The 40,444-nt window shown below is 55.2% G+C and carries 34 protein-coding genes and 1 tRNA gene; 14 read left to right on the top strand and 21 right to left on the bottom strand.

Annotated elements, in window-relative coordinates:
• Positions 1 to 59: 59 nt before the first annotated feature.
• Positions 60 to 1,697, bottom strand: coding sequence for a hypothetical protein (locus HMPREF3107_RS08880; protein WP_070455001.1), 1,638 nt, complete (start codon positions 1,695 to 1,697; stop codon positions 60 to 62).
• A 183-nt stretch (positions 1,698 to 1,880) separates the two neighbouring features.
• Between HMPREF3107_RS08880 and HMPREF3107_RS08875 the strand changes: the two genes are divergently transcribed.
• Positions 1,881 to 2,423 (top strand): hypothetical protein, encoded by a 543-nt coding sequence (locus tag HMPREF3107_RS08875; protein ID WP_070455000.1) that lies wholly within the window; start codon positions 1,881 to 1,883, stop codon positions 2,421 to 2,423.
• An 80-nt stretch (positions 2,424 to 2,503) separates the two neighbouring features.
• Positions 2,504 to 2,686, top strand: a complete 183-nt coding sequence (locus HMPREF3107_RS11940) for a hypothetical protein (RefSeq protein WP_141742864.1) — start codon at positions 2,504 to 2,506, stop codon at positions 2,684 to 2,686.
• A 49-nt stretch (positions 2,687 to 2,735) separates the two neighbouring features.
• On the opposite strand, the gene yidC is transcribed toward HMPREF3107_RS11940, so the two are convergent.
• From yidC to rpmH, 4 genes are all read right to left on the bottom strand, one after another.
• Complete coding sequence (gene yidC / locus HMPREF3107_RS08870; protein ID WP_070454999.1) at positions 2,736 to 4,379, bottom strand: membrane protein insertase YidC; 1,644 nt, start codon at positions 4,377 to 4,379, stop codon at positions 2,736 to 2,738.
• A gap of 244 nt (positions 4,380 to 4,623) precedes the next feature.
• Entirely contained in the window at positions 4,624 to 4,836 is a 213-nt protein-coding gene (gene yidD / locus HMPREF3107_RS08865) for a membrane protein insertion efficiency factor YidD (protein WP_003769318.1), read from the bottom strand.
• Positions 4,833 to 5,171, bottom strand: a complete 339-nt coding sequence (gene rnpA, locus HMPREF3107_RS08860; protein ID WP_041961199.1) for a ribonuclease P protein component — start codon at positions 5,169 to 5,171, stop codon at positions 4,833 to 4,835. The genes yidD and rnpA overlap by 4 nt, the downstream gene beginning before the upstream one ends.
• A gap of 12 nt (positions 5,172 to 5,183) precedes the next feature.
• Positions 5,184 to 5,318 (bottom strand): 50S ribosomal protein L34, encoded by a 135-nt coding sequence (rpmH, locus tag HMPREF3107_RS08855; protein ID WP_002214728.1) that lies wholly within the window; start codon positions 5,316 to 5,318, stop codon positions 5,184 to 5,186.
• A 235-nt stretch (positions 5,319 to 5,553) separates the two neighbouring features.
• Here rpmH and dnaA point away from each other — a divergent pair, with 235 nt between their 5' ends.
• Both dnaA and dnaN read left to right on the top strand, forming a co-directional pair.
• The gene (dnaA, locus tag HMPREF3107_RS08850) at positions 5,554 to 7,083 is read left to right on the top strand and encodes a chromosomal replication initiator protein DnaA (protein WP_070455082.1); all 1,530 of its coding nucleotides are present in this window, start codon (positions 5,554 to 5,556) and stop codon (positions 7,081 to 7,083) included.
• Between the two features lie 19 nt (positions 7,084 to 7,102).
• Positions 7,103 to 8,206 (top strand): DNA polymerase III subunit beta, encoded by a 1,104-nt coding sequence (gene dnaN, locus HMPREF3107_RS08845; protein ID WP_070454998.1) that lies wholly within the window; start codon positions 7,103 to 7,105, stop codon positions 8,204 to 8,206.
• A 94-nt stretch (positions 8,207 to 8,300) separates the two neighbouring features.
• Here the strand turns inward: dnaN and HMPREF3107_RS08840 are convergent, their stop codons facing one another.
• Both HMPREF3107_RS08840 and HMPREF3107_RS08835 read right to left on the bottom strand, forming a co-directional pair.
• The gene (locus HMPREF3107_RS08840; protein WP_070454997.1) at positions 8,301 to 8,582 is read right to left on the bottom strand and encodes a hypothetical protein; all 282 of its coding nucleotides are present in this window, start codon (positions 8,580 to 8,582) and stop codon (positions 8,301 to 8,303) included.
• A 632-nt stretch (positions 8,583 to 9,214) separates the two neighbouring features.
• On the bottom strand, positions 9,215 to 10,003 hold the full coding sequence (locus tag HMPREF3107_RS08835; protein ID WP_070454996.1) for an inositol monophosphatase family protein: 789 nt from the start codon (positions 10,001 to 10,003) through the stop codon (positions 9,215 to 9,217).
• Positions 10,004 to 10,144: 141 nt separating this feature from the next.
• Here HMPREF3107_RS08835 and HMPREF3107_RS08830 point away from each other — a divergent pair, with 141 nt between their 5' ends.
• Positions 10,145 to 10,864, top strand: a complete 720-nt coding sequence (locus HMPREF3107_RS08830; protein ID WP_070454995.1) for a 16S rRNA (uracil(1498)-N(3))-methyltransferase — start codon at positions 10,145 to 10,147, stop codon at positions 10,862 to 10,864.
• A gap of 76 nt (positions 10,865 to 10,940) precedes the next feature.
• The gene (gene prmA, locus HMPREF3107_RS08825; protein WP_070454994.1) at positions 10,941 to 11,828 is read left to right on the top strand and encodes a 50S ribosomal protein L11 methyltransferase; all 888 of its coding nucleotides are present in this window, start codon (positions 10,941 to 10,943) and stop codon (positions 11,826 to 11,828) included.
• 83 nt (positions 11,829 to 11,911) lie between these two features.
• Here prmA and gap read toward each other — a convergent pair whose 3' ends face one another.
• The 6 genes from gap to yjgA form a co-directional block, all read right to left on the bottom strand.
• Positions 11,912 to 12,943, bottom strand: coding sequence for a type I glyceraldehyde-3-phosphate dehydrogenase (gene gap / locus HMPREF3107_RS08820; RefSeq protein WP_070454993.1), 1,032 nt, complete (start codon positions 12,941 to 12,943; stop codon positions 11,912 to 11,914).
• A gap of 290 nt (positions 12,944 to 13,233) precedes the next feature.
• Positions 13,234 to 14,049 carry a peptide chain release factor N(5)-glutamine methyltransferase gene (prmC, locus tag HMPREF3107_RS08815; protein WP_083284662.1) on the bottom strand — a complete coding sequence of 272 codons (816 nt, stop codon included), beginning with the start codon at positions 14,047 to 14,049 and terminating at the stop codon, positions 13,234 to 13,236.
• Positions 14,050 to 14,074: 25 nt separating this feature from the next.
• Complete coding sequence (dxs, locus tag HMPREF3107_RS08810; RefSeq protein ID WP_070454992.1) at positions 14,075 to 15,967, bottom strand: 1-deoxy-D-xylulose-5-phosphate synthase; 1,893 nt, start codon at positions 15,965 to 15,967, stop codon at positions 14,075 to 14,077.
• A gap of 230 nt (positions 15,968 to 16,197) precedes the next feature.
• Positions 16,198 to 18,333: an ATP-dependent DNA helicase DinG gene (dinG, locus tag HMPREF3107_RS08805; RefSeq protein ID WP_070454991.1), complete on the bottom strand. Its 2,136-nt coding sequence runs from the start codon at positions 18,331 to 18,333 to the stop codon at positions 16,198 to 16,200.
• A gap of 255 nt (positions 18,334 to 18,588) precedes the next feature.
• The gene (locus HMPREF3107_RS08800; protein WP_070454990.1) at positions 18,589 to 19,059 is read right to left on the bottom strand and encodes a DUF2750 domain-containing protein; all 471 of its coding nucleotides are present in this window, start codon (positions 19,057 to 19,059) and stop codon (positions 18,589 to 18,591) included.
• Positions 19,060 to 19,150: 91 nt separating this feature from the next.
• On the bottom strand, positions 19,151 to 19,693 hold the full coding sequence (gene yjgA, locus HMPREF3107_RS08795) for a ribosome biogenesis factor YjgA (RefSeq protein ID WP_070454989.1): 543 nt from the start codon (positions 19,691 to 19,693) through the stop codon (positions 19,151 to 19,153).
• Between the two features lie 115 nt (positions 19,694 to 19,808).
• Between yjgA and pmbA the strand changes: the two genes are divergently transcribed.
• From pmbA to HMPREF3107_RS08775, 3 genes are all read left to right on the top strand, one after another.
• The gene (gene pmbA, locus HMPREF3107_RS08790; protein ID WP_070455080.1) at positions 19,809 to 21,140 is read left to right on the top strand and encodes a metalloprotease PmbA; all 1,332 of its coding nucleotides are present in this window, start codon (positions 19,809 to 19,811) and stop codon (positions 21,138 to 21,140) included.
• Positions 21,141 to 21,287: 147 nt separating this feature from the next.
• The gene (locus HMPREF3107_RS08785) at positions 21,288 to 21,782 is read left to right on the top strand and encodes a disulfide bond formation protein B (RefSeq protein WP_070454988.1); all 495 of its coding nucleotides are present in this window, start codon (positions 21,288 to 21,290) and stop codon (positions 21,780 to 21,782) included.
• Between the two features lie 836 nt (positions 21,783 to 22,618).
• Positions 22,619 to 23,842 carry an MFS transporter gene (locus HMPREF3107_RS08775; protein WP_070454986.1) on the top strand — a complete coding sequence of 408 codons (1,224 nt, stop codon included), beginning with the start codon at positions 22,619 to 22,621 and terminating at the stop codon, positions 23,840 to 23,842.
• A gap of 64 nt (positions 23,843 to 23,906) precedes the next feature.
• Here HMPREF3107_RS08775 and gyrB read toward each other — a convergent pair whose 3' ends face one another.
• The 5 genes from gyrB to polA all read right to left on the bottom strand — a co-directional run bounded on the left by gyrB (position 23,907) and on the right by polA (position 32,001).
• Positions 23,907 to 26,297 (bottom strand): DNA topoisomerase (ATP-hydrolyzing) subunit B, encoded by a 2,391-nt coding sequence (gene gyrB / locus HMPREF3107_RS08770; protein WP_070454985.1) that lies wholly within the window; start codon positions 26,295 to 26,297, stop codon positions 23,907 to 23,909.
• A gap of 198 nt (positions 26,298 to 26,495) precedes the next feature.
• On the bottom strand, positions 26,496 to 26,990 hold the full coding sequence (locus HMPREF3107_RS08765) for a GlcG/HbpS family heme-binding protein (RefSeq protein WP_070454984.1): 495 nt from the start codon (positions 26,988 to 26,990) through the stop codon (positions 26,496 to 26,498).
• 182 nt (positions 26,991 to 27,172) lie between these two features.
• Positions 27,173 to 27,673, bottom strand: coding sequence for a hypothetical protein (locus HMPREF3107_RS08760; RefSeq protein WP_070454983.1), 501 nt, complete (start codon positions 27,671 to 27,673; stop codon positions 27,173 to 27,175).
• A gap of 118 nt (positions 27,674 to 27,791) precedes the next feature.
• Positions 27,792 to 29,207 carry an MFS transporter gene (locus tag HMPREF3107_RS08755; RefSeq protein ID WP_070454982.1) on the bottom strand — a complete coding sequence of 472 codons (1,416 nt, stop codon included), beginning with the start codon at positions 29,205 to 29,207 and terminating at the stop codon, positions 27,792 to 27,794.
• A 1-nt stretch (position 29,208) separates the two neighbouring features.
• Entirely contained in the window at positions 29,209 to 32,001 is a 2,793-nt protein-coding gene (gene polA / locus HMPREF3107_RS08750; protein ID WP_070455079.1) for a DNA polymerase I, read from the bottom strand.
• 181 nt (positions 32,002 to 32,182) lie between these two features.
• Here polA and HMPREF3107_RS08745 point away from each other — a divergent pair, with 181 nt between their 5' ends.
• Together HMPREF3107_RS08745 and HMPREF3107_RS08740 are read left to right on the top strand one after the other, a co-directional pair.
• Positions 32,183 to 34,216: a M3 family metallopeptidase gene (locus HMPREF3107_RS08745; RefSeq protein WP_070454981.1), complete on the top strand. Its 2,034-nt coding sequence runs from the start codon at positions 32,183 to 32,185 to the stop codon at positions 34,214 to 34,216.
• Between the two features lie 122 nt (positions 34,217 to 34,338).
• Positions 34,339 to 34,414 (top strand) — tRNA-Lys (locus tag HMPREF3107_RS08740).
• Positions 34,415 to 34,580: 166 nt separating this feature from the next.
• On the opposite strand, the gene sstT is transcribed toward HMPREF3107_RS08740, so the two are convergent.
• From sstT to HMPREF3107_RS08725, 3 genes are all read right to left on the bottom strand, one after another.
• Positions 34,581 to 35,795: a serine/threonine transporter SstT gene (gene sstT, locus HMPREF3107_RS08735; RefSeq protein ID WP_070454980.1), complete on the bottom strand. Its 1,215-nt coding sequence runs from the start codon at positions 35,793 to 35,795 to the stop codon at positions 34,581 to 34,583.
• A 97-nt stretch (positions 35,796 to 35,892) separates the two neighbouring features.
• Positions 35,893 to 36,252 carry a YbaN family protein gene (locus tag HMPREF3107_RS08730; RefSeq protein WP_200147084.1) on the bottom strand — a complete coding sequence of 120 codons (360 nt, stop codon included), beginning with the start codon at positions 36,250 to 36,252 and terminating at the stop codon, positions 35,893 to 35,895.
• Positions 36,252 to 36,833 (bottom strand): DUF1415 domain-containing protein, encoded by a 582-nt coding sequence (locus HMPREF3107_RS08725; protein WP_070455077.1) that lies wholly within the window; start codon positions 36,831 to 36,833, stop codon positions 36,252 to 36,254. Before HMPREF3107_RS08725 ends, HMPREF3107_RS08730 begins: the two co-directional genes overlap by 1 nt.
• A 264-nt stretch (positions 36,834 to 37,097) precedes the next feature.
• On the opposite strand from HMPREF3107_RS08725, the gene HMPREF3107_RS08720 reads away from it, so the two are divergent.
• From HMPREF3107_RS08720 to HMPREF3107_RS12190, 3 genes are all read left to right on the top strand, one after another.
• Positions 37,098 to 37,979 carry a DMT family transporter gene (locus tag HMPREF3107_RS08720; RefSeq protein WP_070455078.1) on the top strand — a complete coding sequence of 294 codons (882 nt, stop codon included), beginning with the start codon at positions 37,098 to 37,100 and terminating at the stop codon, positions 37,977 to 37,979.
• A gap of 163 nt (positions 37,980 to 38,142) precedes the next feature.
• On the top strand, positions 38,143 to 40,038 hold the full coding sequence (gene mnmG / locus HMPREF3107_RS08715) for a tRNA uridine-5-carboxymethylaminomethyl(34) synthesis enzyme MnmG (protein WP_070454978.1): 1,896 nt from the start codon (positions 38,143 to 38,145) through the stop codon (positions 40,036 to 40,038).
• Between the two features lie 140 nt (positions 40,039 to 40,178).
• Positions 40,179 to 40,444, top strand: a 266-nt coding sequence (locus HMPREF3107_RS12190) for a tetratricopeptide repeat protein (RefSeq protein ID WP_168160541.1), incomplete at its 3' end; no start/stop codon positions are given.

Genomic DNA, 40,444 nt, shown 5'->3' with positions numbered 1-40,444 from the left:
CCGTCTGAAAAACAGTTTTCAGACGGCCTCTTTCTGCCCATTCAATCTATTTGTCCGCTTCACAAACGTTGCAGCAAAAGGAAACGTTCGTTTTTATTGCGCGGCCTGCCGCCCTGCCAAACCTCGCGCCAGCCTGCGGGCACGGCCGCATCGGCATCGGCCTGTATCAGCCGGTAGCCGCAAGCCGATTCACCGACCTCGAAGGGCAGGTTGCCGTATTCGCGCCACGACACGCGGGCAAGGACGGCCGTTTCGTCTATGCTGAAGCAGGCACGGCGTTCGCGCAATTCGGCAGGCGCGGCGGCTTCCATACGCGCCACCACCGGGCGGTAGCTTTTGGCCGCATCCAGCCAAGGCAGAAACAGCGTCATCAGCAAAGCCCACACCAGCGTCATGCCTGCCGCCCAATTGGTTACCGCCTGCCGCCCCTTCACATTTTTGCGCGTAACCGCCCACAGCCACAACGGCGTGAACAACAGGGCGATCAACATCGGCATGACATCAAACTCGGGCGTGTAATACGGGCTGAAATAAGCCGACCGTTCGGCCAGTTTGGCCGGCCAGCCGAAATTCATCGCCGAAAAACCAATCCAAAGGAACACCGCCAACAGGCCGAAAATCATAATGCCGAACCAGTTGAAAAACGCCGCCGCGCCGCGCCGCAGGCTGTCGAGACGGCACGCGCCGAGCACGGCCAGCGGCGGCAGCAGCAGAATCAGATTGTCGGCATGGGTTTGCGGCGCGGCGGCCAACAGCAACCCCACCACCGCCAACCACAACACCGTCGGCCCGCCCCAGCTTTCGCTTAAAAAACGGCGGCGGCTGAAAGTCCACAACGCCAGCGGCCAGGCGGGAAAGGCGAACCACAATAGGTTTTTCAAATAATAAGGCAGGCTGAAGGCGGCGGAAAAAGTTGCCAAACCGCCGAAAACACCGAAAACATGATGGTTCAGCCACCCTGAAAACGCCTCGGGTGAAACCTGATACAAAGCCAGCGGATACACGGCGGCCAAAGGCACGGCCAAAGCAAAGGCGGCAGCCAGCGCAACGGCGAAACGGCGGCTCCGCCAAACGGGAAACAACGGCAACAGGCAGGCGGCCAGCATCAATGCCGCCATAACCGCCCAACCGGCCGATACCGACAGCAACGCCCAGCCGCAACCCAACAACAGCGCGGCAAAAATTGCCCGCCGGCGCGCCACCGCCAAGCCGTACAGACACAAACCCGCAGCGGCAAACTGCACCGACGCGCCGCCGAGCAGGTGGCCGCCGGTTATCAGTCCGGCACAGCCTATCAGTATCAACACCACGCTTCGCCCCTGATGCCGTCCCGCCAGATGGAAACCCGCCATGCCGCAGGCCGTCAGCCCGACGACGGTAAACAGCACACTGGCCAACCGCATCGCCGAATAGGCATCCGTCAGCCAAGGCGACAGCAGCCGGCGGCACCACGCCGCCAGCCAAACGTAAACAAACGGCATTCCGCCGTCCTTCCTGCCCGGCACTTGCGGCTGCAACCAACTGCCGCCCGACAACACGCCGTTTACCGCCTCGTTAAACCAAATTTCGTCTGGCTTCCACAAATCGTGCGAAAACACGCCCGGCCAGAGCCAGGCAAACGCCAGCAGCAGCAATATCCACGGTTTTTCGCGCGTAGGCGGCGCGGCGCGCATCTCCGGCGGGGTATAGGTCAGCATAAGAATCGGTTTCCGGTAAAAGTCGGGCGGTAGTGTAACAAAATTGCGCCCCATTAGGCATGGCATGACGAGGAGGCCGTCTGAAAAACAACCGCACGCCCGTCCTGCCTGCCGTTTTTTCAATCCATACTTAATCAGGCAGGGGCTTTCTGCTACACTGCCCGCCCTTGACGGAGCAAAGACATGATGCGTTTCCCTTTTTTACTGCCGGTATGGATTGTACTGGCCGACATGATTTACACCTTTGTACTGAACGTGATGCAAAGCGTCGCTTCGGGGCAGAAAAAAGCACTGCCCGCAGACGGCCTGCCCGTATCGCCCGACATTGTTTTTTCCGGCCTCCAAGTCGTCGCCAACGGCGGCATGGTATTGTGCATCGGGTTCGGCCTGCTGATGCTGCTGAGGCTCGACCGCTCCGTGGCTCGCGGCAAAGCCATGCCCGTCGGCGTATTCGCCACACTCGGCCTCTTGGCCGTGCTGGCCTTTTCCCTTGCTTCAGTGTGGCAGTGGGGCTGGGCCCTGCTGAGGCTGTCCGGCGGCGAAGCGGCCATATCGTTCGACAACCCGCGTTATCTGCTGGTTGCCGCCTGCCAGCCCTTCATCGCCCTATTCTGCCTCTACCGCCTCTTCGGCTGGTACCGTTTGGCGAAACGCGGGCAGCTTGACGCGCATGGCGACGGCAGCGATACGGCTTTGCCCGGCACAAGCCAACATGAGAGTTTCTGATTGCTCAAATTCAACACCCGAAGCGCATTGAAAACACAAACCGCCGCTTTCAGACGGCCTCCCGTCCCGCCCCAATCATCATGACGCACAATCAAGGCAAAGCGGCAAATCCTCAAACAGCAGAAGGGGGATGGGAGGCAAATTCATTTCGTTTGGCGATACCTTGCAGAACCATCCTCTTTAACATCAAACGAAGCTACGCTGCGCAGAAAAAGTTAATCGCCGCATCATCACTTATTCCGCTTGATAAAAAGGCCGTCTGAAAACCTTTGCTCAGGTTTTCAGACGGCCTTTCAATACTCAGATGCCGAATTACGACACCACTTCGCCTTTTTTACGTTGCTGTTCGGTACTGCGGTTCACATACCATTGCTGCGCGATGGTCAGCAGATTGTTCACCACATAGTACAGCACCAGGCCTGCAGGGAAGAGGAAGAACATAAACGAGAAGACAAACGGCATAATCTTCATCATTTTGGCCTGCATCGGATCGGTTGGCGGCGGGTTCAGTGTGGTTTGGAACCACATGGTCGCCGTCATCAGAACGGGCAGGATGAACCACGGGTCATGGCGGGACAAATCTGTAATCCAACCCAACCACGGAGCCTGGCGCAATTCCACCGAACTGAATATCGCCCAATAAAGGCCGATAAAGATCGGGATTTGCAGCAACATCGGCAGACAGCCGCCCAGCGGATTGATTTTTTCGCTGCGGTACATCTGCATCATGGCCTGCTGCATCGCCATACGGTCGTCGCCGTATTGTTTTTTCAGCGCCTCGAGCTTCGGTGCGACTGCGCGCATTTTCGCCATGGATTTATAGGCGGCGTTGTTCAGCGGGAAGAGGACTATTTTGACGATAATGGTCAGCAGGACGATTGCCCAACCCCAGTTGCCGGTAAAGCCGTGCAGTTTGTCCATCAGCCAGAAGAGGCCGGTTGCAGGCCAATGTACGCGGCCGTAGTCTTTAATCAATTCCAAATGGTCGGCGATTTTGCCGAGTGCGGAAGTGGTTTGCGGACCGGCGTACAGGGAAATGCCGAAGCTCTGCTTCATGCCGTTGGCCAGCTCGGGTTGCGGAACGATGACGCCGGCGGAATAAAGGTTGTCGCTGCGGCGTTTGATGTCGATGCGGCAAGCATCGGTGGCACACACGCTTTGCCCGCCTTTCGGTTGCAGAATCCAAGACGAGAAGAAGTAGTGCTGGCTCATACCGACCCAGCCGGACTGCGTTTTACGCTCGTATTCGGCCTGCTCGCGCCCTTCTTTGAAGTCGTCATCCAAATCGCCGAATGCGACTTTTTGGAATTCGCCCTGCGGGGTGTACAACACCGGCCCCGTGTAGTTGGCCATGAAATAGCCTTGGCCTTCCGGCGCTTTGCCGTCGCGGACGATGCGGTAGGAACCGTCGGTTCGGATGGGACTGCCGCTGCGGTTGGTCACATCAAAACGAATGCCGACCAAATAGCTGCCTTTGGTAAAAGTATAGATTTTGTCGATCTGGATGCCGTTGGCAGTATTGGCAGTCAGGCGGACTTCGGCTTTGTCGCCTTCAAGGCTGTATTGCTTTTGCGCACTTTGAAAACTCAATCCTTGTGTCAGGCTGCGGCCGGCCGCATCCACCACGTCGGATTGGGCGACATAAATGCTGTCCTTGCCATCGTGAAAGAGCGTGAAAGGTTTGCTCTGATCTTCTGCCGAATCGTATTTCAGCAAGGTCAGGCTGCGCAAATCACCGCTTTTTTCATCAATAACTGCATTGACGGTATCCGTGCTGACCGTAATCGGAACAGCCGGACTCAAACCGGTTTCGGCCGGAATAGTCGGGGTGGCTTGTTGCTGTCCGGCCTGCTGCACGGCTGAAACCGCGGGCTGCGGGGTTGGGAATATTTTTTCCCATCCCAACAGTATCAGCAGGGAAACAGCAAAAAACACGGTCATTCTTTTGATGTCCATCGGTTTTTCCTGTATGTCGTCAGACGGAAGGAGAGGCCGTCTGAAAATTTAGGCGGCTGTTTCACAGCGCACCGGTATTTGAAATCTCTTGCGCTCCGCGCGCAAACGCGTACTGCATTTAAGCATGCCGACAAAATTAAGCATGCCGACAAAATATCCGACTCTGCCGCGCTTTTCCGCTCCGGCCTGCCTTGTATGGCTGGAACATGACGGGAAGCAGGCCGAATCCGATACGGGAATCGGTTTAAGGTACCGGATCATGTCCGTGCCCGCCCCAAGGATGGCAGCGGGCAATTCGTTTGACTGCCAGCCAGCCCCCCTTGAATGCGCCATATTTGCGTACGGCTTCCAAAGCATATTGCGAACAGGTCGGAGTATAGCGGCATCGTGGCGGAATCATCGGGCTGATGCAGTATTGGTAAAACTTGATCAGCCATTGCAACAACTTGGCAATCATGATTTCTGCAACAGCAGCCGCTGGAGCTGCGCCCGTATTTCGTCCGCACCGTCGCGCCCGAAGGGGCGGCGGACCCGTATTACAAAATCCCGAGGCGGCAACTGCGCCTTATGCCGTCGAAACCAGTCGCGCAACACACGTTTCATATAATTGCGGTCATGGGCACGTTTGGCTGTTTTTTTACCGACCACCAAACCAAGCCGCGCATGCCCGGCGGGATTGGCATCGGAATAAGAGATTTGCAGTAACGCGCAGTTATATTGCTTTCTTAAAGCAAAAACGGAAGAAAATTCTTCCGTTTTCAATAAGCGGTACTGCCTGCCGAAGCTTTCCAAAACGGCTTCGGATTAAACGGCCAAACGCTTACGGCCTTTGGCACGGCGCGCAGCCAATACGGCACGGCCGCCGCGGGTTTTGGAGCGCACCAAAAAGCCGTGGGTGCGTTTGCGTTTGGTTACGGAAGGTTGATAAGTGCGTTTCATGATATTCCTAAAAATCGGTATGAAATTGAAAACGGCAGATTACAACCTAAATTCTTCTTTTTGTCAATCAATATAAGGAAATTAAACAGAATATCCCGTTTGCGGCCCAGGTTTCGGCCCCATCGGCAGCACATGGCGGGCATAATGGATTTTCTGTATAATCCCGCAATCTCTTGGCCGAACCTTCTTCTCACGGCCTATCTGAATGATTTTCCGACGATTCCCTATGAACACCTTGACGCTTGCCGAATTTTGGCCGCTTTGCCTTCGCCGCCTGCATCAGATGCTGACACCGCAACAGTTTGATACTTGGATTGCACCGCTGACCGTGGGCGAGGAAAACGATGTATGGGTGGTGTATGGCAAAAACCAGTTTGCCAGCAACATGCTGCAAAACCAATTCGCCACCAAATTCGAAACCGTCCTCAAAGAACTGGCTCCCGAACAGCCCGCACTGCAATTTAAAGCGGGGCGCGGCATCAGCTATCCGATGGCTCCGGACGAGAACACCGACACAGTTCAGGAGACAACATCCGCACAAGAAAGGCCGTCTGAAAGCCCTACAGCAGCGATGGCGGAACCGGCCAAATCACCTGCGAAACCCAAACAAAGCGCGCAAGACATTCTGGCCGAACGCTTGAAAAACCTGCCTGCAAAATCGGCGGAAGAGCAGCAGGAGCACAAACCAGAAGCCGCAAAAACCACCCCGGGCCGCACTGAAGAGCAGCGTGATGCTCATTATGCCCATACCAACCTGTCTCCCGACTACACTTTTGCCACCCTAGTGGAAGGCAAAGGCAACCGCATGGCTGCCGCCGCCGCCAAATCCATTGCAGAAAATCCGGGAGACCGTTACAACCCGTTTTTCCTCTACGGCAGCACCGGCTTGGGTAAAACACATTTGGTACAGGCCATCGGCAACGACCTGCTTCAACACAACCCGAAAGCCAAAGTGCGCTATATGCATGCCGACGAATACATACGCGGCCTGATGAACGCATTCCGCACCAACAATTACGACACTTTCAAACAGCAATACAAACAATACGACCTGCTGATTATCGACGACATCCAATTCATCAAAGGAAAAGACCGTACAATGGAAGAATTCTTCTATCTGTACAACCACTTCCATACCGAGAAAAAACAACTCATCCTAACCTGCGACGTGCTTCCAGCCAAAATCGAAGACATGGACGACCGTCTGAAATCCCGATTTTCCTGGGGTCTGACCCTCGAACTCGAACCGCCTGAATTTGAAATGCGCGTTGCCATTTTGCAGAAAAAAGCCGAATCCGCCGGCGTAACCTTGCGCGAAGATGCTGCTTTTTTCATCGCCAAACACATCCGCTCCAACGTACGCGAACTGGAAGGCGCGTTCAAACGGGTCGAAGCCAGCAGCCGCTTCCAAAAAAAACCAATCGACATCGACTTGGCTACCGAAGCATTGCAGGATATTGTCGCCAGCGCCTACAAAGTCATTACCGCCGAACTCATACTCGATGCGGTAGCCAAACACTACCGGGTCAAAATCAGCGAGTTGCTGGGCAAAAAACGTACCCGCAATATCGCGCGACCGCGCCAAGTGGCCATGAGCCTGACAAAAGACCTGACCAGCCTCAGCCTACCCGCCATCGGAGAAGCCTTCGGCGGCCGAGACCACACCACCGTCATGCACGGCATCAAGGCCGTAGCCAAACTACGGCAAGAAGACCCCGAAGTGGCACAGGACTATGAAAAACTGCTTTTACTCATTCAAAATTAACCGAATTTAAGGAAATAACATGCTGATTTTGCAAGCAGACCGCGATGCCCTGCTCAAACCTTTGCAGGCTGTGACCGGCATCGTCGAACGCCGCCACACACTCCCCATCCTATCCAACGTCCTGCTCGAAAGTACACACGGTCAAACCAACATCTTGGCCACCGACTTGGAAATTCAAATCAACACCGACGGCCCGAAAAGCGAAGCGGGCGATTTCCGCATCACCACCAACGCCAAAAAACTGCAAGACATCCTGCGCGCGCTTCCCGAAGGAGCGCAAGTTGCTTTGGATTGGGCGCAAAACCGCCTGACGCTGAAAGCCGGAAAATCGCGCTTCGCCCTGCAAACCCTGCCTGCCGAAGACTTCCCGCTGATGAGCGTGGGAGAGGAAGTCAGCTCGGCATTTTCTCTGACACAGGAAGCACTCAAAGGGATGCTGTCGCAAGTCCAATACAGCATGGCCGTACAAGACATCCGCTATTATCTGAACGGCCTGCTGATGCAGACCGAAGGAGACCAGCTCCGTCTGGTAGCGACCGACGGCCACCGCTTGGCCTACTCTGCCGCCACCATTGAAGCCGACCTGCCGAAAGCCGAAGTCATCCTCCCGCGCAAAACCGTATTGGAACTGTTCAAACTGCTCAACCAGCCAAACGAACAAGTCAGCGTCGAACTGCTGAACAATCAAGTCCGTTTCCGTTGCAACGGCACAGTCATCGTCAGCAAGGTAGTGGATGGCAAATTCCCCGACTTCAACCGTGTCATCCCGCTCGATAACGAAAAAATCTTCCTGCTCAACCGCAGCCATTTATTGGGCGCACTCGAACGTGCCGCCATTTTGGCCAACGAAAAATTCCGTGGCGCGCGCCTGCACCTGCAACCCGGCCTGCTCAGCGTAGTGTGCAGCAACAACGAACAAGAAGAAGCACGCGAAGAATTGGAAATCGCCTATCAGGGCGGCGAATTGGAAGTCGGCTTCAACATCAACTACTTGATGGACGTATTGCGGAATGTACACGCCGAAGACATGCAGCTTGCATTTGGCGACGCCAACCGCTCTACCCTGTTTACCATTCCCAACAATCCGAATTTCAAATACATTGTAATGCCGATGCGGATTTAAACTTACCTCATCCGAAACAGCAAAAGGCCGTCTGAAAACCGATAAATCGGTTTTCAGACGGCCTTCATAACATTCTGCAATCTCAGGTGTCAGCTTAAATAGAAGACGACACGATTGATTCGATATCCTGCATCATGTGCTGATGTGCCAAAGCTTCACCAACAGTAATACCATAACCCGCAGTAGTATTACGTCCCGTCTGACGCGCGATTTCGGCCTGCGTTACAAACTCCAATAAAGTTTCCCGCTCTTCCTCACTCAAATGCCGTAATGATTTCGCATGGACTTTGACATCATTGCAATCGTGCAGCACGATACTTTTCGGATCAAAGGCTGCGCGCCATTCCGCTGCCAACAAGTTGAACAATTTTTTCATATTTACCCCAATTGTTTGTTATATATTTAAATAAATTTTAAATCGGCTATACTGCCGTTCTTTTTTCGCAATGGGGGCCATTATAAGACTTTTTTAGATAAATGGTATATTTTTAACGTTAAGCGGTATTATGATTATACAGGTTTTTATTTACCTGATTGATTTTTATCAATAAGTATTTTTACGGGAACAAAATACCTGACGTAACAATAGGCATTTGATGAATTCAAATAGGACTTGTGGGGCTTATCTACTTTTTCACCACGACATTTTGGATTTGACACATAGACATAACGGTAATTATCCCGCCTAATGAGCATAACAGCATTTTATTAAAGGGAAATAAATTCAAACAATTACGGTATCAACCCGGAAACACCGTCTATGGATTGGCTATTTTGTCCCGATGATTACCCCATAACGGGCGAAATATGTTTTCAGACGGCCTGATGTAAGAAGGCAGATAAAAAATTGCCGCTCATATCCAAGGGAAAAGATATGAACGGCCAAATACATTATGGGAAAACGTCATAGAAAACACCGGCCGGTTAGGGATTATCCCGACCGATGCGGGGCATTATATGCGGTTTGCCGCAGAGGTGCAATCAGATTTCTTTGGGCAGTATCCATCCTTATTGGTTGTCGCGTATCCACTTCAGCCACGGCTCAAACAAAGCGGGGCTGACAGCGGCGATAACCGAACGCTGGAAAGTATGCGCCCCACTCCAAAAATCGTCGCCTTCCAAAGTAGCCAGGCAGCCGCCCGCTTCGGTAAAAATCAACGCGCCGGCGGCATAATCCCATAACTTCTGCCCGCCGTGGACATATACATCCATCCGACCGGCGGCAAGATAGCACCAGTCTAAAGTGCTGCTGCCCATGCTGCGTATGCTGACAACAGGAGACAGCGTGTTCATGCGGCTGGAAAGTTTGCCCGAACGCAGATATTTGATTTCCACACCGGCCAGGGCGCGGTGCAATTTTTTTTCCTGCCGAACCAGCGGCAGCCTGCGGCCATTAAGATACGCGCCACCGCCGGACGACGCGGAAAAACATTCTCGGGCTACGGGATCGTAAATCACGGCCAGCTCCGGCCGGCCGTGCCGCATAAAGGCTGCCGATAACGCAAAATGCGGAAAGCCGTTTACAAAATTGGTGGTGCCGTCGATGGGATCAACCACCCACAACCCTTCGTAATTATGCAGCCACAAATCACGCTGCCGCTGCTCGCTCATTTCCTCGCCCAGCATAGGGCAGTCGATAATCCGCCTCAACCCGTCGGCAAAGGCGGCCTGCGCGGCCAAATCGGCTTCCGATAAAATGCTGCCGTCGGGCTTTTCGCTGCCGCCCACACTCAGAAAGCGCGGCATCACCTCCGTATCGGCGATATGCCGCACCAGATTTTGCAGTTGTGCTAACACTCATTGTCCTTTTGTTTGTATAGGCCGTCTGAAACACCGGTTTCTGCAGGGCAAAAACTTTTCAGACGGCCTTTGTGCCGCCGCGAACACGCGCACGCCATATAGTATAATCGCGGCAATATTAACCTATTTTTACCCGTCATGCCCCGCTTCTTTCTTTCCGCCGCCCTGCACGTCGGCGAAACCGTCGCCCTGCCCGGCGATGTGGTGCGCCACCTGAACGTTTTGCGTTGCCGTATCGGCGAAGAAATCGTTTTATTCAACGGCGACGGCCTTTCCTATCACGCCGTTTTAAACAGCTTGGATAAACGCGCCGCTGAAGCCGAAATCAGTTCGAGTCGGCCGTCTGAAAACGAATCGCCGCTGCATATTACCCTGATACAGGCCGTTTCTTCCGGCGAACGGATGGATTTTACGCTGCAAAAAAGCGTGGAATTGGGCGTAAACGAAATCATCCCCGTCGAAAGCGCGCGTTCCGTAGTCAAACTGAGCGGGGAGCGTGCGGAAAAACGGGTAAGCCGTTGGCAGGAAATCGTTATTTCCGCCTGCGAACAAAGCGGCCGCAACACCGTCCCTGCCGTGCGCCCGCTGCTGCCCTTCCGCCGAGCCCTGCAAAACCTGCCGGATGCGGAGGCCAAACTGCTGATGGGCCTGAACCGGAGCTGCCGTCTGAACAGCCTGCCGCCGCCGCGCAGTGTTGTTTTCATGGTGGGGCCTGAAGGCGGCTGGACGGAAGAGGAAGAACGGTTCGCCCAGGAAGCAGGCTTCCAAGCCGTCAGCCTCGGGCGGCGCATACTGCGCACCGAAACCGCCGCACTGGCTGCCATCGCCGCGATGCAAACCTTATGGGGAGATTTCTAGTTTTCAGACGGCCTTATGTCGTTTTCCGTTAAAATAACCCCATCCGACCGCAAAAACTGTCCAACGAAAGCCCCTTATGTCTTACCAGCAAACCACCTTTATCGTAAACGAACTGATTGCCGAACCGTTGTCCGACGCATTGATGGCACACGGCGCATTGTCCGCCGCCATCGAAGATGCCTATGCGGGCACCGATGAGGAACAAGCCATTTTCGGCGAACCCGGCATCGAGTCCGAACAAATCTGGCACAACAGCAAAATACTCGCATTATTTGACGAAAAAGCCGATGTGGCCGCCATCGTGGCCGCTGCCGCCGAAGCGGTGGAAATCCCTCCTCCCGCCCATCAAATCGAATTACTGCCCGAGCAGGACTGGGTACGGCTGACCCAGGCGCAATTCGATCCGATTAAAATTTCCGACCGCCTGTGGATTACCCCTTCGTGGCACGAGGCCCCCGATGCAAACGCCGTCAATCTGCAACTGGACCCCGGCCTGGCTTTCGGCACGGGCAGCCACCCCACCACCCGCCTATGCCTGCAATGGCTGGATAACAACCTGAAAGGCGGCGAAAGCGTGCTGGACTACGGCTGCGGCTCCGGCATCCTGACGATTGCCGCCCTCAAACTCGGCGCAGTCTCGGCCGTCGGCGTAGACATCGACCCGCAGGCGATTGCGGCCGGTACCGACAATGCCGTGCAAAACCGCGTGGAAACGAAGTTCTACCTGCCCGACGAACTGCCGGACGGGCAATTCGATGTCGTTGTTGCCAACATTTTGGCCAACCCGTTGCGCATGCTCGGCGAAATGCTCGCCGCCCGCACCAAAACCGGCGGCCGCATCGTCCTCTCCGGCCTGCTGGAAGAACAGGCAGACGAATTGGGCGGCATTTACGGCCAATGGTTCGACCTTGAGCCCGCCATCTTCGACGAAGGCTGGGCATGTTTGAGCGGCGTCAAACGCTGATATGCCTTTTGCAGTCAAAGGCCGTCTGAAAACCCGAAACAGGTTTTTCAGACGGCCTTTTCAATCAATCCGCAATAGCGGAATTATTTGAACGGACGGACTTCCAAGCCGAACATGCGGCGGGCGGTATTCAACATCTGGCAGCTGAAACCCCATTCGTTGTCATACCAAGCAAACACTTTGACCATATTTCCATCCACCACTTTGGTCAGCGTCGAATCAAACGTACTGGCCTGCGTGGTGTGGTTGAAGTCCATAGACACCAGCGGCAGCGTGTTGTAAGCCAAAACGCCTTTCAGACGGCCTTCTTCCGAGGCGGCCTTCAGCAGCGCATTGATTTCCTCCGCACTGGTCTCGCAGGCGGCTTCAAAGCTCAAATCCACCAAGGAAACATTAACGGTCGGCACGCGGATGGCCAAGCCGTCCAAACGTCCCTTCAATTCGGGTAACACCAACCCTACGGCTTTTGCCGCGCCGGTTTTGGTCGGAATCATGTTTTCCACGCCGCTGCGGGCACGGCGCAGGTCTTTGTGGCGCACGTCGGTAACGGTTTGGTCGTTGGTCAGGGCGTGGATGGTGGTCATCACGCCTTTGACAATGCCCAATTTGTCGCTCAGCACTTTGGCCACCGGCGCAAGGCAGTTGGTGGTGCAGGAAGCATTGGAAATCACGGTCATGTCGTCGGTAATAACGTCATCGTTCACACCGTAAACAACGGTGGCATCGACGTCTGCTTCGCCGGGAGCGGAAATCAGCACTTTTTTCGCACCGCTTTCCAAATGCACGTTGGCTTTGGATTTGCTGGTAAACGCGCCTGTACATTCCATTACCAAATCCACTCCCAAATCCTTCCACGGCAGCTCGGCCGGGTTGCGGGTGGAGAAGAACGGGATTTTGTTGCCGTTGATGATGAGGTGGGTTGCGTCGTGGGAAACGTCTGCGTTAAAGCGGCCGTGTACGGTGTCGAACTTGGTCAGATGCGCGTTGGTTTCGAGGCTGCCGCTGGCATTGACGGCCACGATTTCCAGTTGGTCTTGAAGATTGTAGTCATAGATGGCGCGCAACACTTGGCGGCCGATGCGTCCGTAGCCGTTGATGGCAACTTTGATGCCCATGAGAGAATCCTTGTTTTATCGGGTTTGTGAAAAAGAAACAGCACGGATTATAGCAAATTGTAGTTTGATGTAGTTGGGATTTTAAAGGTAAAAAAATGCCGCCTATCGGAATAGGCGGCCAAACACATTACGGGGAAAACGTCTTACTCACTTACTTGCTAGAAAAGCAAATATCTATCAGACGGGCGAATAGTAGACAATGTGAGGAAGTAATGCCGAAAAATAAGATAAACGGTAATATTTTTTAGATAAACGGCAATTTTAGCCTTATTGTACGGAAATTTCGGCTTTCAGACGGCCTTCCGGCCCTGCGTAATCCGTTCCAATCCGGCCAAATCGGTTTGGGTTTCGATTTCCGTCCAGCCTGCGGCCGCGAGTATCTGCCGTACGGCCGCCCCCTGATTCCAGCCGTGCTCCATAATCAGGCGGCCTCCGGGTTTCAGGTATTCCGCACCGTGTGCCGCCAGTTCGCGGATGCAGCTTAGGCCGTCTGAAAAATCGGTGAGCGCGTTTGCAGGCTCGAAGCGCAAGTCGCCTTGTTGCAAATGGCCGTCGTCCGCTTCGATGTAGGGCGGATTGGAAACCAGCAGGTCGAAACTGTGTTTTTCAGACGGCCTGTCGATGTCGAACCACGATCCGCAGGCAAAAGATACGTCGGCTCCGTTGTCTGCCGCGTTTTGCCGTGCCACTGCCAGCGCGGCCGGACTGATGTCGCTGGCGAGTACGGAGGTATCCGGGCGTTCGCAGGCCAGTGTTACGGCTACTGCGCCGCTGCCTGTACCCAAATCCCATACGCGCCCTTGCGGCGGCAGGTGCTGTAGGACCGCTTCCACCAGATGCTCGGTTTCGGGGCGGGGAATCAGGGTGGCGGGCGTGGTGCGGAAACGGCGGCCGTAAAACTCGCGCCAGCCGAGGATGTAAGCCATGGGTTCGCCGTTCAGACGGCGTTGCTGCATGGCCTGCAAATCGGCGGTTTGCCATTCGTCCAGCATTTCGCCGTCGCGGGTAATCAGTTGGGCACGCGTCCAGCCGGTAACGGCCTGCAGGAGCATGCGGGCTTCGGTTTTGGGCAGCGGGGTGTTTTGCAGGAAGGTTTTGGGCTGCACGGCGCAATCTTTCGACGGGACGTTTTCAGACGGCCTCTTGCCAGTTTGCTATCCGTTCGCGGATTTTCTCCGCGCTCAGGCCGAGTTTGTCCAGCAGCAGGGCGGGGTCGCCGTGGTCGGTTACAGTGTCGGGGATGCCGATGGGCAATACGGGCTTGATGACGCCGTGTTGCGCCAAGCATTCCAATACTGCGCCGCCCGCGCCGCCGCATATGCTGTTTTCTTCGATGCAGACGATGCGGTCGTGCGTTTGCGCAAGTTCGAGTATCAGGGTTTCGTCCAGCGGTTTGACAAAGCGCATGTCGGCCACGGTGGCGTTCAGGCTTTCGGCTGCCTGCATGGCGGGTTGCACCATGCTGCCGAAAGCCAAGATGGCGGTTTTCTGCCCTTGGCGGCGGATGACGCCTTTGCCGACGGGGACGGCTTCCAGGCCGTCTGAAACGGCCGCGCCGCAGCCCGTACCGCGCGGGTAGCGCACGGCGGCTGGTTGGTCGAGTTGATAACAGGTGGACAGCAGCAGGCGGCATTCGTTTTCGTCGCTGGGGGCGGCGATGACCATATTCGGCACGCAGCGCAGGAAGCTCAAATCATATGCGCCCGCGTGGGTGGGGCCGTCCGCGCCGACTATGCCCGCACGGTCGATGGCGAACAGGACGGGCAGGTTTTGCAGGGCGACATCGTGGATGAGCTGGTCGTAGGCGCGCTGCAGGAAGGTGGAGTAGATGGCGACGACGGGCTTTATGCCTTCGCAGGCCAGTCCGGCGGCAAAGGTTACGGCGTGTTGTTCGGCGATGCCGACATCGAAGTAACGGTCGGGGAAGCGTTGTTCGAATTCCACCAGCCCGCTGCCTTCGCGCATGGCGGGGGTAATGGCGGCCAACCTGTGGTCGGCTTCGGCCTGGTCGCACAGCCATTGGCCGAAGATTTGGGTGTAGGTGGGACGGGACGGGACGGGAGTTTCAGACGGCCTGTCGTTTTGGGCGGGGGCTTTGCCGATGGCGTGGTATTTGACGGGGTCGTTTTCCGCCAGTTTGTAGCCCTGCCCTTTTTTGGTGATGACGTGCAGCAGCTTGGGGCCGGGTTTGCGGCGCAGTTCGTTCAGCGTTTCAACCAGCTGGACGACGTTGTGGCCGTCGGCGGGACCGGTGTAGGCGAAGCCGAAATTTTCAAACAGCGACAGGGATTGTTTGATGTGGTTGCCTTCGTTGGCCAGCGTTTTGATTTTGTGTTCGACCTTTTGCGCGATTTCGAGCGCGCCGGGCAGTTTGTCCAATACTTTTTCCGACTGCGCCTTGATGGTGCTGAGCAGGCCGTGCATATCGCGCATCACGTTGCGGGCGAGATATTTGGGCAGCGCGCCGACATTGGGCGAAATGGACATTTCGTTGTCGTTCAAAATCACGAGCAAATCCACGTCCTGCATATCGCCCGCGCAGTTTAAGGCTTCAAAGGCCTGCCCCGCCGTCATCGCGCCGTCGCCGATAACGGCCACACTGCGGTTGGCACGTCCCGCCAGTTTGTCGGCCACGGACATGCCCAAAGCCGCGCCGATGGATGTGGACGAGTGCCCCACGCCGAAATCGTCGTATTCCGACTCGCCGCGTTTCGGGAAACCGGCCAGTCCGCCGTATTGGCGCATCGTGTCCATGCGGTTTTTACGGCCGGTCAGGATTTTGTGCGGATAGCTTTGATGGCCGACATCCCATACCAGATGGTCTTCCGGCGTGTTGTAGACATAATGCAGGGCAACGGTGAGTTCGACCGCGCCCAGGTTGCTGGCGAAATGGCCGCCGGTGGCCGATACCGATTTGAGCAGGAAGGCGCGCAGTTCGGCACACAGTTGCGGCAGTTCGGCCTTATCCAGCAGGCGCAGGTCTCGCGGCAGGTTGACTGTATCTAGCAAGGGGGATTGGCTCATGGTTTGTCTTTTCTTTGGTGGAGGCCGTCTGAAAGTAGGCTTCAGACGGCCTGATTGGCAGTGCGGGCGGATTATAGCAAGAGACGGCGCATATTGTGGCAGTTATCACCGCGCCCAATCGTGATGCACCATAAAAGAAGGATAGCGAAATGAAAGCCTTGCAGCCGGAAGGCATACGGATAAGGCCGTCTGAAAACACTATCGGGTTTTCAGACGGCCTTTTTTGCTATTCAACCTATCCGTTTGAACGGCGGCAGATTGGCAAGCAGCTGTTTGCCGTAGCGTTGGGTTTGGATACGGTTGTCAAGGATGGTCACGCGGCCGTAGTCGTTTTCGGTGCGGATAAGGCGGCCGACGGCTTGGATGAGCTTGATGCCGGCTTCGGGCACGGTTACTTCGATAAAGGGATTGCCGCCGCGCTTTTCTATCCAGCGGTTTTGCGTTTTTTCAATCGGATTGTCGGGCATGGAAAACGGCAGCTTGACGATAATCACGTGCACGCAGGCCTCGCCCGGCAGGTCGAGCCCTTCGGCAAAGCTGTCGAGGCCGAAGATAATGCTGGCGCGCCCTTCAGCCAACGCCTTCGCGTGTTTTTCCAGCAGGGCGGACTTCGGGATTTCGCCCTGTATCAGCAGCAGCGGCAGATATTCTTCCGGCAGCCGCATGGCGACTTCGTTCATCTGTTTGCGCGAAGTGAACAACACCAGCGTGCCGACGGCTTCGTCGGCGGCAATCAGTTTCGGCAGCCATTCGGCCACGGCTTCGGTGTGCGCTTCGGGTTGCTTCGGGCTGGCGGTCAGCGGCGGGATGTAAAGTTCGCCCTGTTTGGCGAAATCAAACGGGCTTTCCAACGCCAGTGTGGTGGTGTCGGGCAGCCAAACCAGGCCGGACTGGCGCAGCAGGAGGTCGAAATTGCCGAGCGCGCGCAGGGTGGCGGAGGTCAGCACCGCGCCCGCCGCCCGCCGCCACAGGCCGCCGGCCAGTTGTGCGGCGCCGGAAATCGGGCTGGCATTGAAAACGTAGTCGTTTTTGTCGCCCACGCGCCGCTCTATCCATTTAGCCAGCGGGGCTTCGTCTTCCGGCGGGGCGGTGTCGAACAAATCCCATACGGCCGAAATCTGTTCGGCGCGGGCGACAAAAATGCCGAATTCGGTGGTTACCCGGTCGATAAGCGGGCCGTCGCTGTCTTTTTCCCGGCGGGCGGCCGACAGGGCGTCGTTGAGGCGGTATATCTGCTTCAACAGGGCGCGGGCGGAGGCGGCGGTGTTGGCGGTCAGGAGGGCGAGGTCTTCCGGCGTTTTGCCGTCTTCCCACAACCAAACGGGGTCGTTGCCGCCGTCGGACAAATCCAGCGCGGGTTCGCTGCCGAGGTGGAACTGCCATTCCGACAGGCTTTCCAGCAGCGAGGCGGCGGCTTCGTCGGCGAGGTTCCCGGCTTCGGTTTTATCGGTCAGGCCGACGATTCTGTTGATGACGGGCGGCAGTTTTTCCAACGTCCACATGGCCTGGTTGAGCGAGTGTTCGGCGGCAAAGCGGCTGACGGCCTTTTTCGGCAGGTGGTGCGCCTCGTCTATGCAGTAAAAGCTGTTTTCCGGCGCGGGCAGGATGACGCCGCCGCCCATGCCGATGTCGGCCAGCAGCAGGTCGTGGTTTGCCACGACGACATCCACGGTATCCAAAGTATCGCGCGCGAGGTAAAACGGGCATTCGGCGCGGTTGGGGCAGGCGTTTTTCAAACAGCCGTGGCGGTCGTTGGTCACTTGCTGCCATAAAGGGTCGGGGATGCTTTCGGGCCAGGTGTCGCGGTCGCCGTTGAAGCGGCGGGTGGCAAATTCGTCGGCCATGCGGCGCAGCGTGTCCAAATCGGACGCGCTCGGTTTGCTGTCCCACAACACGCTCGGCGGGCTGTCGAATCCGTCCAGCGAACCTTGGGCGTGGGTTTGCGTGAGTTGGTAGAGTTTGTAGGGACAAAGATAGCGGCCGCGCCCTTTGGCCAGCGCGAAAGTCAGCTCCAAACCGCTTTTTTCCACCAGAAACGGCAGGTCACGGTTTACCAGCTGCTCTTGCAGGGCGACGGTGGCACTGGAAACAATCAGCCGTTTGTCGCGCGTTTGCGCCATGATGCCGCCCGCCAGCAGATAGGAAAGCGATTTGCCCACGCCGGTCGGCCCTTCGATGACGGCGATGCTCTCGCCCTCGCGCTTGGGCGGCTCTTCGCCTTCGGCGCGGGGTTTGCTGCGGGCAAAGGCGTTGGCCACCGCCGCAATCATCTCGCGCTGGGCGGCGCGGGGGCGGAATTGCGGTAGGTTTTCGGAAATGGCGCGGTAGTGGTCGCGGATGGCGTTTTTTTCTAAATCGGTCAGCATGTCGGGATAAGGGGCCGTCTGAAAAGGGTTTGGCGGCATGAATCGGAATCGCGCCTGTTAGGGTGCGGGGGCGGCGGTATTTTACCACTGGCGGGGCGGAGGCCGTCTGAAAGGCGGAACGGGTTTTCAGACGGCCTGCCGTTTGTTTTTATCAGGACGGGTGTGCCATATATATTGAAGGCGAGATGAATGGGGGCTGCTCTTGATTGTGGAATGGCCTGTGCCGCTTTTTTCAGACGGCCTCAATGTGCGGGTTCAGTTCAAACGGCTTTGCCCGGCCATTTCCCGCTCCCATTCGAGGCGGTACTTCATCAGCTCGTCATAGCCGTCTATCATGTCGCCGCACTGCATTTGCACGGCAGCATCGAGCAGGTCGGCCAGCACTTCGACGGGTTCGATTTCGAGGCCGTAGAGTTCGGAATCGAAATCCACGCCGAGCAATACGGCGTCCTGATCCATGCTCACCAGCCATTCGTGCAGGAAGAAATCCAGCGGCAGGGCTTCGAGTTGGTAGTCCGCCCATTCTTCGACCTTGCAGGCTTCGGCTTGGGCGCGGTCGTGCCAGACGCAGAATACGGGCACGGGTTCGCCGTCGTCTTCTTCATATTCGGTGGACGGGCATTCAGCGATGTCGCCTTCGTCCGACACCAGCGTGTAGAGCGTTTGGCTGCCGATGATGCTGCGGATAAAGCGGTTGTATTCTTCGTCTTCGGGCTGGGGGAACATGATGTGCTTCCGGTAAGGGTTGTAACGTGGCAAAGCGGTTTTTCAGACGGCCTTCCTAGCGGATTGAGGCCGTCTGAAAGGGTACTGCGGATTATTCTTCCGCGCTTTCGGTATCGTGGTTTTCAGACGGCCTCAAACCTTCCGCCTCTTCCATCGCGGCTTTCAATTCCTGATACAGGGCGCGGAAGTTTTTCGGCGGTTTGCTTTGTTCTTTCTCTTTGCGCGTGTTGCGGATTAGGGTGCGGATGGCGGAAATGTCGGCCTGAGGATGGGCGGCGGCAAACTCGGTCAGCGCGGCATCGTCGGCAATCAGCCGTTCGCGCATCTGCTCGACGCGCTGCAAAAAGGCGTTGTGCGCACGGTTTTCGCCTTTGAGTTTGGCCAGGAAGGCGCGTATCGGCGCGGGGTCGGTTTCGCGCATCAGGCGGCCGATGTATTGGTTTTGCCGTTTCAGCGCACCGTTGGAGGTGATTTTCTTATAATCGCGCACGGCCTGCATCAAGTCTTCGGACAGACCGATTTTTTTCAGCGTTTCGTCCGACAGGCGGGTCAGTTCCATGCCCAAATCCTGCAATTCGTCCATACGCTTTTTCATTTGGGTTTTGCTGACCCATTCTTCATTATTGCCATTCATTTAGTATCGTCCGTTTTTCCTGTCGGGCGGCATTTTAACAGCAGGGGGTATTTTCGGCTAAAAAATGATGGCCGAAACGGGTACAATGCCGCCCACTTCAATTCAGGAAACCGCCATGTTCAACCACTCTCCGCAGGAATTGTCCGATTTGTGCGCCTTCGCGCTGTCTACCGCCAAACAGAAAGGCGCAACCGCCGCCGAAGCCGATTTGAGCGAATCGGTCGGCCAGAGCGTGCAGGTGCGCCTGCAGGAAATCGAACAAATCGAACACCAGCAGGACAAATCGCTCGACATCACCGTTTACCTCGGCCAAAGCAAAGGCCGCGCCAGCACCGCCGATTTGTCGTCCCGCGCCATCGAAGAAACGGTGCAGGCCGCACTGGACATCGCCCGCTACACGGCCGGCGACGATTGCGCGGGCTTGGCCGACGCGGAACTGATGGCCGCGGAATTCGGCGATTTGGACAAATACCACGAATGGGATTTGCCCTCCGCCGACGCGGTGGAACTCTCCCTCCGCTGCGAAGCCGCCGCCATGCAGGCCGACAGCCGCATCAAAAACTCCGAAGGCGCGGGCATCCAAACATCGCATTACCAATTTGTTTACGGCAACAGCCACGGCTTCCTGCAACACCAGCAGGGCACGCGCCACAGCGTGTCGTGCGCCGTGGTGGCCGAAGACGGCAACGGCGGCATGCAGCGCGATTATTGGTACGACCTGGCGCGCTCGGCCAACGAACTCGACAGCATGGAAAAGGTAGGCCGCACCGCCGCCGAACGCACGGTCCGCCGCCTGAACGCGCGCAGCCTGCCCACCGGCAGCTATCCCGTGCTGTTCGACACCACTGTGTCCGCCAGCCTCATCGGCCACGTCGTCGGCGGCCTGTCGGGCGGTTCGCTCTACCGCCAAAGCAGCTTCCTGCTCGACAGCCTGGGCAAGCAAATCCTGCCCGAATTCCTCAGCCTGCGCGAAGAGCCGCACATCCCGCGCGCGTGGTCCAGCACTTACTTCGACAGCGAAGGCGTGGCTACCCGCCCGCGCTTCGTGATTGAAAACGGCATCGTTCAGGGCTATTTCCTGTCGTCGTACAGTGCGCGCAAACTCGGCATGCAAACCACTGCCAACGCCGGCGGCGCACACAATCTGATTCTGAACGCCACCTGCGGCAGCCAGGCCGAACTGCTGCGCCAGATGGGGACGGGGCTGCTGGTTACCGAACTGATGGGACAGGGCGTGAACATGCTCACCGGCGACTATTCGCGCGGCGCGGCCGGATTCTGGGTGGAAAACGGCGTGATCCAATATCCGGTGGAAGAAATCACCGTGGCCGGACGTTTGCAGGATATGCTGCTCGGCATCGAAGGCGTGGCCGATGACGCGCTACGCCGCTCGTCGCACAAAGTCGGCTCGATTTTAATCGGCAGCATGACCGTGGCGGGGCAGTAGGAAACATCAAACAACCGCACACACACTGAGGCCGTCTGAAAAACCGAAAAAGGATTTTTCAGACGGCCTTTATGTCGAAAAGGATATTCATCCGCTATATAATCCGCCCCATTCCGCCCGGCAGGGCATCCAAATAAAGGGAAACCGATGAAGTTCACTTACCGCCAAACCTTGCTTGCCGTCTTCCTGCTCGGCATCGTCTGCACGGGCGGCTCGTTTTTCGCCCAATATGTGATGGGGCTCAACCCCTGCCCGCTGTGTATTTTGCAGCGCGTGGCCGTCATGTCGGTAATGCTGGTGTCCGGCCTGTGCCTGCTGCTGCCCACGGCCAAACGCGGCAGCCGTATTTTTGCCGCCCTACTGGTCAGCCTGCCTGCCTTGTGGGGGCTGTATACCGCGTCTTACCAAATCTGGCTGCAAAGCCTGCCCGCCGGAGAGCAGCCGAGTTGCGGCGCACCGTGGACGTTCCGCCTGAAAGACTGGCCGCTGTTCGATTGGTGGCGTTTCGTGGTGGACGGCTTCGGCAACTGCGGCGTACGCGAATATGTGATGGGCGTACCGCTGCCGGTGTGGAGCCTGATGTTCTTCGGCAGCGTATTGCTGATCGTATGGGGAATGCTGTTCAAACTGCGCCGCCGTTAGCCTGACAATTGGAAAGGCCGTCTGAAAACCGTTTGCAGGGTTTCAGACGGCCTTTTGATTGCCTGAACAATCGGCCATGACTTTCATCGCACAACAAAAATATGCTTATGTACTGACAAAAAGCGGCATAAAACTACCTACCCCGCACGGCTTCCCGGGCAAAGTGTGTCTGGAAGCGGCGTCCGATAAAATAAACTCCCGACGCGCATCGCCACAAATAAAATTGTTTTATATTATTTATCAAATAAATACGTAACTTTTAACTTTGCCTGAAAATTTGGCACAAGGGTTGCTTGGATATATTTGTCGGAACACAGCGTTCCGGCCGTTTTAAACGGATGCATTGAGGCATCGCAAAAACAAATACATTACGGAAAACGAGAGCCCTAAAGACGGCAGGCCATCTGAAGGCCGCTGTTGGCTCCGCATTGGGAATGCGGAGTATTTTGGGGGTTGGCCGCTGCATATTGTGGGAATGTGCAGCGGCAGTTTTTTATCTGAAAAACGCATCGGTTATATTAAAAGAAGCAGACGTTATTTAGCCGCCGCCGGAAATTTTGTTACAGTTTAGAATTTCCTTTTCCCATATCGCCATAACGGACTCCATTCAAACCGGTATAGTTGTAGCCCGCCCTTTCCCGAATTTGAATGACAACGGATTCATATACATCGCCATAATTCGGCCGCACCCCAACCCAAAGAAAACGGTTCTTTGGAAGTGCAAGAAGGTCAAACGAATCGTTGCCGCACGGCCTGTGTTCAGGCTTTGCGGCCGGCCTTGAAATGCGTCATCCCCGATAGTCCGTCATCAACATACAAAATAATTTAATCATTTTATGCACACACACCCATCCATTCGCATCAATCCGTGGCCGGTTATCGCGGCGGCGGCATTCATCCTGTTGATAACCATCGGCATGAGGATGTCTTTAGGCCTGTTTCTACGCCCCGTAGTGAACACGACCGATTTAAGCGTCGCACAATTCAGTCTGGTTATCGCAGTCTTCCAATTGATGTGGGGCGTGGCACAGCCGGCAACGGGGGCTTTGGCCGACCACTACGGCGCATGGAAAGTATTGGGCGGCGGCGCGCTGGTATTGGCCGCAGCCTGCTTCCTCATACCGCAACTGCCGACATTCTGGGGACTAATGTTCGCCGTCGGGCTGCTGCTGGCATTCGGCACGGGTGCGGGTGGTTTTTCGATTATTATGGGACAAGTGGCGGCCAAGCTGCCGCCTGCCGTTCGCGGCCTGGCTTCCGGCGCGGTAAATGCCGGCGGTTCGGCAGGGCAGTTTCTCTTTGCACCTATGGTACAGGGGCTGATGGTTCGGCCCCACATCGGCTGGCAGGGAACGTTTTATGTATGGGGCGGATTGAGCCTGCTGATTCTGCCGGTTGCCTGGTGGCTGACACGCGGGAGCAACATGCCGCAGCAAGCCCAAACAGCCCAAACGCACGACGGCGGACTGAAACAGGCGGTCATACGGGCATTTGCCGACCGCAGTTATCTGTTGCTGCATTTGGGCTTTTTTACCTGCGGCTTTCACATTGCGTTTTTGGTGACCCATCTGCCGAACGAGATTTCACTGTGCGGCCTCCCGCCTACGGTGGCTTCGACTTCTTTGGCGGTCATCGGGCTGGCCAACATTGCGGGCTGCCTGTTCTCCGGCTGGTGTGTCGGCCGCTTTCCGAGCAAATATGTGCTGTTTTACCTGTATGCTTCGCGGGTTTTGATGGTGGCGGCATATCTGGCCGCCTCGAAAACGGACATGAATTTTTATATTTTTGCCGCCGGATTGGGCTTTACCTGGCTGGCAACGGTAGCCCCGACCGCGACGCTGACCGGCAAATTGTTTGGCACACGTTATCTGGCCACTTTGTTCGGACTCACGATGCTGAGCCACCAAATCGGCGGTTTTCTCGGTTCGTATTTGGGCGGGCAGGTCGTTTCCATGTTCAACAGCTACGGCTGGATGTGGTATGCGGATATGCTGCTGGCGGGGGCGGCCGCTTTATTGAACCTGCCGATTAAAGAGCCGAAACCGGCAGAACATGCCTGAAACAACAAAGGCCGTCTGAAACATTTTCAGACGGCCTTTTTTATTTTCAATCAGGCTTTAAGGTTTACGCATCAATATTTTGCGCAATCAGGGCGTTATTTTCGATGAAGGCGCGGCGCGGTTCGACTTCGTCGCCCATCAGGGTAACGAACACTTCGTCGGCGGCGATGGCGTCTTCGATGCGCACTTTCAACAGGCGGCGAACGGCGGGATCCATCGTGGTTTCCCAAAGCTGTTCGGGGTTCATCTCGCCCAAGCCTTTGTATCGCTGGATAGACATGCCTTTTTGGGCGTTTTGGAGCAGGATGTTCAGTGCGGTTTCAAAGCTGTCCACGTCGTACTCGTTCTCGCCTTTGTAGAGCTTGGCACCCTCGCCGACCAGGCCTTTCAGCGCGGCGGCGGTTTGGGTAAGGGTTTGGTAGGCTTTGCTGTTGAGGAACTTGGGTTCGATGTAGCTGACCATGACGTTGCCGTGCAGCTTGCGGGTGATTTTGATGAAGCGGTTGCCTTCGTGCCCTTCGATGCGTTCGAGGGCGACTTCTTTTTCGTCGAGCAAACCGGAAAGTTCGGCAACGGCTTTGTCGGCGTTTTCAGACGACGTCAAATCGACGGGCGACGCGTGCAGCATGGCGCGCAGGACGAGTTCGTCCACGAAGCGGCTTTCCTGTTCGATGACGGTTTTCGCCAACAGGAATTGTTTGGCGGTATCGGCAAGTTCTGCGCCTTCGATGGTACGGCCGTCTGAAACGATTTTGGCTTTTTCCAAAGCGAGGCCGAGCAGCCATTGGTCTTTTTCCAGTTCGTCCTTGAGGTAACGCTCCTGCTTGCCGTATTTGGCTTTGTAGAGCGGCGGCTGGGCGATGTAGATGTAGCCGCGCTCGACCAGTTCGGGCATTTGGCGGTAGAAGAAGGTCAGGAGCAAGGTGCGGATGTGCGCACCGTCCACGTCGGCATCGGTCATGATGATGATGCGGTGGTAACGCAGTTTTTCGGGGTTGAACTCTTCTTTGCCGATGCCTGCGCCCAGCGCGGTAATCAGGGTGGCGACCTCTTGGCTGGCGAGCATTTTTTCAAAACGGGCTTTTTCGACGTTCAAAATTTTGCCTTTGAGCGGCAAAATGGCTTGGAATTTACGGTCGCGGCCTTGTTTGGCGGAACCGCCTGCGGAATCGCCCTCGACCAGATAAAGTTCTGACAATGCGGGGTCTTTTTCTTGGCAGTCGGCGAGTTTGCCGGGCAGCCCCAAGCCGTCCATCACGCCTTTGCGGCGGGTAATTTCACGTGCTTTTCGGGCGGCTTCGCGCGCGCGCGCGGCATCGACGATTTTGCCGGTGATGATTTTGGCTTCGTTCGGATTTTCTTCGAGGAAGTCGGTCAAGGCTTGGTTGATGACTTCGTTGACGACGGGGCCGATTTCGCTGGAAACCAGTTTGTCTTTGGTTTGGGACGAGAATTTCGGATCGGGCAGTTTGACGGACAACACGCAGGTCAAACCCTCGCGCATATCGTCGCCGGCGGTTTCAACTTTGGCTTTTTTGGCGACTTCGTTGGCTTCGATGTAGCTGTTGATGGTGCGCGTCATCACTTGGCGCAATGCGGTCAAGTGCGTACCGCCGTCGCGCTGCGGGATGTTGTTGGTGAAGCACTGCACGCTTTCCTGATAGCTGTCGTTCCACTGCATCGCGCATTCGACGCTCATGCCGTCTTTCTCGCCGAACGCGTAGAAGATTTTTTCGTGCAACGGCGTTTTTTTGCGGTTCATGTATTGCACGAACCCAGCCACGCCGCCGGAAAGGGCGAAGCTTTCGTGTTTGCCGTCGCGCTCGTCAATCAATTCGATGTCCACGCCGTTGTTCAGGAAGGAAAGTTCGCGGATGCGTTTGGCGAGGATGTCGAAGCTGTATTCGACGTTGCCGAAGGTTTCCGCGCTGGCGAGGAAGCGCACGGTCGTGCCTTTTTTGTCGGAATCGCCGACAACTTTCAACGGCTCTTCGGTTTCTCCGCGCACGAAGCGAACGAAGTGTTCTTTGCCGTCGCGGTAGATGGTCAGCGTTACCCAGTCGGACAGCGCATTGACTACGGACACGCCCACGCCGTGCAGGCCGCCGGAAATTTTGTAGCTGTTGTTGTCGAACTTGCCGCCCGCGTGCAATACGGTCATGATGACTTCGGCGGCGGAGCGTCCTTCTTTCGGGTGGATGCCGGTGGGCATACCGCGCCCGTTGTCGGCCACGCTGACGGAATTGTCGGCATGGATGGTTACGGTGATTTTGTCGCAATGTCCCGCCAGTGCTTCGTCGATGGCGTTGTCCAATACTTCGAACACCATGTGGTGCAGGCCGCTGCCGTCCTGCGTATCGCCGATATACATACCGGGGCGTTTGCGTACCGCTTCCAAGCCTTCCAGCACTTGTATGCTGTCGGCGCCGTATTCTTCGTGTTTTTGGTCAGTCATGGTCTTTTCTTTAATCGAAACAAAAGTCTGCCGCTGAGGTCGTCTGAAAAAGCACAGCTGGCACAAACGGCAAAATAAGGCGCGATTATACCTGATTTTGCTGGATTATTCAGCGATTTGCCGTAAAACAGGCCGTCTGAAAACCATATCGGAACGGTTTTCAGACGGCCTCCAAGACTTTGCTTCGACGGGTACTGCCTATCTTCCCGACAATACCGCCGCACCTGCTTTTGCGACGCTTTCATCTTCATCGACCGAGCCGCCGCTCACGCCGACGCTGCCGACGATAACACCGTTTTTATCCACCAACAGCACACCGCCGGGAAAAATCACCAAACCGTCGTTGGTCACCTCAATACCGTAAAGCTCGCCGCCCGGCTGCGAAGCCTTGCCCAAATCGCGGGTGGACATATTGAAATAGCGTGCCGTTTTCGCCTTTTTCTGAGCAATATCAATGCTGCCGATAAACGCATCGTCCATACGCGCAAACGCCTTCAAATTACCGCCCGCGTCCATGACCGCGATATTCATCGGCACCTTGATTTCACGCGCCTTTTTCATCGAAGCCTGCACCACCGCCTGCGCCTGAGCCGTCGTCAAATCGCCCGGCAGCGTTTTGGTCAAACCCGCCGAAAACGCCGGCGCACCCAATGCCAAAGTACACAAAAATGCAACTGATTTTATGCCGCGCATAACTGTCTCCTTGTATCGAATCAATGAAAGGTACTGCACTTTTGATTGTATGCCTGTCGGCGGGAACAATAAAGGCCGTCTGAAAACCTGATTTTCAAGTTTTCAGACGACCTTGGGTGGGTTTTGGTTTGGTAAATCGGATACAAGCCTCCAACCTGCAATCGGCTACGGTTTGCCCAACATTATTTGCAACGCATCAGCGTCCGCTTCCGCCAAACTTTTTTGCCTGAGCCATCCGTCGAGTAATCACGGAATCTTTGCGTCAGCACGCCTCGGTTTAACGAAAACTCAAAATTATCGTTATAAATCTGCGTACCTAGCTCCGGCTGCTCATCCCGAACGCGTGCCGTACCTGCAATTTTATCGGGCGAATAAATTCGATAATTCAGTTTCGTATATTTCGCACCCCATTCCCAACCGTTTAATTCAATTGATTTTTTACCTATTTCAATATAAAAGCCGCTATCTTCCGACAAATCAACATCGTGCATAGCAGCGTTAAGCTCTTTTTCATTTGCATCATAACCCATGGCACATAAAGCCCTTACATGTTTGGGCGATATCTTCCCTTCATAACGCCCGGCCCATTTGCCTTGAAACGCTTGCGGAATATCCTGGGCAGCGGCTTGGAATCCAAGAAGGAGCAAACCGGTGGTCAGAACAGATTTTAAAGTGAGCGACATTATTTTTGACCTTTCAAGAAAAAGTGTTTAAATCAATATGAATAATACAGTAAACAAAAAGGATGTAAAAAGGTCGTCTGAAAACGTTTATAGGGTTTTCAGACGACCTTTGCAGCTACTATCTAGGCTGTTCAATAAAGCCCATCATACTTTGTAAATCATCCGATCGGAATACAAGGCATTCTTTATCTACCTCTTCTGGTTTAATATCCATTGGAGTATATGCTTTTCTACCTTCTTCTTTTTCTTTCAATTCTATTTTTGAAGGAGGGCACAAAATTTTCAGATTATTTGCATTTACCCATAATTTTCCATAAAGAAATACATCATCCTTGCCATGACTTAAAGCTGGCTTAGAATATTTATTAGAAAATTTTTTCTCCTTTATTTTTAACTCGGAAGGCTTTAAACCCGTACGTTCAAAATAAGGTTTATTAACCTTAAACCATGAATAGTCTGTTTGAACAAAATCTATTGTTCGAAATATATTTTCTAATCTTAGCCCACTAGATAATTGAAAAAGTTGCAATATTGAAGATGAAATAATTATTGAAAGTATAAATAAAAAAGGCATTATTAATATAGTTAAAATCACAGCATGAGGCTTACCTCTTCTAATCCCTTCAAGTTTGTATAGAGACTTGGCTCCTAAAACAAAAAATGTCCAAAATATAGCAGGAATAAACGCACCTAAAACTGTTGAAATACTCCAGAACCCTATCCATGACATAAATAAAGAAAAAACAACCATAAGTAGAGTTAAGGTTTTTTCAAAAATACTAGATTTATCCTTTTGTGAGAAAATAATACAAACAGGAATTAAAAATTGCGTTAATCCAAAAAAGAAAACAATTGCAGCAGAAAATAAAATCCCACTAACTCCACCATTAGCTAAAATATCTGTAAAAAATATAGATGAATTTACTCTAGAAAGATAGATAATTAAGAATAGAAAACCAATACCCGACAAAATAGGAAGAAATGCTAAAAATATTGCAGTATAAAAATATACTTTTTCCAATGTATTCTTACCATTTAACACCTCCTCTAATTTAGATATTTCATTTAGATTTCGTACTAGACAATCCAATTTATCTTGCAAAGATTTAAAACTAATATCTTTTTGAATATATGATATCTTTTTCTTAATTTCTTTGTAATTTGAATCACTATCCTCAATAAATTTCAACAACTTCTCATCGCAAATGATAGGTTTTGGGATAATAGAAATTTCTCTTCCAATTAAATGTGAAAAATATTCTTTTCTACCAAGCCTTTTAGCTAATCCATATATAATTAAAATCTGATTTAGATGTTTTTTACATTGATTAATGTCATATTCCAACTCTTTATTCTTATCGATGCTCCTTCGAATACTCGAGATACCTTTCTTTAAATTATCTATTTTAATAGCAATAATTCTACTATCCAGATTAATTCTATCATCTTCAAGTTTTTTAATATCAGATTGAATTGATTGGATTGCTTCATAAAACTTGATGTATGTATCAATATTTTTCAATGCATCGTTCATCTCAATGCGCCTCTTCCCAATTCCTCCCCACGCCCACTTCCGCCACAAGCGGCACTTTCAACAACCCTTCATCCACTTTCGCCATAATCTGCGGCAGTTTTTCTTTCACTAAATCCAGTTCGGCTTCGGGTACTTCCAGCACCAATTCGTCATGTACCTGCATAATCAGTTTGCTTTGCAAGAGGTCGTCTGAAAGCCAGCGGGACACGTCTATCATGGCGCGTTTGATGAGGTCGGAGGCGGTGCCTTGCATAGGGGCGTTGATGGCGGCGCGTTCGGCTCCGGCGCGGGCGTTGGCGTTTTTGTTGCGGATGTCGGGCAGGTAGAGGCGGCGGCCGAACAGGGTTTCGACGAAGCCTTGGGCGGCGGCTTGTTCTTTGGTGCGCTGCATGTATTCGGCGACGCCGGGGTAGCGGGCGAAGTAGCGGTCGATGAAGGTTTTGGCGGACAGGTTGTCTATGCCCAGCGATTTGGCGAGGCCGTATTGGCCCATGCCGTAAATGAGGCCGAAGTTGATGGTTTTGGCGTAGCGGCGTTGTTCGGGCGAAACGTTTTCGGGGGCGATGCCGAATACTTCGGCGGCGGTGCGGCGGTGTACGTCTTCGCCGTTTTGGAACGCGGCGATGAGGGTTTTGTCGCCGGAGAGGTGCGCCATGATGCGCAGCTCGATTTGGGAATAGTCGGCGGAAACGATGACGCTGCCTTGCGGTGCGGTGAAGGCGCGGCGCACGCGGCGGCCTTCGGCGGTGCGGATGGGGATGTTTTGCAGATTGGGGTTGTTGCTGGCGAGGCGGCCGGTAATGGCGACGGCTTGGGCGTAGGTGGTATGCACGCGGCCGTCTTTGGGGGAAATCATTTCGGGCAGTTTGTCGGTGTAGGTGGATTTGAGTTTCGCCAGGCTGCGGTTTTGCAGGATGATTTTGGGCAGAGGGTAGTCGGGCGCGAGCTGTTCGAGCACGGCTTCGTTGGTGGAAATGCCGCCTTTGGCGGTTTTTTTCAGGCCTTTGGTGGGGATGCCCATTTTGTCGAACAGGATTTCTTGAAGCTGTTTGGGCGAGTTGAGGTTGAACGGCTGGCCTGCGGCGGCGTAGGCTTCTTGTTCGAGCTTCATCAGTTCGGCGCCGAGTTCTGCGCTTTGGCGGGCGAGTTCGGCGCGGTCGATTTGTACGCCGTTGCGTTCCATTTCAAACAATACCTGCGCGACGGGCAGCTCCATTTTTTCATACATTTCAAGCTGTTTGGCGTCCATTTGCGCACGCAGGTGCGCTTCGAGGCGCAGGGCGAAATCGGCGTCTTGGGCGGCGTATTCGGTCGCCTGCTCGATGGCGACATCGGCAAAACCGATTTGCTTCGCGCCTTTGCCGCATAGCGATTCGTAGGTAATGGTTTCCAAGCCGAGCCAGCGTTCGGACAATTCGTCCAAGCCGTGTCCGAGATGGCTCTCGATGATGTAGGAAGCGAGCATGGCGTCGCCGGCAATGCCGTTCAGGGCAATGCCGTAGTTGGCGAAAACGTGTTGGTCGTATTTGAGGTTTTGCCCGATTTTTTTCAGGGCGGGGTTTTCCAAATGCGGTTTCAGACGACCTAATACGTCCTGCAAATCAAGCTGTTCGGGCGCGGCGGTCAGGCTGTGCCCTACGGGGATGTAAACCGCTCCGCCCGCTTGGAACGCGATGCTGATGCCGACCAGCGCGGCGTTCATCGCGTCTAGGGACGTGGTTTCCGTATCGATGCCGATGGCGTCCGCCCGCGACAGTTTGTCTAACAAGGCGGCAAACTGCGCTTCGGTGGTAATGGCTTGATAATCCAGCTTTTCGGGGGCGGGGGCATGTTCTATGATTTTTTCAGACGACGTTTCCATGTCCAACGCCGCCTGTTCGCCTATCGTATCGCTGCCGAACAAATCGCCGGCCGCCGCTTCGTGCATACGGCTTTCCGCTTCTTTCAACCAAGTGCGGAAGCCCCAGCGTTTGAAATCGATCGCAAGCTGCGACCATTTCGGCGAAGTGCGGCGCAGGCTTTCGAGGCCGTCTGAAAGCTCGGTGTGCAAGTCCACATCGGTTTTAATCGTCACCAAATCATACGAAAGCGGCAGTTGGGGCAGCGCGGCTTGCAGGTTTTCGCCGACCTTGCCCTTGATTTCCGCAGCATGTTCCATCACACCAGCCAGCGAACCGTAGGCTTCCAGCCACTTCACTGCCGTTTTCGGGCCGCACTTCTCCACGCCCGGCACATTGTCCACCTTGTCGCCCATCAGCGCGAGATAATCGCGGATTTGGTCGGGGCGCACACCGAATTTTTCCTTCACGCCTTCAATGTCCAGCGTTTCGCCGCTCATCGTGTTCACCAGCGTTACGCGCTCGTTTACCAACTGCGCCATATCCTTATCTCCGGTGGACACCACCACATTCCAACCAGCTTCGCCTGCCATCGCCGCCAGCGTGCCGATAACGTCGTCCGCTTCGACTTGCGGAATCACCAGCACCGGCCAGCCCATCAGCCGCACCAAATCCGGCAAGGCTTCCGCCTGCGGGCGCAAATCGTCCGGCATCGGCGGGCGCGTCGCCTTGTAGTCGGGGAACATCTCGTGGCGGAAATTCTTGCCCTTCGCATCAAACACCACCGCGCAATAATCATGCACATAATCCGCCCGCAGCCGGCGCAACATGTTCAACACGCCATAAAGCGCACCCGTCGGCGCACCGTCAGGCGCGGTCAATTGCGCCATCGCGTGATAAGCGCGGTAAAGATAAGAAGAGCCGTCAACGAGGAGGAGAGTGGGTTTGGACATGATAAGGCACCTGAAAAAATCAATAATAAGCGGATTATAAAGGAGGAGGCCGTCTGAAAGTTTGCCGCGGGGCTGGAATTTCGGCAAACACCCCCATTTAGCGGCCTGTTCCGTTTTATTTTGCCGAAGCCGGCGTTTTCAGACGGCCTCCATCCGATTAACCTCCTCCGAACGAGAAACCGATATGAGCGACAACGTATTACTAAACCTCGGCGATGAGCCGCGCTATTCCGACATCCGCCCCGCCGACATCAAGCCCGCGATGCAGGCCGCGATGGCCGAAGCCCGTGCCGCCATCGCCGAAATCAAGGCACAGCCCGAATCATCATGGGCGAACACGGTCGAACGGCTGACCGGCATCACCGAACGCGTCGGCCGCATTTGGGGCGTGGTATCCCATCTCAATTCCGTGGTCGATACCCCCGAACTGCGCGCCGAATACAACGCCCTGATGCCCGAAGTAACCGTCTTCTTTACCGAAATCGGCCAAGACATCGAACTGTACAACCGTTTCAAAGCCATCAAAGCCTCGCCCGAATTCGCCGCCTTGAACGAAGCGCAGAAAACCAAGCTGGAACACGACTTGCGCGACTTCGTGTTGAGCGGTGCGGAACTGCCGCCGGAAAAACAGGCACGGCTGGCCGAATTGCAGACCGAAGGGGCGCAGCTGGCCGCCCGCTTTTCACAAAACGTGCTCGACGCAACCGATGCCTTTGCCCTGTATTTCCCTGACGAAGGCCGTCTGAAAGGCCTGACCGACGACGAAAAAGCCATGTTTGCCGCCGCAGCCGAAGCGGAAGGCAAAAGCGGCTACAAAATCGGATTGCAGATGCCGCACTATCTGGCCGTGATGAAACACGCCGACGACCGCGAATTGCGCGCCGAAATCTACCGCGCCTACGTTACCCGCGCCAGCGAACTGTCTGACGGCGGAAAATACGACAACACCGCCGACATCACCCGCCGCTTGGAAATCTCGCTGGAAGAAGCGCGGATTTTGGGTTTCGCCAACTACGCCGAACTCTCGCTGGCCACCAAAATGGCCGAATCGCCGCAACAGGTTCTGACCTTTCTGCACGACCTCGCCGCCCGCGCCAAACCGTTCGGCGAAAAAGATTTGGCCGAAGTCCGCGATTTTGCCCGCGAACATCTGGGCCTGAACGAATTGGCGGTATACGACATCACCTATGCCGGCGAAAAACTGCGCGAAGCAAAATACGCTTTCTCCGAAACCGAAGTCAAACGCTACTTCCCCGCCGACAAAGTGCTGGCCGGACTGTTCGCCCAAATCGGCCGCCTCTACGGCGTCAAACTCGCCGAACGCACCGTGCCCGTGTGGCATCCCGACGTGCGCTATTTCGAATTGGAAAAAGACGGCTCGGTCATCGGCGGCGTTTACATGGACTTATACGCCCGCGAAGGCAAACGCGGCGGCGCATGGATGAACGACTACAAAGGCCGCCGCCGCCTGCCCGACGGCACCCTGCAGCTGCCAACCGCCTACCTCGTCTGTAACTTCACCCCGCCCGTCAACGGCAAACCCGCCTACCTCAGTCACGACGAAATCGTTACCCTCTTCCATGAAACCGGGCACGGCCTGCACCACCTGCTGACCCGCGTGGACGAACTGGGCGTGTCCGGCATCAACGGCGTGGAATGGGACGCGGTAGAACTGCCGAGCCAGTTTATGGAAAACTTCGCCTGGGAATACCAAACGCTGGCCGACATGTCAGCACACGAAGAAAGCGGCCGGCCGCTGCCGCGCGAACTGTTCGACAAAATGCTGGCGGCGAAAAACTTCCAAGTCGGCCTGTTCTTGGCGCGGCAGATGGAATTCGGCCTTTTCGACATGCGGATTTACAGCGAAACCGAAGAAGGCCGTCTGAAAAACTGGCCGCAGGTGCTGGACGAAGTACGCGCGGAAGTCGCTGTCATCAAACAACCCGACTACAACCGCTTCGCCAACAGCTTCGGCCACATCTTCGCCGGCGGCTACTCCGCAGGCTATTACAGCTATGCCTGGGCCGAAGTGCTGAGTGCCGACGCTTATGCCGCCTTTGAAGAAAGCGACGACATCGGGCAGACCGGCGCGCATTTCTGGAACGAAATCCTCTCGCGCGGCGGCTCGCGCAGCGCGATGGAATCCTTCAAAGCCTTCCGCGGCCGCGAACCGCAGGTGGATGCATTGCTGCGGCACCTGGGCTTGCAGGAAGCATAAACCCTTTCTTTTCAATTCGTTTGAGGCCGTCTGAAAAACGGGAAGCAAATATTTTTCAGACGGCCTCAAAAAAGTATTGACAAGTATTCCGCAGCACTATATTATTTGCGCTTCCTTTCTTAGGGTCGTTAGCTCAGTCGGTAGAGCAGCGGACTTTTAATCCGTTGGTCGAGCGTTCGAATCGCTCACGACCCACCAAACTACACTTTTAAAAGAAAATCGGCCTACCCGCTGATTTTCTTTTTTTTTGCCTATTTTTCCGCTTCAAAATTCAAGCGGGAAGTTAGCGGTGGGAAATAGTGAAAGGCCGTCTGAAAAACCTTAAAACGGTTTTTCAGACGGCCTCTTTTCGTTACAAGCCGGATTACTGTTTGCGGCTGCCGTAGTCGGCGGCGGCGGTAAACAACACATCGGTGGAAGAATTCAGCGCGGTTTCGCACGAATCCTGCACCACGCCGATAACGAAGCCGACGGCTACTACCTGCATGGCAACATCGTTGTCGATGTTGAACAAGCTGCACGCCAGCGGAATCAGCAGCAACGAACCGCCGGCCACGCCGGACGCGCCGCACGCGCTGACAGTGGCCACAAGGCTCAGCAGCAAAGCGGTGAGGAAATCGACTTGGATGCCTTGGGTATGGGCGGCGGCTAAGGCCAGCACGGTAATGGTGATGGCGGCTCCGGCCATATTGATGGTCGCACCCAACGGGATGGAGATGGAATAGGTGTCTTCATGCAGGCCGAGTTTTTTCGCCAAAGCCATGTTGACGGGAATATTGGCGGCGGACGAGCGGGTGAAAAACGCGTTTACGCCGCTTTCACGCAAACAGGTCAGCACCAGCGGATACGGGTTTTTCTTAATTTTCCACCAAACAATCAGCGGGTTGAACACGAATGCGACAAACAGCATACAGCCCACCAGCACCACGAGGAGGCGGAAATAGTCTTTTAACGCCCCAAAACCGGTAGCCGCCAATGTGGCGGAAATCAGGCCGAAAATACCCAGCGGTGCAAAGCGGATAACCCAGCCGACGATATTAGACACGGCGTCAGCCATATCGGCCACCATCGAACGTGTGGCGGCGGAAGCATGGCGCAGGGCGAAACCCAGCATCAGGGCCCAAGCGAGGATACCGATGTAGTTACCGCCGGAAAGGGCTTTAATCGGATTGTCCACCAAATTCAGCAGTACGGTTTTCAATACTTCGCCAATACCGGAAGGGGCTGCGGAATCGACGTTGCCGCCGATTAATTTCAGCTCGGTCGGAAAAGCCAGGCCGGCGGCCACGGCCACCAGTGCCGCACCCAATGTGCCAAGCAGATAAAGCAGCAGAATCGGCTTGATATGGGTTTCGTTGCCCTTTTGATGCTTGGTGATGGCCGCCGTTACCAGTACAAACACCAGAAACGGAGCCACGGCTTTCAGCGCGCCGACGAACATGTCGCCGAAAATACCCGCTGTTTTGGCGGCGGACGGGGATACGATGTATAGCAGTACGCCCAAAACCAGACCGATGGCGATTTGCTGCACGGTGCTGGTGCGTTTGAGTGCCCGCAGGAAGGGATTGTTCGTTGTCATTGTGTTATCTTAACCTGATTTGAGAAAGGCTTACATTCTATAAGAAACGGAATGGATTGGATAGCCGCCGAGGCCGTCTGAAAACAGTAAAGGCGGTTCAGGCATCCGGCAGACGCGACATCCAAACCGCGCTGGCCAGACAGATGGCGGCCGCACCTGCGGTTATCCACCATTGGTCGGGGAAGCGGTAGAGCATCATCAGGCAGGACGCGGTCATCATGGTGTAGGCAAGGTATTTGGCGCGGCGCGGTACGGCGCGTTTCTCTTCCCAGTTTTGCACCATCGGGCCGAAATAAGGATGGCGGTGCAGCCACCGGTGAAAACGCGGCGAGGCTCGCGCCCAGCAGGCGGCGGCCAGCAGAACGAACGGCGTGGTCGGCAGGACGGGAAGCACGATGCCGATGACGCCCAACAGCAGCGACACTGCGCCTGCCGTCCAAAAAAGCCAGCGCAAAATCATTTATTATCCTCCGCTTTATGAAACGGACAGCCCTGCGGAATCTCCAATGCGTCCCAACCGCTTTTGCCCATTTTTTCCAGCAGCGCGATGTTGCGGCCGAAAATGGCTTCGGCATCGGGAAAGGCTTCGGCGGCTTTGGCGATGCTGTCTTCCCGAATCAGGTGCAGGGTTGGATAGGGGCTGCGGTTGGTGTAGTTGCCGATGTCGTCGGCCTCCGTGCCCTCGAAGCGGAAATCGGGATGGAAGGGGGCGATTTGGATGATACCCTCCAAGCCGTTGTCGATAACGGCCTGATCGGCGAAATCGAGCATGTCGTTAAACTGCATGAAGTCGGTAAACAATGACGGATGCACCAGCAACGTGGTTTCCAATTCGTCCGGCGGCGAGTCGGCCAACAATGCCAGTTCGCGGTCGAGGTCTTCGAGGAAACCGTCGGTGTGTTTGGCGGTGCTGACGGCAATCCGCACGCGGTTTTTCACATGCGGCGCCTTGGCGAACGGACACAGGTTCAAGCCGATAACGGCTTTTTCGAGCCAGATGCGGGTATGTTCGGCGGCTGTGGCGGCAATATTGTTCATGTTTTCGGGCTTCAGTTGAAAATGACTCGCAATCATACGGTTTTTCGCAGCCGAAATAAAGCTTCAGGCCGTCTGAAAAACGCTGCGGCGGCCTTTTCAGACGGCCTCTGTGGTAATCCCCCCACTTTGACTATACAATCCGTGCCGTGCTTTTTCAGACGGCCTTATCTATATTATTTCGCTGAAAAAGCAGATAAAAAATCCGTTTTGCCCGAAATTCGGCATTTCGCGGCGGACGGGCGTGTAAATAAAGGAAGGGAAACCGTGTTCTACCAGATTCTCGCCCTGCTGATTTGGAGCAGTTCGTTTATCGCCGCCAAATTCGCCTACACCATGCTCGATGCGGCATTGATGGTACAGGCGCGCCTGCTGATTTCCGTGCTTATCGTATTGCCCGTCTGCCGCCGTTATCTCGACAAAATCCCGAAAGACAAATGGAAGCCGCTGCTGTGGCTGTCTTTCCTCAATTATGTCGCGGTATTGATGCTGCAATTCATCGGCCTGAAATACACTTCCGCCGCCAGTGCGGAAACCGTAATCGGGCTAGACCCGCTGCTGATGGTGTTTATTGGCCATTTCTTCTTCCGCGACAAGGCGGAGTGGTATCACTGGCTGTGCGGCCTGACTGCCTTTGCCGGCGTCGTCATCATGATTGCGGGCGGGCATAACGGCGGCAACATCGGCTTCTGGGGCTGCCTGATGATTGTGGCGGGCAGCGCGGTGTTTTGCAGCATTACCCGCCCGACGCAGAATCTGATTGCCGACATCGGCGCACCGGCCTACACCTCGCTCTCGCTGGCCGTATCCGCCGTGATGTGCCTGCCGTTTTCGCTGCTGCTGGCCGAAAGCTATCAAATCAACTGGAGCTGGTCGGGCGGCATCGCCCTGCTCTACCTCGGCATCTGTTGCAGCTGGTTCGGCTATTGGCTGTGGAACAAAGGCATGAGCCGCGTTCCCGCCAACCTCTCCGGCCTGCTGCTCACGCTGGAACCGGTGTTCGGCATTCTGATGGCCGTCATCGTGCTCGACGAATACATTTCCACCGTATCGGGCTTGGGAATGATGATTGTCGTCGCCTCGGCATTTGCGGCGGTGGTTCTGCCCAAAGTGTTGCCGAAACGGCCGGAAAACGGCAAGGCCGCCTGAAACCGCAGGCGGAAGCTTCCAGTTATCGCAACCGCGTTTTCAGACGGCCTTTCTCGCCCGAGACGAAACGGCGTACAATCGCGCGTTTGATTTTCCATTTATTTTTCAGACGGCCTCTACACCTTCGGAGGCCGTCTGAAACACTTGAAACAGGCATACACACATGACCCACATGATTTACCCCAAAACTTACGACGTCATCGTCGTCGGCGGCGGCCACGCAGGTACGGAAGCCGCGCTTGCCGCCGCACGCATGGGCGCGCAGACGCTTTTGCTCACACACAACATCGAAACGCTCGGACAAATGTCGTGCAACCCCTCCATCGGCGGCATCGGCAAAGGTCATCTCGTGCGCGAACTCGACGCGCTCGGCGGCGCGATGGCGCTGGCAACCGACAAATCAGGCATCCAGTTCCGCCGTCTGAACGCCAGCAAAGGCGCGGCAGTTCGTGCCACGCGCGCGCAGGCAGACCGCATCCTGTATAAAGCCGCCATCCGCGAAATGCTGGAAAACCAAGAAAACCTCGACCTCTTCCAGCAGTCGGTTGACGACGTTACCCTCGACGGCGACCGCATCAGCGGCGTAATCACCGCGATGGGCGTGGAATTTAAAGCCCGCGCCGTCGTGCTGACCGCAGGCACGTTTTTGTCCGGCAAAATCCACATCGGTTTGGAAAACTACGAAGGCGGCCGCGCCGGCGACCCCGCCGCCAAATCGCTGGGCGGACGTTTGCGCGAATTGAACCTGCCGCAAGGCCGTCTGAAAACCGGCACGCCGCCGCGTATCGACGGGCGCACGATTGATTTCTCCCAGCTCACCGAACAGCCCGGCGACACGCCCGTACCCGTCTTTTCCGTGCGCGGCAACGCCGAAATGCACCCGCGCCAAGTGTCCTGCTGGATTACGCATACCAATTTGAAAACCCACGACATTATCCGCTCAGGCTTCGACCGCAGCCCCATGTTCACCGGCAAAATCGAAGGCGTCGGCCCGCGCTATTGTCCGTCTATCGAAGACAAAATCAACCGCTTCGCCGACAAAGACAGCCATCAGATTTTCCTCGAACCCGAAGGCCTGACGACCAACGAATACTACCCCAACGGTATCTCCACCAGCCTGCCGTTCGACATCCAAATCGCGCTCGTGCGCAGCATGAAAGGCCTGGAAAACGCCCATATCCTGCGCCCCGGCTACGCCATCGAATACGACTACTTCGACCCGCGCAACCTCAAAGCCAGCCTCGAAACCAAAACCATCCAAGGCCTCTTCTTCGCCGGACAAATCAACGGCACGACCGGCTACGAAGAAGCCGCCGCACAAGGCCTGCTCGCAGGCGCGAACGCCGTGCAATACGTCCGCGAACAAGACCCGCTCCTGCTGCGCCGCGAACAAGCCTACCTCGGCGTATTGGTGGACGACCTCATCACCAAAGGCGTGAACGAACCTTACCGCATGTTCACCAGCCGCGCCGAATACCGCCTGCAACTCAGGGAAGACAACGCCGACATGCGCCTGACCGAAGACGGCTACAAAATCGGCTTGGTGAGTGAAGAACAATGGCGCATGTTCAACGAAAAACGCGAAGCCATCGAACGCGAAATCCAACGTTTGAAAACAACGTGGTACACGCCGCAAAAACTCGCCGAAGAAGAGCAGCTGCGCGTATTCGGCCAAAAGCTCAGCCGCGAAGCCAACCTGCACGACCTCCTGCGCCGCCCGAACCTCGACTACGCCGCGCTGATGACCCTGCCTGACGCACAACCTGAAACCGCACTTGCCGACAGCGTGGTCGAACAAGTCGAAATCCAAGTTAAATACCAAGGCTATATCGACCGCCAAAACGAAGAAATCGACAGCCGCCGCGACATTGAAACCTTAAAGCTGCCCGAGGATATCGATTACAGCAAAGTCAAAGGTTTGTCGGCAGAAGTGCAACAAAAGCTCAACCAGCACAAACCCGAAACCGTCGGCCAAGCCAGCCGTATTTCCGGCGTAACCCCTGCCGCCATCGCATTGCTGATGGTGCATTTGAAACGCGGGTTTAAAGGGGCGAAGTAGGCTGCCTGAAAGTGCAGGCTGCGCACAAATAACCGTCATGAAACAATAGGAATGAAATCCGTTTTTCAGACGGCACGAAGATTTCGGGCGCATACCACGCGCCCATACATGAACGTTTTCAAAACCATAAGAGAATTAAAATGAAACATTTGACAAAATTACTGGCAACCGCATTGCTGGTTTTGGGTTTGAATCAGGCAGTTTGGGCGGATGACGCATCGGATTTTCGCGAGACCTTGCAGTTGGCGGAACAGGGGGTTGCCGAAGCCCAAAATAATCTGGGTGCGATGTATTACAACGGATATGGCGTGCGCCAAGACTATGCTGAAGCGCTCAGATGGTATCGCCAAGCAGCTGAGCAGGGGATTGCCGAAGCCCAATATAATTTGGGTGTGATGTATGACAA

The organism is Neisseria sp. HMSC31F04 (assembly GCF_001807735.1).
GTDB lineage: Bacteria > Pseudomonadota > Gammaproteobacteria > Burkholderiales > Neisseriaceae > Neisseria > Neisseria elongata.
Note: the sequence above shows the minus strand (reverse complement) of the source record. Positions and strands in the feature narration are given on the sequence as shown.

Bases quoted from the DNA above. Each gene is read 5' to 3' on its own strand.
- rpmH (WP_002214728.1), bottom strand. From the start codon at position 5,318: ATGAAACGCACTTATCAACCTTCCGTAACCAAACGCAAACGCACCCAC.
- dinG (WP_070454991.1), bottom strand. From the start codon at position 18,333: ATGCTGACCGATTTAGAAAAAAACGCCATCCGCGACCACTACCGCGCC.
- HMPREF3107_RS08725 (WP_070455077.1), bottom strand. From the start codon at position 36,833: ATGAACAATATTGCCGCCACAGCCGCCGAACATACCCGCATCTGGCTC.
- prmA (WP_070454994.1), top strand. From the start codon at position 10,941: ATGTCTTACCAGCAAACCACCTTTATCGTAAACGAACTGATTGCCGAA.
- yidD (WP_003769318.1), bottom strand. From the start codon at position 4,836: ATGATTGCCAAGTTGTTGCAATGGCTGATCAAGTTTTACCAATACTGC.
- HMPREF3107_RS08875 (WP_070455000.1), top strand. From the start codon at position 1,881: ATGATGCGTTTCCCTTTTTTACTGCCGGTATGGATTGTACTGGCCGAC.
- gap (WP_070454993.1), bottom strand. From the start codon at position 12,943: ATGGGCATCAAAGTTGCCATCAACGGCTACGGACGCATCGGCCGCCAA.
- HMPREF3107_RS08775 (WP_070454986.1), top strand. From the start codon at position 22,619: ATGCACACACACCCATCCATTCGCATCAATCCGTGGCCGGTTATCGCG.
- HMPREF3107_RS08755 (WP_070454982.1), bottom strand. From the start codon at position 29,207: ATGAACGATGCATTGAAAAATATTGATACATACATCAAGTTTTATGAA.
- dxs (WP_070454992.1), bottom strand. From the start codon at position 15,967: ATGAGCCAATCCCCCTTGCTAGATACAGTCAACCTGCCGCGAGACCTG.
- HMPREF3107_RS08745 (WP_070454981.1), top strand. From the start codon at position 32,183: ATGAGCGACAACGTATTACTAAACCTCGGCGATGAGCCGCGCTATTCC.
- HMPREF3107_RS08830 (WP_070454995.1), top strand. From the start codon at position 10,145: ATGCCCCGCTTCTTTCTTTCCGCCGCCCTGCACGTCGGCGAAACCGTC.
- HMPREF3107_RS08785 (WP_070454988.1), top strand. From the start codon at position 21,288: ATGAAGTTCACTTACCGCCAAACCTTGCTTGCCGTCTTCCTGCTCGGC.
- yidC (WP_070454999.1), bottom strand. From the start codon at position 4,379: ATGGACATCAAAAGAATGACCGTGTTTTTTGCTGTTTCCCTGCTGATA.
- sstT (WP_070454980.1), bottom strand. From the start codon at position 35,795: ATGACAACGAACAATCCCTTCCTGCGGGCACTCAAACGCACCAGCACC.
- mnmG (WP_070454978.1), top strand. From the start codon at position 38,143: ATGACCCACATGATTTACCCCAAAACTTACGACGTCATCGTCGTCGGC.
- gyrB (WP_070454985.1), bottom strand. From the start codon at position 26,297: ATGACTGACCAAAAACACGAAGAATACGGCGCCGACAGCATACAAGTG.
- HMPREF3107_RS08765 (WP_070454984.1), bottom strand. From the start codon at position 26,990: ATGCGCGGCATAAAATCAGTTGCATTTTTGTGTACTTTGGCATTGGGT.
- dnaN (WP_070454998.1), top strand. From the start codon at position 7,103: ATGCTGATTTTGCAAGCAGACCGCGATGCCCTGCTCAAACCTTTGCAG.
- pmbA (WP_070455080.1), top strand. From the start codon at position 19,809: ATGTTCAACCACTCTCCGCAGGAATTGTCCGATTTGTGCGCCTTCGCG.
- yjgA (WP_070454989.1), bottom strand. From the start codon at position 19,693: ATGAATGGCAATAATGAAGAATGGGTCAGCAAAACCCAAATGAAAAAG.
- HMPREF3107_RS08880 (WP_070455001.1), bottom strand. From the start codon at position 1,697: ATGCTGACCTATACCCCGCCGGAGATGCGCGCCGCGCCGCCTACGCGC.
- HMPREF3107_RS11940 (WP_141742864.1), top strand. From the start codon at position 2,504: ATGACGCACAATCAAGGCAAAGCGGCAAATCCTCAAACAGCAGAAGGG.
- HMPREF3107_RS08800 (WP_070454990.1), bottom strand. From the start codon at position 19,059: ATGTTCCCCCAGCCCGAAGACGAAGAATACAACCGCTTTATCCGCAGC.
- HMPREF3107_RS08840 (WP_070454997.1), bottom strand. From the start codon at position 8,582: ATGAAAAAATTGTTCAACTTGTTGGCAGCGGAATGGCGCGCAGCCTTT.
- HMPREF3107_RS08760 (WP_070454983.1), bottom strand. From the start codon at position 27,673: ATGTCGCTCACTTTAAAATCTGTTCTGACCACCGGTTTGCTCCTTCTT.